A 55116-nucleotide genomic window follows, 5' to 3' on the forward strand; every position below is an offset into this window, starting at 1 on the left:
CTACCTTCGATGAAATCAAAGTCGATATTTCCGTCGTTCTCGGGGAGAACGAGATGCCTGTCCACCAGTTGCTCCGCATGGGGCGTGGCGCCGTTATCGACCTTGATGTGGCCGAAGACGACGATGTGAAGATCTATGCCAACAATACGCTGGTCGCCAAGGGGCAGGTGGTTTTGCTCGGCGAGCGGATAGGCATCTCGATCACGGAAGTTCTGATGCGTCCGCCGGACATCCGGCCGATGCGCACCGATGGCCCTTTGTGAGGGACTAAAGCATTTCTGCATAAGAAAAATCGCGTGCCTGTGAATTAATGCAAAAAGGCCTCTTGCGCCCCCAAATTCCTTTTGCTACATGGAGCGCCTCGACGCTGAGAGGCGCCGGGAACAATCGAATATGCGGTCGTGGCGGAATTGGTAGACGCGCAGCGTTGAGGTCGCTGTGGGGTAAAACCCGTGGAAGTTCGAGTCTTCTCGACCGCACCATATTCGAAGCATTTCTACCGATGCTTCCTCAAAAGGCTGCCCCTCCGGGCGGCCTTTTTGCTTTTCCGCACTGCCCGCAAAATACCTGATTGCCCTGGGAAAATTCAGATACCGGCTTTTTGGGTTTGTTGCGATGTGCTTTTCTGCATGGAACAGCCTCAGCGGGCTACTGGCAAAAACCGGTCCGGCACATTCATGCGAAATCGAAGGAAGCCGCACGTGTTCAATTTCCGTTCCATCAGTACTTCGTCCTGTGCCGCAATGATGAGCCTGAGCTTGCTGGCAGGTCCGCTTCAGGCGCAAGAACAAGAGAAAGTGCAGGAGGCAATGGTCCCGGCCGGTGCCATTGCCGGTGCAGTCACGTCTCCCGTCGACGGCGATATCAATCGCTTTCGCGCAATCCTCGTTGAAACGGAAGAAGGCGCCGATCTCTACGTCTTTACGGACGCAGGAGAGGGCTGGAAACAGGTTGCCCATGCGAAAGACATGGTGTGGCGCGGCGGCATGTACGGCCAGGAGCCCTGGATGGAAGCAACCGAACACGGTTCGTTGAAAATCTATTCGGAAAATTCGGCTGTCGGACGCAACCGTTGGGAACAGGTCCTGACCATTGCCTATCGTAACGGCGTCTTCCGGGTCGCCGGATACACCTATTCCTACTACGATACGCTGGATCCGGATGCGAACGGGCAGTGTGACGTCAACCTTCTGACGGGCAAGGGAGTCCTGAACGGGAAGAACTTCAAGACTTCACTCGGTGCCCTGCCTGTACAGGATTGGACCATGGATACGCGGCCGCCGGAGTGCGAGGTCGAGTGATGCGGCCTTTGCGGCGAGTGTCCGCACTGGCTGTGGAAGCGGTTCTGAAAGGCTCTTGATGACGCTTTGTCGTGTTGTTGTCCGTCATTGAGAAAACACGGGAGGGATGACATGTCCGATATCGCAAGGCCGGATTGGCGCTGGGTTATCCGCGGCATGATTCTGACGCTCGTCATCTGCCTGTTGCTGATACAGCTCTTCCCCGAAATTTACGCCGTAAAGGATTTCTGGCTTGTCACTGTGCCGAGTGGCGCCTTATGGGGCAGCTTCTTGTCGCGTCTCTTGAGCGAGCCGGGGCTCTGGAAACTTCTCGTGACGAGCGCGGAAGGGGCTGCGATGATCGTCGTGCTGTTTCTTGTGGTGTTTCGTCCGCTGATTGCCTGGAAAGCGTATCTGGTCTGCGTCGCCTTGACTGCCGTCTCGGCAATCCTGTTTTTTACCTACGTCCTTCCCGCAATGCCGAACAGCACGCTGCTCATGGTCTTGGCTGGCAGTCTCTATTCATCGTTCCGCTATGGCGTCACGCTTGCGCTGCTCTATGCACTCGCGCTCACGTCGGACACAGCGCCAACCAATCGGCAGCTTCCCGCCCATGCGTGAAGGTGTGAGACAGGGCATTGCGGAGCGACTGAAAGCCCTCCGGACTAGGTTCGTTCTCGTGTGGCTGGCACTTGCATTCGTGTCGCCGGCGGCATTTGCGCAGTCACTTTCCGTTTATCCTGCCGTTGATCCGGGCAGGTTTGGCGCGATGACGTGCCAGCAGCTTTGGTATGTCGAGCAGGAGGTGCTGGCTGCGGGCAGAGTGTGTCTTGCCAGCGAAAGAGCACGCCGCGCATTCCGCCGTGCGGAGCGATGCATATCCGATGACGAGGCCATTCTGCCACAGGATACGCGTGACTATCTCGATCACTTGCGAAGCGTTGCAGCAGACAAGGGGTGTAGCGGCCCCGAGAGGCGTTGAAGGACTTCAAGGAAAGTTGGCAGGCTTTTGAACCAGACCGGCATTTCGGCGTTAAGTCTGTGGACCGGTTTCGCTTTTCCGGTGGCGCTTTGCCGCCGCAAACGCTAGATCTGGTGAGGAGTGTCCGGTGCCTTTCGCCGGAGGAGTTCGTTGCGTTTTGAGGGGGGGGCGCCAGATGAGTGAAGCATCCGAGCTTGATGTCACCGCCTCTCCCGTTCCCGACATTCCGGTGCGCGACGAGGATGAGCATCTCAATCGCGAGTTCATTGCGGCTGTTGAAGCGGCAATCGAGGCGAACGATCAGGATGGCTTGAGGCACCTTGCCGCTGATCTTCACGAAGCCGACACTGGTGACCTTCTCGAGACGCTGGATCCGGAGGATCGGGCGTCCTTCATCCGGCTTCTGGGCGAGGACTTCGACTATACCGCGCTGACCGAGATCGATGAGGCGGTGCGTCTGCAGGTTCTGGAAGACCTACCGACGGAAGTCATTGCCGAAGGTCTGGGCGAGCTCGATTCGGATGATGCGGTCTACATTCTGGAAGACCTCGATGAGGACGACCAGGCTGCGATTCTGGAAGAACTGCCCTATGCGGACAGGGCCCAGCTGCAAAAGGCTCTGGATTATCCGGAAGAAAGCGCCGGCCGGCGCATGCAGACCGAATTCATTGCGGTTGCACCGTTCTGGACCATCGGTCAGACGATCGACTACATGCGCGAGGCCCGCGACCTTCCGGACAGCTTCTACGAAATTTATGTGGTCGATCCGACGTTCAAACTGCTCGGGTCCGTTCACCTGGACAAGATTCTGCGCACCAAGCGTGACGAGAAGGTCACTTCCATCATGGAGGAGACCCGCCAGGCGGTGCTCGCGACGGAAGATCAGGAAGAGGTCGCCCGCCGGTTTGAGCGCTACAACCTCGTTTCATCCGCCGTTGTCGACGAGAATGACCGTCTGGTCGGTGTTCTGACGGTTGATGACATCGTCGACGTCATCCAGGAAGAAGCGGAAGAGGACCTGCGTGCCCTGGCCGGTGTCGGTGACGAAGAGATCTCCGATAATGTGATGACCATTGCGCGCTCGCGGCTGACCTGGCTGGTCGTCAACCTTGGCACCGCCGTGCTTGCCTCGGTGGTGATTGCGCTGTTCGAGGACACGATCGAGGCCATGGTGGCGCTGGCGGTGCTGATGCCGATCGTCGCTTCCATGGGGGGCAACGCCGGCACCCAGACGATGACCGTTGCCGTGCGTGGTATCGCGACCCAGGAACTGGGTGCGCGCAATCTTTTGCGCGTTCTCAACCGTGAAATCCTGGTGAGTGTGTTCAACGGTGTTGCCCTGGCCATCCTAATCGGGGTGACTGCCTGGATGTGGTTTGGAAGTCCGGGGCTCGGCGTGGTGATTGGCGGTGCGATCGTGATCAATCTGCTGTTCGCGGGTCTCTCCGGCCTTCTGATCCCGATCGCGCTCGACAAGATGAACGTCGATCCGGCGATCGCCTCGAGCGTCTTCGTGACGACGGTGACAGATGTGGTCGGTTTCTTCGCCTTTCTCGGCATCGCGGCGCTTTGGTTCGGCCTGCCGTTCTAGCCTCCAATCGGCAGGCCTCGTTTAAAGGTCAGTCACCGCATACCAGAACCTTCTGTCGCAGACACGCGGCCGTGCGGTGATGGAAGGCCTCGCGATAGGCGCTGTCCGAATAGAGTGCGACCAACGCGGTTAAATCGGGATAGGCGCCGATAGCGACCAGATCCCAATCCTCGTCCTGCCCCAGGAACATGCCCTGAAACGGTCCGACATAAAGGAACCGTCCACCAGCCCGCTCCATGGCCGGCATGCTTGCAGCCGCATAACTGGCAAAGGCTTCCTGGCCCGACTGACCCGTCGTTCCGTCCGCATATGTCGCGGCGGCATTCAGCTTGAAGAAATTGATCAGGGTTACGGGTTTGTCGTTCGCCCGGCTGAGGATCTGCGTCCATTGGCTTTCCGTCGGGCTGGTGCCGTCGGTTCCCGGGCCGTACCAGGTTACGAATTGGGCTGACTGTTGCTTGACGTCCATGAGGCTTCTCCATAACTTTACACGTGTCAAATTGCAGGAAAGTTTACACGTGTCAAGTCAAGCCAGAGTGCAACGCACGCGCGCGGAAATTCTCGATAGTGCCTGGACGCTCATCTCGCAGCGGGGAGCGGACGTGTCGCTGGCGGAAATCGCCAAGGCAGCAAAAATCAGCCGGCAGTCCGTCTACGATCACTTTGGTTCGCGTGGGGGGCTGATTCTGGCGCTCGTCCGGCGGGCTGATGAACGTCTCGACATACGGGCGAAACTGTTTGCAGCCTTTGACAGGCCACAGCCGCGCGAACGGCTGAATGCTACTGTTGCCGTCTGGATCGGCTTCGTGAAGGAAATCTACCCTGTTGCCTCGGATCTTATCCGCCTGCGAACCACCGATGCGGACGCATCGGCGGCGTGGGAAGACCGGATGTCGGAACTGAGGCAATGGTTGCTTGTGTTGACCGGATCGCTGGAACGCGACGGTGCGCTGCAATCCGTCTGGACAGCGAAGTCGGCTTCAGAATTTCTCTGGGCGTCGTTCAGTGTGCAGGCCTGGGGTCTGTTGACACAGGACTGCGGCTGGGATGAGGGCGAGGCGGAAGCTGTCCTGACGAGGATACTGCAGCAGGCATTGCTGACGGAAAAATGATGCCGCGGAGGTCGTGAATGTGGGTCATTAAAAGCAAACACACCTGACGCGAAGTGGAAAACTCTGGTTCAAAGGTTCGGCGGGCAGGCCATGCCTGGACCATGGCTGCTTCCTGTCGAAAGTTTTGTTGTCGAATTCAACAAACACAACGCCATGGAGGGGGATGCCGGTCGACAAAGACTTGAGCTGCGCTGCAAAAGGTCACGCAGACCCATTATTGCCAAAACAAAAGGCCCCGAGATTTGTGCTGGTGCAGCAACCTCCCGGAGCCTGTTTGATGGCTACTCATTTTGCCCGCTGCTCAATGCCAGGTATCACTCCAGGCCTGCTTTACGCAAATTGTCCCGAAGCGTCATGACCTTTGCCTGAAGGTCGATGACTTCTTCCAGTTTCAGTCCGGTCGAAGACATGATGCAGGTGCTGAAATGTTCCGTTTTCTTCTGCAAGGCGCGGCCCTTGCGGGTCAGTTTCAGGATAACCTGGCGCTCGTCCTTGATGTTGCGTGTCCGCGTGACCAGCCCCATGGCTTCAAGCCGCTTTAACAGTGGCGTCAGCGTGTTGGTGTCGAGCTGCAGCTTGGACGTAATTGTACCAACCGGAACGTTGTTTGTTTCCCAGAGCACCGTCATGGCCAGGAACTGCGGGTAGGTGAGCCCGACTTCCTTGAGCAACGCCTTGTAGACGCCGTGCATTGCGTGGTTGGCGGAATACAGCGCAAAACACAAGTGCCGGTCGAGCGGCAAGCTGCCATCATGGATTTTCTGACTGTCGTCGTCCTGGTCGCTGGCAGGGTCATTGGCAGCGGATGCAGATGCGGCCTGCTCGGTGCCGGGATCTTCGCCAGCCTGCGTTTCCGCAGAAACGTCAGGCGTCTGCCCGGTATCAACTATCTCTTGGCTGACAGGCGTCTCGGCGACGGCAACGTCAATTTCCGCTTCGCGTGCGTCATTGCTTTCAGCGCCGGAAGCCGTTTCCGCCTCAGGCTTGGCTGCGGCCTTCTTGCGCTGTTTCTTCTCAGACTTTTCGGCTTTTGCCGGCTTGTCTTTTTTTTGTTTTTCAGTCGCTTCCGGCGCGGAAAATCCAATCGCGTCCAGCAGGGACATCTGGTTTGTGGTCTCGCTCATTCGCCCCTTATAAATCGCGCGCGATATGGTCGCAACTGTTGACGAATTGGAAGCGTGTGTATATGTGGGTAATTTATATCGTGTACGATTAAAGCCTATGCGATATATAGGACTGAATGACTTGCTATTTGAGAGAAGGTGCCTGCAGATGGCTGTTGATGTGAAATATGAAACCAAGGCAAAGGCCACCGGCGGCCGCGATGGTGCGGCGGAAACGTTGAGCGGATCCTTCAAGGTCAAGCTGGCGACGCCGAAAGAACTCGGCGGCGCAGGCGGCGAAGGCAATAACCCGGAAGAGCTGTTCGCAGCCGGATATGCAGCCTGCTTTATTGGCGCGATGAAATTCGTCGGCGGGCAGGAAAAGATTGCAGTCCCGGCTGATACATCCATCACCTCGACGGTTGGCATCGGTCCGCGTTCTGAAGGCGGGTTCGGTCTGGCGGTCGCGCTGGAAGTGTCCCTGCCGGGTTTGGACAAGGCTGTAGCTGAAGACCTCGTTGCCAAGGCACACCAGGTTTGCCCCTATTCAAACGCGACCCGGAACAACATTGACGTCAAGCTGACTGTCGTCTGACACAGATTGTCCGGTTCGACCTTTTGTGGTCGAGCCGGACCTCTTTTTGGCTTTTTGTTGGTGGAAAGGAGCTTTCGTGAGCCTCTTTGTTATTGATCTTCACTACACTGCTGATCTGCGGGAGATAGACGCTCTGGCGGAAGAACACAGGTCCTTCCTGCGGGATCAGTATGAGGCCGGTCTGTTCCTGGCGTCCGGTCCGAAACAGCCGCGAACCGGTGGTGTGATCCTGGCGCGCGCAGCAGACCGAGTCGAAGTCGAACTGGCAATCAACAAGGACCCGTTCAAGTCGTCGGGCGTTGCGGAATATACCGTCACGGAATTCAAGCCGGTCATGCACGCACGGAACTTCCCGATTTGACGCAATCACGGGCGGTCAGCTCTATGCGGAATGCGGCCGCCACACGAGAATTCCAATTGGCGATGGCGATTTGAAAGAAAACCTTGCCGGGTAACCTGAAATTCCCGGCGGATGGGTGTTAAGAAGGGCCGACCTGTCTCACGCGGAGAATTAAGAACATGCGGCCGAAGCTTGATGGCATCCTGGAAACCGCCGTTTATGTCGACGACATGGAGACGGCTCACTCCTTTTATTCCGATATCCTGGGATTGAAGCGCATGGTCGCTGGAGAAAGGCTGTTTGCCTATGATGCCGGCCCCGCGCAGGCGCTTCTGGTGTTTCATCGCGGCCATACCGGGGAGGACGTTGAGACGCCGGGAGGTATCGTTCCCGGGCACGATACGTCGGGGCACAGTCATTTCGCGTTTCGCATTGGGTCCGACCAACTGGAACCCTGGCGGGCTTACCTGGGCGAGATGGGTGTGGAAATTGTCAGCGAGGTCATATGGCCGGCAGGCGGCACCAGCCTTTATTTCAATGACCCGGACGGCAATGTCCTGGAGCTGGCGGCAGCCCCGCTCTGGCCGAATTACCTATCGTGATTCTTAACAGTTTTGCGGCAGGGTGACGGCGTTTGAAAGTCATAACAGGTGGCGCAATGAATTTCTTGCAAGCGGTCCTGCGGACATTGTTCTACGTTGCCGTCGGCGGGGTGATTTCGATTGTCGGAGCGGCGTTTTTCTTCATGAACTGGGAGCCTGACCGGAACCAATACACGATCCGCGGCATCGATATTTCGCACCACCAGGGTGATATCGACTGGGCGCAGGTGGCGGCGGACGATATTGCCTTCGTCTACATGAAGGCAACTGAAGGCGGAGACTTCAAGGACCGTGCCTTTGCCCGCAACTGGGCCGGAGCAGGAAGCGCGGGTCTGGCGCGTGGTGCCTATCATTTCTTCAGTTTGTGCAAATCCGGCCGCGAGCAGGCGCAAAACTTCCTGTCGGTTCTGCCTCAGGACAGCGATATGCTGGCGCCGGTGGTGGATCTGGAATTCACCGGGAACTGCGCGCGCCGTCCGCCAGCCGAGGAAGTGCTGCAGGAAATCAGTGATTTCGTTGCTCTGGTCGAGCAGGGGCGCGGCAAGCAGGTCATCCTTTATGTGCCGGAGGACTTCTATCTGGACTATCTGAAGGGCAAGGGCCTGAACCGCCGTCTCTGGACGCAGTCGATCTGGCATTCTCCCGGCTATGTGTCAGACTGGTCGCTCTGGCAGTACCATGACCGGGGCACGATCAAAGGCATTTCCGGCGATGTCGATCTGAATGTCCTTCATCCAGAGAAGAGCTTGGATAACCTGAAATCCTGATTGCTCAAGTGCATGAAATATAAGCTTTAAAATTGACGTGTTGACTTTAACGTAAAAAGACGGAACTGTGCGCTCCAACAAGGAGCGGGCATGCAGCGTTATTACACCATCACCCAGCTGACGCAGGAGTTCGACATTACCACCCGAACCCTGCGGTTCTACGAAGCGCAGGGGCTGGTGTCGCCGACGCGCCGGGGTCGTCAACGCCTTTACACACCTGGTGATCGTACCCGCATCAAACTGATCCTTCGCGGCAAACGTCTCGGATTTTCCCTGAACGAAATCAAGGAAATGATCGAGATGTACGGCAGTGCACCCGGTGAAACCGGCCAGCTGCGGCTCCTCCTCGACAGGATCGCCGCCCGCCGGGCAGAACTTCTCGAAAAACAGCGCGATATCGAATTGACCCTGGTTGAACTCGACGATGTCGAAGCCGGTGCAAAAGCGCGCATGGTCGAGCTTGAAACAGGCCCGGACCAACTGTCTGGCGCCGTTACGACCTCGGAGGACAAGTGATGGATCTTTCGCCTCGAGACGAAAACTGGGAACCCCGTGTCCGGGCCAGTTTTGCTGCGCAGAAATTCATGACCCATCTGGGGGCGAAGATGGTTCACGTCTCGCCCGGCGCGGTCGATCTGGAATTGACGATGCTTCCGGAACTGACACAGCAACACGGCTTTTTTCATGCCGGTGCGACGTCTTCCATTGCGGACAGTGCGGCAGGCTATGCAGCTCTAACGCTGTTTTCCGCCGGCTTCGGGGTGTTGACCAGCGAATACAAGATCAACCTGCTCAATCCGGCGAAACAGTCGGTGCTTCTTGCGCGTGGACGGGTTGTCAAACCGGGACGAACGCTGACCATAGCCAAGGCAGATGTCTACGGACTGGATGACGGCGAACAGGTGCATGTCGCAACGGGGCTGTTCACGCTCATGAGCGTTGCCGGCGTCAAGGACTGAAGAATGACCGATATCACCATCAGGCCGCTGGAACGATCCGACAAGCCGGGCTGGCTCGAACTCTGGAAGGCCTATCTTGCATTCTACGAGCAGGATCTGGCGCCGGGAGTGACGGAAACCCTCTTTGAGCGACTGCATTCCAATGCAGGCCACCGCGCGTTCGTGGCAGTTCAGGAGAATGAGCTGGTTGGACTGGTCCATTACCTTTTTCACGATAGCACCTGGGCCAGTTCGTCCACCTGCTATCTGGAAGATCTGTATGTCAGCGAGAAGCTTCGTGGTGGCGGAGCCGGCCGCAAGCTGATCGAGGCGGTCTACAGGGCCGCGACCGAAGAACCGTCTGCCAGCGGCAAAGTCTACTGGCACACACATGATCACAATACACGCGCCCGGCAGCTTTACGACCGGATCGGCGTTTTGAGCGATTTTGTCCGATACGACAGGCCTTAAGAACTCTGGGAGGTAATCAAGATGATCCGTAACGATTTTCCGGGTTTCAATTTCGATCTCGGCGAAACCGCCGACATGCTGCGCGACACCGTTCGGTCCTACAGTCAGGACCGGATTGCGCCACTGGCAGAAAAGATCGACCGCGAGGACTGGTTCCCGCGGGAGCTCTGGCCGGAAATGGGAGACCTTGGCCTTCACGGGATCACAGTGGAGGAAGAATGGGGCGGTTCGGGTCTGGGCTACCTGGAGCACTGCATTGCCATGGAAGAGGTCAGCCGGGCGTCCGCCTCCATCGGCCTCAGCTATGGCGCCCATTCAAACCTGTGTGTCAACCAGCTTCGCCGCTGGGGAAGTGACGACCAGAAGAAGCGCTATCTGAACAAGCTCGTGACCGGCGAACATCTGGGTGCGCTGGCCATGTCGGAGCCGGGCGCTGGCTCAGACGTCGTTTCCATGAAACTGAAGGCGGAAAAGAAGGGCGATCGGTACGTCCTCAACGGCTCCAAGATGTGGATCACCAACGGTCCGTCCGCCGATACGATGATCATCTATGCCAAGACCGATCCGGAAGCCGGGCCGAAGGGCATTACCGCGTTTCTGGTCGAGAAGAGCTTCCCAGGTTTTTCCGTCGCGCAGAAGCTCGACAAGCTCGGCATGCGCGGGTCCGAAACCGGTGAACTGGTGTTCCAGGATTGCGAAGTGCCGGAAGAAAACGTCCTCGGCCAGGTTGGCAAGGGCGTCAACGTGCTGATGTCGGGTCTGGACTACGAGCGCGCCGTTCTGGCTGCAGGGGCCGTCGGCATCATGCAGGCAGCCATGGACGTGGTCATTCCCTATGTCCACGAGCGCGAGCAGTTCGGCCAGCCGATCGGCACATTCCAGCTTGTACAGGGCAAGGTCGCCGACATGTATGTGACCATGAACGCCACCAAGTCCTACGTCTACGCGGTTGCCAAGGCGTGCGACCGGGGCGAGACCACGCGCGAAGACGCCGCTGGTGCAATCCTCTACGCTGCCGAAAACGCAACCAAACTGGCACTTGATGCAATCCAGCTGCTTGGTGGCAATGGCTACATCAACGAATATCCGACCGGGCGTTTGCTGCGTGACGCCAAGCTGTACGAGATTGGTGCGGGAACTTCCGAAATTCGGCGGATGCTGATCGGTCGTGAGATCTTTAACAAGACGGCCTGATCACCGAATTCGGAGAATGGCATGAAACAGACCCGGCTTCCCGAAAAGCCCGACGCGAAATCTCCGGCGGGGGCCGATATCCGTTTCATCATGGATGGGCCGACAGGAAACATGATCCATTCGACTGTTCCTGTCGGCCAGACCAACCGCGCAACACGGCACAGGACCGTGCATGAGTTCTGGCATGTGCTTTCCGGCCATGGACAGATCTGGAGGTCCGACGATGCCAGCCAGGGCGTTGTCGACCTGGAAGCGGGTGTCTCCATCGATATCCCGGCTGGAACTGCTTTCCAGTACCGCAACACCGGTGAAAGTGTTCTGCAGTTCATCTGTATCTCTATGCCTCCCTGGCCAGGGGATGACGAAGCCGAATTTGTTGATGGGCCCTGGGAAGCGACGGTCGGCAGCACCTGAGACCAATCCTGCTAGCGAACCGATCCGGCTTTTTCTGCGTATCGCTGTCACGACGAAAGTGAGGCAGTGAATGACGTCAATTGCGGTAATCTTTGGGGCCAGCGGCGGAATTGGCTCAGCCATGAGAGACCACCTTGAAGCGGGCAGCGGCTACGACAAGGTTATCGCCCTTCATCGAACGTCGTCACCACCTCTCGACCTGCTCGACGAACGCATGATCCAGGCCTGCGCCGACTGGATAAGGGAGAATGAGGGGGATGTTCGATTGCTGTTCGATGCCACCGGAGCGCTTACCTTGGGCAGTGCCCGTCCGGAAAAGAGCCTGCGCGAACTCGATCCTGAAGTACTTGCTCGTTCATATGCGATCAACGCCATTGGACCGGCACTGCTGATGAAGCACTTTTTGCCACTCCTCCCGAAAGAGGGAAGAAGTGTCTTTGCGACGCTTTCGGCCCGGGTCGGTTCGATCGGCGACAACGGTCTGGGTGGATGGTTTGCTTACCGGGCCGCGAAGGCTGGACTCAATCAACTGGTCCGTACGGCGTCTATCGAGCTGGCACGCAAAAATCCCGCTGCTATCTGTGTTGCGCTTCATCCCGGCACGGTGAAAACACCCTTGACCGAGAATTTTGCGAAAACCGGGCTCGATGTTCAGGAACCGGCTGTTGCAGCAGAGCGTCTTGTCAATGTGCTGACCAGTCTTACGCCTGCAGACACCGGTGGATTTTTCGATCAAACCGGCAGGCCGATCCCCTGGTAAGGCATAGCCTGGGCTTAAATCTCGGTGTGTTGCGATCACCAAGCGGTCTTCGTCCGCTCAATTCAGGTGTTGGCAGGGAACCCTTTCGTTTTTCAATGCCTCAATTTCAGAAACCCCGCTCGCTCGCTTGCTCGATTTTGGCACATCCTTGCTAGCCGGTGACAGGAAGGCGCTGCACGGTCGTCAAGCAAGTTGATTGACAGCATACCAACTGGTCGGTATGAGTGGTGTATGACAGAGAAACCTCAAAAGACCAAACGGCCGGATGCGCGGATCAAGCTGCTGGATTCGGCACTGCGTGTGATCCGCATGAAGGGCTACACGGCCACCACCGTCGATGATCTGTGCCGGGAGGCCGGCGTTACCAAGGGGGCCTTCTTCCACCACTTTCGTTCGAAGGACGATCTGGCAGTAGCCGCTGCTAACTATTGGTCTGAAACGACCGGGGCTCTGTTCGAGAAGGCGACGTATCACGATCCCGAAGATCCGCTGGACCGGGTGCTCGGCTATCTCGATTTCCGCAAGGCACTGGTGCAGGGCGACGTGACTGAGTTCACTTGTCTGGTCGGGACCATGGTCCAGGAAGTCTATGACACGAACCCCTCCATCCGCGATGCCTGCAACCGCAGCATCACCGGGCACGCCGCAACACTGGTTTCCGATATCGCAGAAGCAGCTGAAGACCGGGGCGTTGAAATTCCAGGTGGTGCGGAAAGCCTGGCACTTCACACACAGGTCGTGATCCAGGGGGCATTCGTGCTGGCAAAGGCAGGCAATGCGCCGTCGATAGCAACTGACAGCATTGATCATCTGAAACGTTACGTCGAACTGTTGTTCGGCCGGTCTAGAAACGGGAGAGCGCAATGAGTGAAGTCGAAATTCGCAAGGAAGGTCTGACGCTGGAACTCAGCCGCGTCATTGCCGCGCCGCGCGAGGCGGTCTGGCAATGCTGGACCAATCCCGAATTATTGAAGCGGTGGTTTTGCCCGAAGCCCTGGTTCGTACCGAAGGCCGACATGGACGTCCGTCCGGGAGGGCGTTTCAACACAGTGATGGCCGGTCCGGAAGGGGAGCTGTTCGAGAACGTCGGAATGTTTCTGGAAGTTGTCGACGGTGAGAAGCTAACGTTCACGGATGCCTATTCGGAAGGATATGTGCCGCGGGAAAACGCGTTCATGACCGGGTATGTGGAACTGGCAGATGTTCCCGGTGTTGGTACGCGCTTCACATGGGGGGCTCGCCACACTTCGGAAGCTGACAGGAACAAGCACCTGGAAATGGGTTTTGAGGAAGGCTGGAAGGCCGCTTCCACTCAGCTTGATGAGCTTGCTAGGTCGATTGCCATTGAGGGCTTGCAAACAACTCCTGCATTTTCCGCCAAGGTACGCACTTGCCTGTTCTTCAGTGAAAAGGGCGAAGAAGCCGCCAAATACTATACGTCCCTGTTGCCGGATAGCGTGATGGGCTCGGTCTTCAGGCCGGATCCGAATGGACCTGTGCTTGTTGCCGAGTTCACCCTGGCGGGCTCACCTTTCATGATCCTGAACGGCAACCCGGATATGCAGCCAAGTTATCTGACCTCGATTTCCATACTGACGGAAGATCAGGCGGAAACGGACCGGCTTTGGCAGGCGCTCCTTGCCGATGGCGGGGAAGAAGGGCAGTGCGGCTGGTTGAGAGATCGCTACGGTGTTCACTGGCAGATCGTACCGAAGGCGTTGCCTCGGCTGATGCATGCTGGCAATCCGGAACGGGCTGGCCGTGTCAGTGCTGCCCTGATGAAGATGAGGAAGATCGACATTGCCGGGCTGGAAGCCGCTGCCTGAATTGGAGCATAAACACAGCCCGTTGTCTTGATTGCCCAACAAGGCTTGAGCGAAGAAGGAAAATACGAAACGCCACCTGTTGAGCGGCGTTTTGCTTTTGTGGAACAGACACTTTCACCGGGATTGCCGTCCCCGTTCTTTCCGTGCAACTTTGCAATCCGGAGGAGTGGATATGACACATAACGATCCCGTCCACATTCAGCTTGCAACCCCGGAGCGCTGGGCAGATCTGGTGGATCTGTTCGGACCGGAGAGGGGGGCGTCTGGCGGTTGCTGGTGCATGTGGCCGTTCTTGCGGGGCAGAGACTGGAAAGCGATGACCCGTGATGAACGGCGCGATGCATTCCAGCAGAAAGTGGACGCGGGTCCGGTGCCAGGGCTTCTGGCCTACCGCGGCAATCTGGCCGTGGGCTGGATCGCACTGGGTCCGCGCATGCAGTATCTGCGTTTTCAGCTTGGCAAAACCACCCAGCCGCTGTCCGATGACAGCGCACAAGCGCTGGCGGCGACATATGCCGTCACCTGTTTCTTTATCAGAAACGGACATCGCAAAACCGGGTTGATGTCCGTGTTGCTTGATGCAGGCATTGGCCACGCCAAAGCGCAGGGAGCGCATCAACTGGATGCCTGTCCAATGGAATCGGAAAAGCCCCTTCAATGGGGAGAAGGCTTCGTGGGTATAGCAGACGTCTTCCGTAGAGCAGGTTTTGTCGAAATCGCACGCAGAAGCCCGCGGCGGCCGCTGATGCGCAAACTTCTTTGAATGGATTATCCGAATGACCGGTGAAACCGACCTTGCCACCCTGATCTCCCAGATGCGTCCGATGCTGGATCCGGAGCCTTATGTGTTTTGCACCTTCGCTTCGAAATCCATGACGGACCTGGCGGAATACGACCCGATCGGGCTTTTTGCGGAAACGGAAGGCCTCACAGCCATCCTGCCGGTGGAGCGTGCGCGCGAACTGGGTTTGGCCGAGGCCGAATGGTTTCGCCGGATAACCCTGACGGTGCATTCCTCACTTGAAGCCGTGGGTCTGACGGCGTCGATCTCGGCTGCATTGGCCGCTGAGGGGATTTCGGCAAATGTGGTCGCAGCCTATTTTCACGATCATGTTTTTGTGCCCGAAGAGCGCGCCGATGATGCCCTGGCAGCGCTGCGCAAACTCGCCGGAGACATCTGACACTGCTTTTCTTAGTTGGCCGAACTTCGGGCTGGGTGGCGAATTCGGTGGATTTTCCCTTGCAATTTCCGGTTTGCCTTCCCATTCCTAAGCGGGAGCAAGCGGGGTAAGAGCATGCAACGGGTCAAGCGGCGTCTGGCGGCAGTTATGTGCGCAGACGTTGCGCAATATTCCAAGCTCATGGAGCGGGATGAAGACGGAACGCTGGACCGGCTCAAGGCCTATCGGTTGGTGATGTCTGCGCTGACCGAGCGTCACAATGGACGTATCGTCAACACATGGGGTGATGCCGTCATCATCGAGTTCGCCTCGGTGATGGAGGCCGTTCAATGCGCCGTCGACATTCAGAACGAGCTTTCCGTTCGCAATGCGGACCTTCCGGACCTGAACAGGATGGAGTTTCGCATCGGTATCAATCTCGGCGACATCATGGTCGAGGGCGAGGATATCTACGGCGACGGTGTGAATGTTGCTGCCCGTTTGCAGGAAATCGCGCCGAGGGGCGGGATCATGCTCTCCCAATCGGTCTATGACCAGGTCAAGACCAAGATGGCGCTGGGCTTTGAGCCGCTTGGCCCTCAGCACGTCAAGAACGTTACCGATCCCGTTGAAACCTATTGCGTGCGTATTGGCGGTCGCAATGCGCCGGAGGAAAAACGGTCCGGGCAGGAGACGAACGGAACTGCGGAGCGACGCCAGACCGAAATTCCAAGACCGGAATGGGAACGAGACACCCAGGCGGTTGCCTCCGGGTTTGAACAGGCGCGCCGTTGGTTGAGAGCTCAGCCAAAGCGGGTGCGAAGCTGCGTTTTCATGATCGGCCTGTTTTTCGTGATCAACCTGCTGACATCCGGCTTGTCCACATTGTGGTTCGTCTGGCCGTCCCTGCCTTTCGCAGCCATGCTGGTTTGGTATCTGCTTGTCGGGCGACAGGAAAAGCGCTTCGGCGAGACGACGGGACCGGGTGATTGAGAGAGGGCAATGTCACGTGTTGCCGATCTGATAACTCTTTTCACGCTAATCAGGGTCTGATGATTTGCGAGTGCAACTGACTTCGCTTACACATGGACCAACGCGGGGCGGCGAAACATTCCGTCAGCCCATCGAAAATGCCGGCCAGGCCGGCCCAACAGCAAAGGGAGCTTAATCCTGCGCATGAAAAACTATTCGACCACGGTGCCTGCACGCCTCGACGATGAAGACGAGGATAAGCCCAAGAGCCAGCCGTCGATCCAGGTCGACAAGCATCTGTTCGAAGCGCGCACAGTTCTGATCACCGGTCCGGTGACACAGGACATGGCCCGCGACGTGTGCGCCCGGCTTCTGGCGCTGGCGCAGGTTTCCAACGACCCGATCACGGTCATTGTTTCGTCTCCGGGCGGTCATGTCGAATCCGGTGACATGATTCACGACACCATCAAGTTCATCGCACCCGAGGTCCGCATCCTCGGCATGGGCTGGGTGGCCAGCGCCGGTGCGCTGATCTACGTGTCGGTTCCCAAGGACAAGCGTTTCTGCACGCCGAACACTCGCTTCCTGCTTCATCAACCGTCCGGTGGTGCCGGCGGCATGGCTACGGATATCGAGATCCAGGCCAAGGAAATCATCAAGATGCGCGATCGACTGAACAAGATCTTCGCGGCGGCGACAGGCCAGCCGATCGAACGGATCGAAAAAGACACCGATCGCGACTACTGGATGAGCCCGGAAGAGGGTATCGACTACGGTCTGGTCGGCAAGATCGTCACAAGTGTGGACGAACTGGGTTGATCCCGACTGACCTGACTGCAAACGTAGAAACGCCGGCAAATGCCGGCGTTTTTTCTATCCGAACCGATCAGAGGCAGATCGGTTCGGGTTCGACGGAATAGACCATTACCGGTGCAACCGGCTTGGGGTTGAGCACATGCGGCCGAAGTCGGGACATGAGCTCACGCAGGTGCTCTTCGTCTCCGGGGGCAGGGGCGCCGTCGAAGATGACTGCGACAAGGTGATCCACGAAGCGTTCGTAGATGTTGTTGCAGGTGCAGATCGGTGCCAGCAGTTCACAGACGGGCTTGCCGTCGTAAAATGGCGCTCCACCGGCAAGGAAGATCAGGAACTCGGTCAGATCGTCCGAGTGTTCGAATTCCGGCAGAAAGCTGGTCACGTCGAAACACGGGTCCTGTTCCAGTCTCGCTTTGAGGCGAGGCATTGCCCGCATGATCGCCTTGCGACCGCCTAGTTTCATATAGAGTGTCATCTGGCTAACCCTCATTGATCCTTCATTACGATGTCGCCAAGATGACTCAGAAAGCGTGCCAGCCCTGTGACTCCGATCACGGATAAACCCTTTGTCAAAATCACCAGTGCCCGCTAATGGCGCATTGGTGCGGTGAAAACAGCCCCAAAGCGGCCGTTTTCAACGGTTTGAGCAGGAAGATGTCGGTAAAATGTGACAGGCGCGTTACAGGACCCGTAATCAGCGGTCGGTCAGGTCTCGCGGAGGCATCGGCGTCCACATTGTTAAAAATAGTGAGGCATCTAAGGAATGCGCGCGGTGGTCGGATAGGCGAAAAGCCTGACCAAATCGAAGCCTGCCGGCAATAGCCAAAGTTCGGATCAATTTCAGAAATGCTGCGAATCGATGCGCCCTGACTTCCGGCATTCGCCGGACTTTCCGGTCTCGATGGCCGCTGCCGTGGGGACGGCCTCCCCGGCGATGAGGCGGGCTCTGCCGGTTTCCTTTGCCAAATAAAGATTTCTGTCAGCCCGTTCAAAAAGCGAGGCTGGGGTGTCTTCAGGCCTTTTTTCCGCCAGACCCGCGCTTGCGGTGTAGGCGTATCTCTTGCCGCGCGCGAACATTGGTGTCGCGTTCAACAGATCAAGCATGCGACTGACGACTATCGTTGCTTGCGCCAAATTTGTTTCCGGCAGGATCAGCGCGAATTCTTCACCACCCACACGGCAAACGACATCCGTCTGGCGCAGATGTTCCAGACATCTTTGCGCAAAATGAACGAGGATTTCATCTCCAAGCTGATGGCCATGGGCATCGTTGATCGACTTGAAATGGTCCAGGTCGATCAGGGAGATGCAGAAGTCGTGGTCATAGCGAGCAGATCGGTTGTATTCCTTGTCCAGTTCCTGGTCGAACCCGCGGCGGTTGGAGATACCGGTAAGCGGATCCGTAAGTGCCAGGTTTTCAAGTTCGGTCCGCTCCTGGCCGAAATGCAAGATCTTGTTGTTGAGCGACGAAATATCGGCGTTGAGCGCGGCAAACTTGCTGGAAAGGTTCATGTTCTCGTCGAAGCGGACAAGAACGGCGCCATCAATTCCGGTGCCCGGAACAGACAGTCTGTGGCCGAAAGCAACGCTTTCATATCCGGACAGAAGTTTCAGGCGCACCGGAACGGGAGTGGTTGAAGACCTGCACATCGACAGGTAGTCATCCACCTGCGCTGTATCCCTGACCTTGTCTGAAAGTTGTTCACCTACGCCAATTCCGGCAAGAGATTTGGCTGCCTTATTTGCGAGAACCACACGGCCATGATCGTCCAGCAGCAGAATAGGCTGGGGCATGGTCTGCACAAGGGCCGATATGATGGCAGTGGACTTGGGCACGGCTATCGAACCCTGTAGAATTCTTTGCCGTTGACGTCGTTCTCTACGGTCGGAGCCAGATGGACAACAACACGACAGTCAGTATCACCGCGGGCAATTGACCTGTCGATCTGGACCCTGGCGTAGCCATGGCAATCTGCCGCAATTCTTCCGAAGACGTTTGTCGTCATCATGCAGAGGGACGGACGGTCCTTGACGCGATCTCCGAACGGGCAGCGGGCGTTCTTGAGGATCAAGACCTTGTCGTCTTCATATTCGACACTGAACTGGCCACCGATCCGTCGTTTCAGGTCAGCCAGGACGTCTGCGAGCATAGGCCTTGGGATCTGTTCAAGATGCAGGGCAGACTTGTAATCGGAATTGATCTTTTCACCGATGCGGTTGGCTACCAGTGCGATGAACCCCTCCGCCTCGTTCACTCCGACAATTTCCTGCAGTGCTCCGCTGAGCTCTCGAATGATCTGATTGAAGAAGTCGGTTGTCTCCAGAGGGATCTGAGCCTTGGTGATTTCCGGCTGCTGCTGGTCCACTTCAATCGGCAGGCTCATGATCGATCCTCCTAGGGTTGCAATCTAACGTTGGGTGAATTTTCTTTCGAATCAATTAAACCATTGAAATAAAGAGACAATAATGATGCAACCTGGAGATTTGTGACAATGCGTGGGCGGACGTCTGTTCCTCGAATATTGTCGAAATTGTCGATCGGGAGAACGACTGGAAAATCCGGACCAAGACCGTGAAAACCATTTTGGCTCAAAGCTGTCAGGATGTGTGCTCACTTCAGCTTCAAGTCTCAATATTGTCGGTTTCACCGTATCTTTGTCACGCATCGGGCCCGCAACGATTCGGATTTTTCAGATGTATGTTTACCTATCCAAGATCGGCGGATTTCTGATCCTGCCATCCAATTTTCTCGTTGTTCTGATGGCTTTGGGATTGGTGCTCAGCCTTACGTCAAAGTGGCGGCGCAGTGGACGGTTTCTGACTTTTGCCGGTTTTCTTGGTTTGGTGGTTTGCGCTTTCTCACCGGCAGCCAACTGGTTGATTGTGCCCCTCGAGGACCGTTTTCAGCGTCCCGGCACTTTGGAGAATTATGACGGGATCATCGTTCTGGGTGGTGCCGTGGACACGGTGGTGACCGGCGTGCGGGGCGACACGGCCCTGACAATGTCCGCCGAGCGCATCACCATCACTGCGCGGCTGGCCAACGCGCTGCCGGAGGTGAAGATCATTCACACCGGTGGGCAGGGCATGATCGTATCGGACCAGGCAACAGAAGCCGAAGGGGCTGCGCGACTGTTTCGAGACTTCGGCATCTCTCCCGATCGCGTCATTCTGGAAGACAAGTCCCAGAACACCTGGCAAAACGCAGTCTACGCAAAGGATATTGTGCAGCCACAGCCCGGACAGCAGTGGCTTCTTGTCACTTCGGCCTATCACATGCCGCGCGCCATGGGAGTGTTCGAAAAGGCCGGTTGGACCGGGGTGACGGCTTATCCGGTGGACTATCGCACGCGTGGACCGCAGGACAAGTCGCTCGGCTTCGACGGTGCTTCAAAAGGCCTGCGGCGCTTTGATATCGCCTACCGGGAATGGGTTGGTCTGGCTGTCTACTGGATGCTTGGCAGGAGCACGGAATTCTTCCCTGGTCCATGAATTTGCAAAACCCTTTCGACAGTCAGCGACTTTTGAAATCGAACCTCTTTTACTGTGCGGAGCGTGTTCCCATATACTGGGCTCAATCAGGGATTTGAAAGGACGTGGGCTGATGGTCCTCGAAGCGCCGATCGTTGCGGCAGACGTCGTACAATGGCTCTACAGCGATGCGCCCCAATTGAAGGGGACGCTGGAAATCGTCACTGAGATGGCGAAACGTCTGCGCGCCGGAAAAGTTCCGGTCGATCGTGTCACCACGGGGATCTGGGTGGTGCATCCGAACGTGCGCGCGGAAAGCTCGATCTGGGTCAACGGCCAGGCACCGGAATTGCGCCTTCACACTGCGGAGAACAAATCGCAGGACGAATACCAGAAAAGTCCGATCAAGCGCGTGCATGAAACGCAGAAGGCCGTTCGAGTGGAAATCGGCAAGAAGCCGGCTGTCGCTGACGAATTTCCGATTACCGCAGAGCTGCGCCAGGAAGGCTATACCGACTATATCGCTTTGCCCATGCGGTTCTCCGACGGCTCGGTGAAGGTTGCGAGTTTCGCCACCAAGACACCAGGCGGATTTTCAGGGTCGCATATCGGCGTTTTTGAATCGCTGATCCAGCCGCTTGCCCTCGTGTGTGAACTCAAAACACTACGCCGCACCGCTGAAACCGTTCTGGACACCTATGTCGGCCCGCGGGCGGGTTCGAAGGTCCTGGACGGCACCACGCGGCGTGGAGAAGGCGAGTGGATCAAGGCGGTTGTCAGCTTCGCCGACATCCGTGGGTTCACGCGTCTTTCCAACACACTTCCAGCGGACAAGATCGTATTGTTTCTGAACAAGTATTTCGGAGCGATGACAGCAGCTGTCGAAGCCCACGGTGGCGAGGTGCTGAAGTTCATTGGCGATGAAGTGATGGCGATCTTTCCGTATGAAACCGAAGAGGAAGCCAGAGACGCCTCGGTGCGTGCGCTGATGGCAGCACGTGAAACGCTGACGCGGATCGAGGCGATCAACACGGCCCGAACCTGTTCGGTCACACCTGACCTGAGCGTTGGAATTGCCCTTCATGCGGGCGATGTCTTCTACGGCAATGTCGGCAGCGAAACGCGGCTGGACTTCACGGTCGTCGGCCCTGTGGTCAATCTTGCGGCCCGTATTGCAGAGCTTGCAAAGGACCTGCAGCGCCAGCTTCTGGTCTCGGATGCCCTGGCCGATATCATGGGGTGCCGGTCGGGCCTTTTTGGCCGCTATCAGGTGAAGGGGTTTGATGAACCCGTATCGGTGTATTCGCCGGATTTGTCCGCGGATCCCAAGTTCGGATATTGCCCCAAGAGCACGGCGGCTCTGGCCTTGGAAACGAACTGACGACGTAGCAGGACCAGGAGAACGGCGAGGGTGGTTGCGGCAAATACATAAGGCCCGGCGAACCACCCAAGGAAGCCGATCGAAAAGAACAGCGCTCGCTGGCCGCGATTGAAATGGCGGCCTGCGAGAACGCCCAGCTCCCCCGCCTGCGCAGCCATTTTCGCGATCACTTCGTCAGGTGCCTGACCTTGTTGCGGGACTGCGCCCATGACGATGCTGGCATAATTGAAGAGCCGGTATGCCCAGCCGAATTTGAAAAATCCATAGGCAAAGATCAGCATCAGGGCGAGCACCTTGATTTCCCAGAGCGCGCGGCTGTCGGCCACCGGGATGGACAGGTCACCGGCGACCTGAACGATGCGTTCCGTTGCATCCAGCAGCGCAAAGCCGCCGCCGATTGCCAGTAGGGACGTTGACGCGAAGAACGCAGTGCCTTGTTGCAGCCCGGACATGATAGACGTGTCCATGATGCGGACTTCCCGCAGGCTCATGGCACGCATCCAGCCGCGTCTGTAGGTTTCCATGGCGCTGGACAATGTCTTTTTACGCAGCGGACTGACATCGATCAGCAAATTGAAACCGAGCCAGGCAAACAGAAACCAGGCGGCTGCTGCCAGGTCCATATTCGAGAGCGCGTGCATCCTGATCCCTTTTGATTCTCCGGTGGCCGAATCCGGCCATGGTCTGTCTTACCAGACTTTTTCCTGGTCCCTAACAGGCAGCACCGAGAGGACTAAGCGGCTGAATTTCCTGATGCGAAACGAGGAATGCAAAAATGCGGGATCAGCTGCTCTTTTTTTGCGCTTGCGAAATGGTAATGGATCGTTTACCTCCTCGCCTCAATGGCGCCATATTTGAGGTCGGTGGGACCCGGCGTCGCACAACAATATGTAGGGTTTTTATGGACGAAAACGTGCAGAAATCTTGTTGGAGCGTCACTCTCTGGACTGTCGCTGCAGTGGGCCTCGCATTGACGATGGTACTTCTGTTCAACGATGTTGAAAGTGCACAACAAGCCGTCGCCGCCGCCAAATAAGCCAGCGGGACGCAAGGAAAACAAAGGCGCAGCGTGAGGCTGCGCCTTTTGTCGTTTTAGGGGACATTTTATGCGAGCTCGGTATTCTCCGAGCTGAGAAGGCGTCGCTCGAACTTCGGGCGTGTCAGTTTCCGGCAGAACTGGTTGAGAACGAAATCTCGGGTCTGTCCGACGGCCCGTAGGACTGCCTGAATTCCATTTGCCGCACCACTGTCCTGTTGCCGGGATGGCTGATGAGGAATGCGGTATAGGCTCTTTCACCCAGAGGCAGCAGTACAAGTTGAACGGTGCCGGATCCTGGCCAGTCCAGTTCCGCGCCCCAGGCCGGAACATCTTCCGGATTGTCTTTCCCGAACAATGCCTGAATGTCGATGTCATGAAGCAGGGACGTTCCGTTGGCGTCCCACGTCAGCGCGGCCAGGCCTTGTTCCAGCGGAAACAGGCTGAGTTTGGCGCCGTTGATCTCGACATCAAGACGGTTGGTGGCATCCCTTTCGATCAGGGCCGTGCCTTCGTTCATGTCGGTTGCCAGCGCGATGCGTTCCCCGTTGCTTTGAACAAACCCTTCTGTGTTCACCACCTTGAATATGCCAACGGGGATGCTTTCCGCCTGAAGTGGCAAAACGGAAACGAGAAAGACCAGCAACGATGTGAGTGTACGTAACACGCCCGGACCCTGTATTGAGCTTTTGTCCGGATCATACACCTTCAAAACTTTAGAAAGTCTTTGTCCAATACCGGACTCGGTGCGCTAAGCTGCTCAAAACTCAAGGTTATCGTCTATTTTGACAGGGATACCACGAGGTCCTCTATTGTCGAATGTTCCGGTTGCCAGCCAGTTGCCCTTTGGGCATGGCTGACGTCGACGGACTGCGACAAGGCAAAACCGGCGGCCCAGTCGGTAAGCGGTTCGGTTGCCTCAGGGGCCGGAACTGTCATGATTTCCAGCGGCAGTCCGTGGCGGGCTGAAATGTGAGATGCCAGATGACCGACCGAGATGCCGGGAATGCAGCTCGCGATCAGGGACATCCGGAACCGTGCGTTCTTTAGGGCAAGAGCATAAAGCGCGGCAAGGTCGTTGATTTCAACAAGCGCCCATTTGGTTTGCGACGTCGCGCGGGTTTCAAACGGCCTGCCTTCCTTCAGCGCGGCCGTCATCTCGGCAATCGGCCCGGTCGTCTGGCCGCAGGCGAGGGCCGGATGAATGACCGTCAGATTGAGATCCGTTCCGTGTGACAGGGTCCTGATCGTCTCGGTCATGAAGCGAAACGCGGGTAGGGGCGCGAACTGGGTTTTCTCGGTCAACAGGCTGTCGCCTGCGGTTGCGGGAAAGAGCCAGATGCCTCCGGTGTAAATAATCTTGAGCGGCTGCTTGCGGTGCCTTGAGGCCTGCTTCAACGCAAGCATGCTCTGGCGGTCAACACGGCCCATGTCTTCGGAAAAAGTTGCACCAAGATGGATGACGGCATCGCATGAGGCCGCCCGTGATACCCAGCTTTCCGGTGCTCGCAAATCGCCCGGGTAGGCACTTGCACCGAACGCACGCAGCTTTGCCGAGGACGCGTCAGAGCGGGCCAGACCGATTACCCTGGCACCATCTTGAACCAGCCGCTTTACCACGGCAGAACCGATCTCGCCGGTTCCACCCGTTACAAATACTTCCATGGGCAAAGAGAACCCCGTTCTTGCCATCGGCGCAAGCTGAAGCTGCCTGTGAAATTGGACAATCCACCGCCGTTTCTCGCCACAATCTTGACCTTGGCGGGAAGCCTGATACGTCAGAAGCATGACCTTGCATCTGGTAAAACTGTGCGTCGGCGCGGACAGCGTCGAATCTCTTCAGGCCTGGATCGATTTTCGTATGGAGAACGCCCGCAAATCGGGACTTCCGGCGGAAACGATCCATACGACGCGCATGGTGCCAACCCGCAAGGACGAGCTTCTGGACGGTGGTTCTCTCTATTGGGTGATCAAGGGCAAGATCCAGGTGCGTCAGCACCTGATCGACATCAGGCCGTTTACGGATCAGGCGGGCGTCAAACGCTGCGACCTGGTGATGGAGCCGAGACTGATCCTGACGCAGTACCAGCCCAAGCGGCCGTTTCAGGGCTGGCGATATCTGAAGGCGCAGGACGCGCCGGCGGACCTGAAGGCTGGTGGCGCGGCACACGCCATGCCGGAGGACATGCGGCGGGATCTTACGGAACTCTGCCTGCTTTGATCCGCTGATATCAGCCTGGATCCGGTAGGGCTTTCTGAAGATGCGTGACCAGTGTGCCGAGTTCCGGCCAGCCGCGCCCTAGGCCCGGATTCTCCTTCTTTCGTGTCATGGCAAGATGGGCATAGCCATGCACCAGCGACCACACGAGTATCTCGATTTCTTCCGGATCGGTCCCTTCAGGGATCAGCGGTGCGCATGTTTCGCGCAGGATGGCGTAGGCCCTTGAGGCGTGCACCGCGAATTCCTCGTCATCCTCATTGAACTTCTGTCCCGAAAAAATGAACAGGAACAGCTCCGGGTGGCCGGTGGCGAAATCCAGGTACCCCTGACAGATCGCGCTCAGTCTTTCTGTTGCCGCAGGAGGAGACGCATCGAGGCGTTGTTCCATCGCCTGGCAAAACAGGGCGAAGCCGCGCCCTGCAATCGCCGTCGACAAACCTGTGATGTTCTTGAAGTGATAACCGGGCGCAGCGTGTGACACACCCGCCTTGGCAGCGCATTCACGCAACGAGAGCTTGTCCGGACCACGTTCTCGCAAAAGCTCCACACCTGCATCAACCAGGGCTTTTCGAAGACTGCCGTCTCTTTTGCGACGAAGAGGAGTAACTGTCATGCGGTCTTCATCGGTCATTCGCTTGACAGTGTCAAGTTTCGCTTTATCTTGACACTGTCAAGTTATGTTGGAGGATCGGTATGTCGATGGTTTCTAGGTTTGCAGCAAACGTCGCTTTTTGGACGGCAGCCGTGAGCGCCGCTCTGGTCGCCGTGGCCTCATTGAGGTTTTTGGCGCTGGGGGTATCCGCTTCAATGGAATTCGTGGCGCATAACCTCGACGGAAATGCGCTGATGCTTTACGCCCATATCGGTGTTGCACCGATCGCACTTGCGTTGATGCCGTTTCAATTCATGACAAGGCTGCGAGCCAGCAGGCCGAAACTGCACCGCTGGCTGGGGCGAGGGTACGTCGTGTCGATCTTGATCTCGGGGATTGCGGGACTTCAGCTGGCCTTTCACACGACTGCAGGGACCTTCGCTGCAACAGGCTTTGCGATTCTCGCAGTCTTGTGGCTGGCGACGACCGGCATCGCGTTCGCCTTTGCCTTGAGGCGGCAATTCCCGCGTCACCGAGTCTGGATGCTGCGTTCGGCAGCTCTTACATTTGCTGCCGTAACATTGCGGGTCTATCTGGGGAGCAGTATGGCGGCAGGGGTCGATTTTGATGTCGCCTATCCACTTATCGCCTGGCTGTGCTGGGTGCCTAACGTCCTCGTCATGGAGGCATACCTGCAGATGGCTCGGCCCGGAAAGACACGCCTGATTTCAGCGACAGCATAAGAACATGATCGGCTGCGCCATGTCGCATCCGACGGCTTGAGACTTGCCAAAACGGCTGCCCCGACCCAAGTTGAGTGTCACCAACTGGCAGAAGGAGGCGGCCGTGAACGTCAAGACCGGCAAAGGCACGGTAGACCCTATGGTCAAGCAGGACGCCCGCGTGCCTTCAGCCGAATCCGATGTTGCTGCCTTTCTTCAGAAGGCCAAGGAAATTGCACCGCAACCGGGCAGCGGCGGGCGGTTGGTGTTTGCCCTGGACGCTACCATGAGCCGTCAACCGACCTGGGACCAGGCCTGTCAGATCCAGGCAGAGATGTTTCAGGAAGCCGGCAAGATTTCAGGCCTCAGCATCAAGCTTGTCTATTTTCGCGGTTTCGGTGAATGCCGGGCGTCCCGCTGGTTTTCCAGCGGCACTGAGCTTGCCCAGGCCATGAGCCGGATTTCCTGTCAGGGTGGGCGTACCCAGATCCGAAAGGTGCTCTCGGCTGCCTTGTCCGCTGCCGATACCGAGAAAATCGCGGCGCTGGTTTATGTCGGCGATTGCATGGAGGAGGACGTGGATGCCCTGTGTGACAAGGCAGGTCAGCTGGGCATGCTTGGTGTGCCGATGTTCCTGTTTCAGGAGGGGCGTGACGGCGTCGCTGAGCGCGCGTTTCGCGAGATGGCCAGACTGACCAACGGCGCCTTTTGCCGGTTTGATTCCGGGTCTGCCCAGCAACTGGCCGATCTTTTGAAAGCGGTTGCCGTTTTCGCCAGCGGAGGCCGGACGGCACTCCAGCAGCTGGAAAAGCAAGGCGGCAAGGGCGCAACGCTTCTGCTGCAGCAGCTACCATCGGCCCGCTAGAGCCCGGAAAGCGCCGGGCTTGCACTTCCTTGCTGTAGCCGGTGCCGGAGGTTTACATACTCGGCAACTTTCGACACGTGACTGGAGTAGGGCCGGGGCATCCGAATGTGATGGTCCCGGGCCGGCGAACGGGGAACCAACCGCCACATGATTTATTTGATTATCGGCTTGATACTGCTGACCGCCCTGTTGACGCTCGGCAACAAGTTCGTGAACGCCAATCCCGCAAATCTGGCCAGAGGACTGCGTCTCTTCGGAGGAGCGTTTCTGATGGTGTTGGCGCTGGTCTTTGCGCTGACGGGCCGGTTCGTGTTTGCCATCCCGTTGTTCGGGCTTGGCTTGTCGGTGCTGGGGATGTCCGGGCTGAACTGGCTCTCGTCAGGCTACAAACCTCAGAAAACCTCCGGACAACGTTCCCGTGTGCGGACCGCTATGGTGGAGATGGAACTCGATCACGATACCGGTCACATGACCGGGACCGTGCTGGCAGGCACCTATCAGGGGCGCGAGCTGGATCAGTTGACCGAAACGGACCTGGAAGCCTTTTGGCAGGAGACGGCCCAGGACAGTCAGAGTCAGAAGCTAGTCGAAGCTTATCTCGACCGCAGGCTTGCCGGTTGGCGTGAACACTTCCAGGCGGATGGAGCAGAGCGGCAGGGAAGCGCGGCGAGCTCTGGCCCCATGACAGATGAGGAGGCCTACCAGATCCTGGGGCTTACGCCCGATGCCGGGGACGCGGAAATTAGAGCCGCGCACCGCAGGCTTATGATGCGGGTCCATCCCGACCAGGGAGGCTCCGGTTTCCTCGCGGCGAAAATCAACGAGGCTAAAGACACGCTTCTCAGAAGACATTGACGGCATCCGTTACGCGGTTACTGGTAGATGGCGAAGCAAGCGTATTTTGCCTTTTTCAAGCTTTTGCAGGCATTCCACGCAGCTGTTTTGGTGTCGAAGCCGACGAAGCGGGCCCGGTAGAGGGTCTGTCCGTTGGTGTCGACGGGTTCGGTGTAAGGGACCCGGCCACGAAGGGCGGATCCGGTCTTGGCCTTGGCGTTCTTCAACATCGTGATGGCCTGGCCTTCGGATTCCGTTGCGGCGATCTGGACCTGCCAGCCCGGCTCGACATCGCGGGTGTCGCTGGTTGCAACCGTAACGCTGTCGTCGTCGCTGCTGTTGTCGGCAGCTGCGGTTTCAGGCGCAGCGACCGTTTCAACCGGCGTCGTGTTGACCGCGATAGTCTGAACGGAGACGGTCTTCACCGACTGCGCAGAGCCGACAGCGCGCTGGCTGTTGTCCGACTTCACGACTTCTGCTCTTGCAGCTTCGATCAGAGCAGTCCGGGAAATCGAATTGGTGTTCAGCGGCTCATCCGGGCTTGAAGGCGGGATCGGCGGCAAAGCTGTTGCGACTGCAAACGTGCTGTCAAAGCGTTGCTTGACCAGTTTCGGCGGCAGCGGAACGTCGTTGCCAAAGCCTGGAACCGGAGCAGGGGCCTGAGCCGAAGCCATGACTGGCGCATTGGACGCAGTCACGGAAAGGGGGGCCGGAGCCGGTGTCGGAATGGCGCCTGGGTTGGACGGTGCGGTGAATGCCAGCACCATGGGCTCACCCGTTGCAGGCACAGGTTCGCTTCCCGGCTTGCTGTTCGGAAGAGGCGGGTTCTTCAGCGCAATTGCCACGAAAGTCGGTTCAGAAGTGTTCTGAACGATCAGCGGGGCCGTTTTCGGGCCGCGGCTTGCCTTGGGCAGATAAGAGTTGATGAGCTTTGTCATCTGCGCGTTGCGTGACGCGCCGGTCTTGCCACCCATCACGACGGCCACAATCTGCCGTCCGTCCCGGTTCACAGATGTCACCAGGTTGAAGCCGGATGCCCGGATGTAACCGGTCTTGATGCCGTCTACGCCCTTTACGCGGCCCAGCAGCTTGTTGTGGTTGCCATAGGTGCGTCCGTTGTACTTGTAGGCACGGGTTTTGAAGTAGCCGTAGTACTGCGGGAACCGTTCCTGAATCGCGCGCCCAAGCGTCGCCATGTCGCGGGCCGTCGTACGCTGCCCGCTGTCGGGCAGGCCGTGCGGGTTGCGGAATGTGGTCTTCGACATGCCGATTTGGCGCGCCGTACGGGTCATGCGCTCGGCGAATTTCTTTTCAGAGCCACCAAGGTTTTCAGCGATCACGGATGCGACGTCGTTCGCGGACTTGGTAACAAGTGCGAGGATGGCGTCCTTGACCTTGATTGTGCCGCCGGGCTTGAGGCCCAGCTTGGAGGGCGGACGTGCTGAAGCGTAGCTGGAAACGCTCAGGTTGGAGTCCAGCGACAGTCGCCCGGCTTCCAGTTCCTCGAACACAAGATAAAGCGTCATGATCTTGGTGAGCGATGCCGGATACCGGTAGGCGTCAGCCGAGGAGGAGTAAAGTGTCTTGCCGGTTTTTGCATCAACGACGATCCCCGCATATTTCGGGTTGGCCATCGCCGTTGCCGGGACCCCCAGGAGCACCAGGCCGAGGGTCAAGATCTTAGCGGTGCGGGCGAGAGCCCGTCCTTTGCGAAAAATACGCATCCCAAACACAATTACTATCCCATTCTGGGTCACGTGGTTCGTATCTGGAGCGGCACGGTTCGGATCTTAACCCCCTGCGATTCAAAGCCGCGGCCCCGTCGTTCTCCATGTCATTTGATGGAATCACGGTTACGAATGAGTAAATGAATGATCGAAAAAGCACTTAAAAAAATAGTTTTTTGTTAGAGTTAATTGTTGGTTAAGGTTGTGTTTTGCGTACTTGATAAGAATTGTTTAGATCTAATTCTTATTCCCATTTGTTTTATTGGTTAAGCGTTCGTTTATTTTCGGTGTCTGTTGTTCCGAAGTTGATCAAATTCAAGAATCTGACTGAAATCTTGCTGAGGCTCTGTTGTTTCCTGCTTCCGGTTGCTGGTGCCGGTCTCGATCAGGGGTATCTGTTTTCAGAGGGAAGTCTGACAGCTTACGCCATGGAAGGATTGTCAAATTCGCGTAATGGTTGTTTTTGCAATGCAAAATCGCCTTGACACTTATTGTGCAGTGCATTACGACAAAATCCCGTTAGGTAACGCGATACGCGCGCCGGGCCGCCCCATAAGGCCGATGCTTGGGATTGGAAACCGGTTCGCCGGAAAAGGGCAGAAAAATGATGAACAACTTTGATGAAATGCAGAAGATGAGCAAAGACAACATGGATATGGCCATGGCGTCTTTCGGCTCCGTCAGCAAGGGTTTCCAGGCCATCGCCGCTGAAATGGCCGATTACCAGAAAAAGTCCTTCGAGGAAGGTTCCGCAGCTGTTGAAAAGCTCGTTTCCTCCAAGTCCCTCGACAAGGCATTCGAAGCGCAGGCCGACTACGTCAAAACCGCTTACGAAGGTTTTGTTGGCGAGATGACAAAGATTGGTGAAATGGTCACCGACATGTCCAAGGACGCCTACAAGCCTTACGAAGGTGTGATGGGCAAGCTTACGAAATAAGTTTTCCTTTTAGCCGTCGCAGGACGGCTTGAAGTTTCAAACCCGGCTCCGACGAGCCGGGTTTTTTCGTATATGCACAGATTTACAGGCTTGCCGCGGATCATCCTGCCATTTGCGGCCGGATTTCGAAATGCGTTCTCTTGCCACCTTTTAATCATTAACGGGCAACCTACATTCCTCTTGACCGGCAGCGCAGGGACTACAAATGCGCTGTTGACCTTTATGTTGATGAAATCGACCATTGCGCGAGCGCGGCTTGCGCGGCAGGATTACCACTGAGAATGCGTATTCGCGGCGCAGTCCGTGCTGCGGAAAGCTCTGGACCAGCTGCGCAGGGCAGTGTGTTCAGGATTCGAAATTTGGTGATGGCCGGAGTGATAGAGGCAAAAGAAACGGCAATGTCGGCGGGCTCTGATTATGACAATGACGGTGGCGACGCCGGAACGGTTACAGTCACCCGTACCAAAACAGTAACCAAGCGGCCAAATCTCTATCGAGTGCTGCTGTTGAACGATGACTACACTCCGATGGAGTTCGTCATTCACGTTGTGGAGAACTTCTTCCAAAAAAACCGCGAAGAGGCGACCCGCATTATGCTGCATGTTCACCATCACGGCGTCGGGGAATGCGGGATTTATTCCTACGAGGTCGCGGAGACGAAAGTCACCCAGGTGATGGATTTTGCGCGCAAGCATCAGCATCCGTTGCAATGCGTCATGGAAAAAAAGTGAGGACAAACGCACGTGCCTTCCTTCTCACGCAGTCTTGAAAAAGCACTTCACCAGGCTCTGGCCTTCGCCAACGAGCGACAGCAGGAGTATGCAACGCTGGAGCATCTTCTGCTGGCGTTGCTGGACGACCAGGACGCGGCTGCGGTCATGCGGGCTTGCAACGTGGATCTGGAAACGATCCGCCGCAATCTGGTTGAATATATCGAAACCGAGCTGGATAACCTTGTCACGGACAGTGACGAGGACTCCAAGCCGACCGCGGGCTTCCAGCGCGTGATTCAGCGGGCGGTTATCCACGTCCAGTCGTCAGGCCGGGAAGAGGTGACCGGCGCCAACGTGCTTGTTGCGATCTTTGCCGAGCGCGAAAGCCATGCGGCCTACTTCCTGCAGGATCAGGACATGACCCGTTACGACGCGGTCAATTATATCTCGCACGGCATTGCCAAGCGTCCCGGCATGTCCGAGGCCCGTCCAGTCGAAGGGGCGGATGAAGAAGATGTGATGCCCGGAGCTGAAACCGAGAAGAAGTCCAGTCAGAAGACGGACGCTCTTGAAGCTTACTGTGTCAATCTCAACACCAAGGCCACCAACGGCAAGATTGATCCGCTGATCGGGCGCGACAGCGAAATTTCGCGCACGATCCAGATCCTGTGCCGCAGGTCGAAGAACAATCCGCTCTTCGTCGGCGACCCGGGTGTCGGCAAGACCGCCATTGCGGAAGGGCTGGCGCATCGCATCGTCAATGGCGATGTGCCGGATGTCCTGAAGGATGCCACCATCTTCTCGCTCGATATGGGCTCGCTGCTGGCGGGTACCCGCTATCGCGGCGATTTCGAGGAGCGGCTGAAGCAGGTGGTCAAGGAGATCGAGGACTACCCGGGTGCGGTGATGTTCATCGACGAAATCCATACGGTGATCGGAGCAGGTGCAACCTCTGGCGGGGCTATGGATGCGTCCAACCTCCTGAAACCTGCGCTTGCTTCCGGAGCGATCCGCTGCATCGGTTCGACCACCTACAAGGAATACCGCCAGTTCTTCGAGAAGGACCGGGCGTTGGTCCGCCGTTTCCAGAAGATCGACGTCAACGAGCCGTCGATCCCGGACGCGATCGATATCCTGAAGGGCCTGAAGCCTTACTTCGAGGACTTCCACAAGGTTCGTTACACCAATGATGCCATCAAGGTGGCTGTGGAGCTGTCTGCGAAATATATTTCCGACCGCAAGCTGCCGGACAAGGCGATCGACGTGCTGGATGAAACCGGTGCCTCGCAGATGCTTGTTCCCGAAGCCCGCCGCCGCAAGACCATTGGCGTGAAGGAAATCGAGAACACGATTGCCACCATGGCCAGGATCCCGCCGAAGTCCGTTTCCAAGGATGATGCGGAGATTCTGGAGAACCTTGGCAAGGATCTGAAGCGGGTTGTCTACGGACAGGATGAAGCTATCGGGACGTTGGCGTCTGCCATCAAGCTGGCGCGTGCCGGTCTGCGTGAGCCTGACAAGCCGATCGGCAGCTATCTGTTCTCCGGCCCGACAGGGGTCGGCAAGACGGAAGTCGCTCGGCAGCTGGCATCTTCACTGGGTGTTGAACTGATCCGGTTCGACATGTCCGAATACATGGAGCGGCACACCGTGTCGCGCCTGATCGGTGCACCTCCGGGATATGTCGGCTTCGACCAGGGTGGCCTCTTGACCGACGGTGTCGACCAGCATCCGCACTGCGTGCTGCTGCTGGACGAGATCGAAAAGGCTCATCCGGACCTGTTCAATATCCTGTTGCAGGTGATGGACCATGGCAAGCTGACCGACCATAACGGCAAGCAGGTCGACTTCCGCAATGTCATCCTGATAATGACCACCAACGCCGGTGCCGCGGACATGGCCAAGATGCCGGTTGGCTTCAATCGCATGAAGCGGGAAGGCGACGACGCGGAAGCGATCAACAAGCTGTTCACGCCGGAGTTCCGCAACCGTCTCGATGCGATCATTCCGTTCGGCAATCTGCCGATGGAAGTCGTCTACAAGGTGGTCGAGAAGTTCGTCATGCAGCTGGAAGTCCAGCTGGCTGACCGCGGCGTGACCTTCGAGCTGACGGAAGATGCCGTCAAGTGGCTTGCCGACAAGGGCTATGACAGCCAGATGGGGGCTCGCCCGCTTGGGCGGATCATCCAGGAGCACATCAAGCGGCCTCTGGCCGACGAGGTGCTGTTCGGCAAGTTGAAGAAAGGCGGAATGGTCAAGGTCACCGTGTCCGAGGACGGCAAGGGTCTGCTTCTGGAAAGCATCGAGGAGCGTGCGACACCGCCAAAAGCCAAGGCCAAGACCGAAACCAAGGCAAAGCCGAAGCGCCGGCGCAAGCCTGCTGCCAAGGCAGCGGCCGCCAAGGATACGAAGCCTCCTGCAGGCAAGAGCGGTCCGGCCAAGAAAAGCCTTGTGCCCAAGGTGCCGCTGGCCGACTGAGGCCCTGCACAATCAGATCGGAAAGGCCCCGAAGAGATTCGGGGCCTTTTTGTTTTTCGCCTGCACAGACGACGCGCAACGCGCAAAACGGGCCGGGTTGGTACACGCCCCGGGCTTGTCCTCCAACAGGCGTACTGGACTTGTTCTCATTCATGTTTGGAATTGAAACCATTCAGGAAAATCATTTGCCGCCGCCCGGCTGCTTGCCTAGCTATGAAGCAGACACTTTCGGGAGAACGGACATGAGCGATAACAAGGTTGCGATGATCACCGCTGGCGGCTCCGGCATGGGGGCCGATGCAGCAAGACGGTTGGCTGCAGATGGGTTCCGGGTCGCAATTCTGTCGTCCTCCGGCAAGGGGGAAGCGCTCGCGGAGGAATTGGGCGGGGTCGGGTTCACCGGATCCAATCTTGTTGCAGACGACCTGACCTCTTTTGTCAGCAAGACGGTTGACGCTCTTGGCCGGATCGATGTTCTCGTCAATTCGTCCGGACATGGCCCGAAAGGCGATATTCTGGAAATCTCCGACGAGGACTGGCACCTCGGCATGGATTACTACCTGATGAATGTCGTTCGGCCGGCACGCCTTGTCGCCCCGATCATGGCTGCACAAGGTGGTGGAACGGTGATCAATATCTCCACATTCGCCACCTTCGAGCCGGACCCGATGTTTCCGACTTCCGGTGTGTTTCGGGCAGGGCTGGCCAGCTTCACCAAGCTGTTTGCCGACAAGTTCGCTGCCGAGAACGTGCGCATGAACAATATCCTGCCCGGTTTCATAGACAGCCTGCCGGAGAAGGAAGATCGCCTGGCGCGGATCCCCATGGGCCGCTACGGCCGCTCGGACGAAATCTCAAGCCTGATCGCCTATCTGGCCAGCGACGAGGCGGCCTATATCACAGGTCAAAACATACGTATCGATGGTGGGCTGACGCGGTCGGTGTGAGCTGTTCAGAGGGCATCAAAAGGGAGTTCGGAAATTCGCGTGCCGAACTCTTTCGCCGATTGGCACTCTGGACAGAAAATCTCCAAAAAGGTAAGGCTACCTTACTAACTGCCCAGAGATGAGTCAGCTTGATGACGGCTCCTGATCAGCCAGATATCGACCAGGAATCCCCGAACCCGCCGGAACATGCCCGGGTCTGGATGGCGCGTGGAGCGCGGGCGGCGGTGTCTATTCCAGCGTTTATTCTGACCGCGGCGTTTGTCGGATATGCGGGGCTTGCCCGTGAAACAGGACTGACGCTCTTTGAGACGCTGGCAATGACAGGTTTCGTCTGGGCGCTGCCTTCCATCGTGGTTCTGACCGGCGCGATTTCTTCCGGAATGGGTATCCTTCCTGCCGGAATTGCCGTCGCTCTTGCGTCAGTCCGCCTGATGCCGATGACCATGGCCTTGATGCCAATGGTCAAGGTGCCGGGCAAGACAAAGACCTGGCAATTGCTGATCGCGTCTCACTTCGTCGCGGTGACTGCCTGGGTGTTCGCGATGAAACACCTGCCGGACATGCCGAGGGAAGGGCGTCTGCCGTTCTTCATTGGTTTTGGCGCGGCGGTGACCAGCTTCGTCTTCTGCATGACCGGTGTCTCCTACCTGTTGGTTGAAAGCATGCCGGGCATGGTGGCAGGTGCCTTGTTCCTGCTGACGCCTGTTTATTTCCTGTGCTCGCTCTGGGGGGCTGCAAGGCTCAATGCCGACCGGGCGGCGATGGTCGCAGGACTGCTGCTCGGACCGGTCTTCTTCACCTATCTGCCCGGACTGGATCTGCTTTGGACCGGCCTTGTGGGCGGCACGATTGCCTACCTCGGAACCAGGATCATGCGCAGGGGGCTGTCGTGATGGAGGGATCGACGGCAGGTGGATTGGTATCCGAAACCTGGTGGCCACTGGTGATGATCATCATCGCCGGCTGGTTTGCAACTGACGTCTGGCGGTGGCTGGGTGTCTTTGCCGGCGGCAGGCTGCGTGAAGACGGTGAACTGCTGATCTGGGTGCGCTGTGTTGCAACCGCGCTGGTGGCCGGAGTGATTTCCAAGCTTATCCTGTTCCCGCAAGGTGTGCTGGCAGAAACACCGCTCTGGCTGCGTCTGGCTGCCGCCGGTTTCGGCTTCGCATCGTTTTTTGCAGCCCGGCAACGTGTGTTTGTTGGCGTACTTGCCGCAGAAGTCTTTCTCGTTTCCGGTTGGCTGACCCTCGACACGATGGCTTCCTGACACCAAGCGATTTCCCGTGTTCACTTGCCCGCCAGATAGGCTAGGTTGAAGAGTGCGGCGATTGCACCCGGTCAAGGAGAGGAACATGGCGGATCAGGTCGAACTCTTTTACGCACCACAGACACGCGCCACCGGCGTACGTGTTCTCCTGGAGGAGCTGGGCGCGCCTTACAAGCTGAATGTGCTCAATCTGAAGCTGGGTGAAAACCGGACACCTCGATATCTTGCCGTCAACCCGGCTGGCAAAGTTCCGGCATTGCGCGTTGGTAAGGCAGTCATTACCGAACAGGTCGCGATCTATATCTATCTGGCCGATCTGTTTCCCGAAAAAGGACTGACACCCTCGCTGGATGATCCACTGCGTGGACCGTACCTGCGCTGGTTCGTGCATATGGCATCCTGTTTTGAGCCGGCACTGATCGACCGCGCACTCAAGCGCGAAGAACCACCTCATTCCATGTCCGCCTATGGTTCTTTTGACACCGTCATGGAAAGCATGCGTGCCCAGCTGGCAAAGGGACCTTTCGTTCTTGGAGAACGGATGACGGCTGTCGACGTTCTGTGGGGAATCGGGCTGCGGTGGGGAACAATGTTCGGCATCGTACCGGAATTCGAAGAATTCACCGCCTACATCGAGCGGTTCGCGGAAAGGCCGTCGGTGGTCAAGGTGCTGCAGGAAGACCAGAACATGGCCAGGGAGCAGGAAGACGCGGCTGTTCAGGCGGGCGTCGCGTAGAATTTTGTCACAAGCGGCGTCTTCTCAGCGATGCGCAGCAGCGTCTGCAGTTTCCTTCTCTTCTATCCGCAATCCTGACAGGACAATCTTTTGCCGCGCACTATCTAACGAAACGTCGTTTTTGCGGCACTAAACTTCGAATGGGGGATGATCGGATAAAACGCAGCCGACCTAGAGTTAACGATTGAAACCGGGCGCAAGCCAGATGGTGACTGTAAACTTGGAGGTAATCTGACGATGAAGGACAAGTACAAAGATACGGAAATGCTGGAAAAGCTGGGCGAGGCCGCAAGATCTGGCCGCATTTCCCGCCGTGATTTCCTGAATTATTCCATGGCTGCCGGTGTTGCAGCTTCCGCCGCAACGGGGCTCTGGACCACGAAAGCCAAGGCGCAACCAAAGCAGGGCGGAACCTTCAAGGTCGGCATTCATGACGGCAATACATCAGACACCCACGATCCGGGCACCTATCTCACCATCGCCATGATCGTGCTGGCGCATACTCACCGCAGCTATCTTACCCTGATCGAACCAGACGGGTCTCTTGGGCCGGATATCGCCACCGAATGGACGGCGAATGCGGACGCAACGGAGTGGACTTTCAAGCTCAACGAAAACGTCACCTTCCACTCCGGTCGCAAGATGACAGCCGACGACGTCATTGCATCGATGAACCACCACCGCGGCGACAGCACGACCTCCGCGGCCAAGGCTCTGCTGACCGACGTCGCTGATATCGTCAAGGATGGCGACAACACGATCGTTTTCAAACTGTCTTCGGGCAATGCGGATCTGCCGTGGCTCATGACCGATTACCATCTGGCCATCTGTCCGGCGAACGACGATGGCTCGATCGATTGGGCTTCGGGCGACGGTACCGGTCCCTACAAGATCGAAACCGGTGACTTCGGTGTCAGGTTCTCTCTGACGCGCCATGACGGCTGGCATCTGGACGGTGCACATTTCGACGGCGTGGAACTGATCATCCTGACCGATCCGAACGCCCGCCAGACGGCTCTGGTTACCGGCGACGTGGATGCCGTTTCGCTTATTGATCTGAAGACGATGGGTCTGCTTGCGCGCAATCCAAACCTGGAGATCGACAATGTGCCGTCTGCCTCGACGCTCACGATGCCGATGTTCTGCGACACGGCTCCGTTTGACAACAAGGATGTTCGCAACGCACTCAAGCTCGCGATGAACCGCGACGAGATCATCGAGAAGATCGCCTTTGGTGCAGCGACAAAGGCAAACGATTTCCACCATTCGCCAGCCATGCCCTATTGGCCGGATGACATTCCCCAACACGACTACGATCCGGATCAGGCGAAATCGCTGCTGAAAAAGGCCGGTGCCGAGGGATTATCCATCAGCATTTCCTCTGCAGAATCCATCTACTCCGGCGCGGTCGATCTTTGCGTGCTTTATGCCGAACATGCCAAGGCGGCAGGCATCGACATCAAGGTCGTGCGTGAACCGAACGACGGCTATTACTCGGATGTCTGGCTGAAGAAACCGTTCTGTGTGGTGGCCTGGGGGGCGCGTCCGACACCGGACGTAATGTATTCTCTGGCCTACAAGTCCGATGCCGCCTGGAACGAGAGCCATTGGCAGAACGAACGTTTCAACGAACTGCTGTTGATGGCGAAGGCCGAATTGGACGACACCAGGCGGGCGGAGATGTACCGGGAAATGGCGCTGCTTGCGCATGACGACGGGGGCACGATCATCCCGTTCTTCCGCAACTTCGTTTATGCCCGCCGCAGCAATGTTCAGCATGGTGAGCAACTGGCATCGAGCTGGGAGCTCGACGGTGCCCGTGCCTGCAGCCGCTGGTGGTTTGATAGCTGATTGAGCATCGAGAAAAACGCCCGCCCGGTTTGAAGCCAGGCGGGCGTTATCTGTTGTTTGCTGAATGGTTGAAGATGCTCGCCTGGCTCAGGCCAGTGCGGCTCGTATCTTTTCTGCTTGGGCTGCCAGCACGTCATTGTCTGCCATTGCGCCAGTATGGGGTTTCAGCGACACGCCCTCGAAACGTGGAATGACGTGGACGTGGGTGTGGAACACCACCTGGCCACCGGCAGGTTCTGAGAATTGCTGGACGGTCGTGCCGTCGGCATCGAAGGCCTTGATCACCACCCTGGCCATGGTCTGCGTCGTTGCCATGACCGCGTTGAGATCGTCCGGCGCGATGTCCAGAATGTTGCGCGAAGGGGCTTTCGGGATCACCAGAACATGACCATCGCCGCGGGGCATGATGTCCATGATCACCAGTGTTTTGTCGTCCTCGTAAACCTTGTGGCTCGGCAGTTCGCCGCGCAGGATTTTGGCAAAGACATTCTGGTCGTCATAAGCGGGTGCGGACATGTTTGCATTCCTGTCTGATAGGCAAAAGAATTTCGCGAAGCGGTGTTCAGAAACGAGCCACCCCGACACTTCAGGGTTGATCAAAGGACTATCAATCGATTCCGATCAAGAGTTACTCCTGATCTAGTCCGAGTTTTCTTGCAGCTGCAAGCCGCGACATGCGGCAGAACCGCCCGGATGAGTTTGCTCAAGCCGCGGTTGTTCAGGAAACGGTTTCGGTGGCCAGTTGACCGGCATTTGATGCTTCAGGATCCGTTTGCGATGCGCATGTGAGCTTCAACCCCAGGTCCTCCAGCCTTGTCCTGTCGGGTTTGTAGAACATCCAGTTGCCGATCCGCTTTCCCGTTACCAGGCCTGCTTCCGACATCTTTTTCATGTGCGAGCTTACGGTCGGTTGGCTGAGGCCCACCTTGTCGGTGATGAAACCGACACACACTCCGTCGTCCACGAGATCTCCGTCCCGCTGGCGGGGAAAGTGGGCTCGAGGGTCGAGCAGCCACAAAAGGATCTGCAGCCGCACAGGGCTCGCCAGTGCTGCCATCGCCAATGAACTTGACTCTACATCTATATTGATATTCATCTATATAGATACTCTTCGATATAGATTGGTGGTTCGATCATGGAAAATAGCCTTCTCGGCCTTCAAGCGGAAGCCTTTTCGAACGGCGCGGCGCGCGGCGTGCGTTATCTGAAACAATTGCCGGATCGGCGCGTCGGGCCGAATTTGTCTCGTCTTGCCGAACTCGATCCGGGTTTGCCGGAGCAGGGCGCCGACGTTGGCGATATTCTTGATCTGCTCGAGACCGTGGGCGGTGAGGGCACTGTTGCGACGGCGGCAGGTCGGTACTTCGGTTATGTCATAGGGGGCGCATTGCCTGCAGCCTCCGCGGCCCGGGCCTTGCTCTCTGCGTGGGATCAGGTTGCAGACGGTTTGACGGGACCTTCCGTGATCAAGATGGAAGAAACGGCGGTGTCCTGGATAGTTAGGCTTCTGGGGCTGCCTGAAGGTACCGATGGCGCTTTCACCACCGGTGCGACCATGTCGAACATGGCGCTACTGGTCACTGCGCGCGACACGCTGCTGTCGCGCCTTGGCCACGAAAGAGGAGAGGGCCTGATTGGCGCTCCCGGTTTGCGGATCGTCGCCAGCGCCGAAATTCATGCAACCGTGCTGAAATCCCTTCGGATGGCAGGCTTGGCCACGAAATCGATCGAGTGGGTGGAAGTGGACGATCAGGGGCGGATGCGGATCGACAAGCTACCCGAACTGGATGATCGCACGCTCGTTTTGTGCCAGGCAGGAAACGTTTGCAGCGGAGCCTTCGATCCATTTGACGAACTCGGTGACAGGTGCAATGCCGCTGGTGCCTGGCTTCATGTTGATGGCGCTTTCGGGTTGTGGGCAAGGGCCTGCAGCGATACGGCAACGGCTCTCAAGGGACTTGAGAAGGCAGACAGCTGGGTGGTCGACAGCCACAAGACACTCAACACACCATATGATTCAGGCTTGGCCTTGTGCCGCCATCCGCAGGAAATGCAGGCGTCGATGGCAATCGGGGCCACCTATCTGCCGGCGACCGTATCAAACCCCGCCAACCGCGCTCCTGAATTCAGCCGGTCTGCGCGCGGAGCCGAGACCTGGGCTGCGCTGCTTTCCCTCGGCCGGCAAGGCCTGGAGGATATGCTGAGCCGTTTTCACGGTCATGCAAGGCGCATTTCAGGGGATCTTACAGCACTCGGGTTCGAAGTTCCGCATGAGGTGCATTTCAACCAGGTGTTTGCGACGCTGCCGGGGGCGGAAGACGCCTGTGCCCGCATCGCTGGCCATGTTCAGGCTTCCGGTAAAGCCTGGTTCGGTCAGGCCTCCTGGAAAGGACGACAGGGGTTTCGCATCAGCGTGTCGAACTGGTCAACCCGGACGGAAGATGTGGACCGGCTGATAGCTGCCGTTGCAAAGGCAAAGGCCGAGGTGATGGCCCCGGCCTGATGCAGCTCACATTGCAGAAGACGCAACCCTGGTCAGGTCCTTTCGGGCCACAGATATGACAGGGTTGCGTTCGAGCGTATGACCACGAATTCCTCGCGTTTTTCCCATCGTCCCAAAACGTTGATTTCAGTCACCGAACAATTGCCGTGCTGACGCCGCAAGGGATCGCAGGCGCGGGCTGCAGTGGTATAGAGTTTCGCCCGTCGGTTCTTGAATTCGTTCAGCCAGGCTTCGGCATAGATTCCGGCACTATCCACCAGATCGGCGTCCACTTCCTGGTAGTTGAGAGGCTTCTCTGTCTCGAATGTACCGGGGACTTGCTTCTCTACGAACTCAAGCTGCATCCTGATCTCGGCAAATTTCGGATCATCCTTGAATTGCTTGGCTTTTGTCAGCTTTACCCGGCAATTCGATGCAATTGTCTTCACTAGGAGCTTGCATTCGGCTTCCGCGATTCTGGGGGCCTGACCGGAGATGAAGACCTCGATCATGTCCATGTCAGCAGGAGCCCCTGTTTCCTTCAAGAGCTCTTTCACCGATACGGGCATGACGATATTGACCACCCGTCCGGCATCGAGGTTCTTGAAGTCCGTGAGGGCGACGTAGCCGTCTTTCAGGGAACCGCCTGAGCCATGCCTGGCGTTGAGGACTGTCGCCTGTCCTTTCAGCGGATCGTTCTTGAAGCCGAAGACAGTGTTCGCGACGTTGGCAACACTGAACATGATGTAGCCGTAGTAGAGCGTCACTGCGAAAAAGATCACTCCGCAGGCGATTTGAAGGATACGCATCAAGACTGTTCCCTGTTGCTTATGAACCGGAATTGGAATTGGCGGTGCTGTCACGTCCGAGAGCCTTGTCGACCAGCGGCCTGATCTGCGCCATCGCCTTGTCCTCGTAGCCGGACTTGCCAGCTACTGCGATGTTCTCGACCGGCGTCATGATGACGAGTGATCCCCCCAGTGGACGGAAGGGAATCCGGTCATCAAGATCTTCCGGGAGTGGCCCAACGAGCACATGAGTTGACCGTTCCACGCCCGCGAGATTTTGCTCGCTTCTTATGCCGAAGGCGCTCTTGAACCAGCTGTCGTACTTGCGATAAGCCGCCTTGTTCTTGGCAACTGACTCTTCATGAAGGCTCGGATTTTCCTTGGCGTTTCTTGCGAAAAGCCAGTGATCTTGCATCTTTCGCCAGGGCTGAACACCGCAGGAACGAAGGGTTCTTGCACCGGCCATTTCAACAGGCACTTCAGGATCAAGATTGGCGAAAGCGATATCGCCGACACCGAGTGCCACCACATGCGAGATGCGGGCGCCAGGTGCCAGATGTATGTTCCATAGGATCTTGCCGAATTCGTTTTGCAGGATCAGGTAGACCGGCTTTTCGGTTTCCGTAACCACGACATCGACAACAGGAAAACTGTCGTCCTTTGCACTGAGTACCATCGTGTCGACACGGATCTTTCTGGGGTCGTCGGCTGGTTTTTGGGCGTTTTCAGCCAGCTTTTGTGCCCGTTCCCGAATTTTCGTTTTCGACCAGGTATAGATCGGCGCATGCATGTTGCCTGTGCCGACATGCACATTGCCGATATATTCTCCGAGGTTGGGTTTGCGGAAGCGGCAGAACGCAGTGGGCTGCTGCATGACCACCTTCGCGGGAAGGTCGGTGTCCAAGGTCGTTTCCTTGTACCCGGTCACCGCGGACTGGATCCAATGAGGTGTCCCGTCTTCCGCTACGAGGACGCCGGGTGATGCCTTGTAACCGCGCATGTCGCGCTTCAGACCGGACTGCGGGTCTCCGGATGGGACGTTATCCGAGCAGGCGAGCAAACCGAAGCATAAGGCTACGGCAAATCCTTTTTTAAAACGCATCCGTAAGCTCCGGAAATGTCTGGCGTTGGGTATGCGTTCACAGGTTGTATCATTCGTCTTAAGGTTTAGTTTCGCCGGGAGGGCAATTCTTGCGTTACTGGCGGTTTAAATCGGGAAATGTTCTTCTGATGTCTTGTTGGCGATGCTGAAAAATCTCTCTAGATAAGATAAAGAGGCGTGGTGATCAGTATTCACCCCGACCCGGCTTGCGTCAGGTCGGGGCGTAATGTCAGGCGGCTTCGCCCAGTTCAGATCCGTCTTTGACCAGTTTTGCAACCGCTGCGAAGTCCAGCTTTCCGGAACCCAGGACAGGAACCTTGGATACCACACGGACTTCTGCCGGTATCATGAGGTCCTGTGCGCCTCGGGCTTTGGCGCCTTCAACGAAGGCTGCGCGGTCCGCATCCGGGTTTTCCGTCACAAGCACCAGTTTCTCGCCCTTGCGGGCATCCTTGATGGCGGCAACTGCGGACAGATGCTGCGGCCAGATCTGACCCGCCAGGGCTTCCACGGCGGACAGAGACACCATCTCGCCTGCAATCTTGGCGAAGCGCTTGGCGCGGCCCTTGATGATGATGTAGCCGTCGTCGTCGATCTCGACAATGTCGCCGGTGTCGTGCCAGCCGTCGACAAGTGGTTCGACGACGCCGGGATTTTCGGCCTTCAGATAACCGACCATCACGTTCGGTCCCGACACATGCAGTCTGCCGCCGGTTTCCACACCAGGTACGGGCTCAAGGCGAGCCTTCATGCCGGGCATCAGTTTGCCGACCGTGCCCGGACGGTTGTACATCGGCGTGTTGAGTGCGATGACCGGTGCGGTCTCGGTCACGCCGTATCCTTCCAGAACACGCAGACCGAAGCGTTCCTGATAGATCTGCCTGGTTGACGGTTTCACCGGCTCCGCGCCTGCAAAACAGTAGCGCAGGGAGCGGAAGTCGTAGGCATGGGCAACGCGGGCATACCCGTTGAGAAAGGTATCCGTACCGAACAGGATCGTCGCATTGGAGGTGTAGATCAGCTCCGGAACGATCCGGTAATGCAGGGGCGAGGGATAGAGATAGACCGGCACACCGGATATCAGCGGCAGGATGGTGCCCGCGGTCAGGCCGAAGGAATGGAACATCGGCAAGACGTTGAACACCTTGTCGTTCGGGGTGAAATCGATCCTGGCGGCTGCCTGCGTGGCATTGGACAGGATGTTCCTGTGTGTCAGCACAACGCCTTTCGGTGTTCCCTCCGATCCGGAGGTGAACAGGATCACTGCCGTGTCGTCGGCCTGCCTGCGTACCAGGGGGCGGCTTTTGGTCAGAAGGCCGCGGATCTTGTCCAAGAAGCCGATTTCAGAGCGCAGATCTTCCAGCCAGATGATGCGAACGTGGTCTTCCAGGTTTGAAGCCAGTTGCTCCAGACGGGCCTGCTTGACGAAGGCGCGGGAAGACAACAGCGTACGAACATCCGCAGCACGGCAGGCCGCGAGAATGTTTTCCTGACCGGCGGTGAAATTGATCATGGCGGGCACCTTGCCGGCAGACATGGTCGCCAGAACGGTAACGGCAGCGCCATTGGCATTCGGCAGCATGATGCCGAGGGTCTCTTCTCCGCCGGTGTGCCGCAACAGTTTGCGGCCCAGCACTGAGACGCCTGTCAGCAGTTTGCCTGCATTCAGCTTTCCGGACACCGGATCCTCAACCGCCAGCTTGCCGTAGCCGTATTCTTCTGCCGTGGCGATTACCTTCTCCAGGATCGTCACGTCTTCCGTCAGGCTGGTTTCAAACATCAGTTCGGACATGACGCTGTACAGCTTGGCGCCGGCTGCAGCGCGCCGCTGACGTCCCCTCAGTTCGTCGTCGAGGTCCAGGCGGGTAGGTTCCATGATTGTCACCTTCACTTTGGGGAACAGACGCTTGCGGATCTGGCTTGGGTTCAGGTAGGAGAACGGCGTTTTTTCAAGGCCGTCGATGCGGATCGGGACGATCATGGCCCCGGTCTTGTCGGCCACCATGGCCGCACCGTCGTAGACCTTCATCAGGCTGCCGGTGACAGTCAGCCGGCCTTCCGGGAAGATCACCATAGGTTCGCCGGAGTTCACCACCTTGATCAGTGCGCGGGTGGCCATGGGTTTTGACGGGTTGATCGGCAAGGCATTAGCAAGGTGCAGGAAGGGTTTGACCCACCAGCGCCGGGCAATGTCATAGTCGATGGCGAAGGACGGCTTCTTGTCGGTCAGGGTCAGAGCCAGGCCAGCGTCCAGCAAACTAACGTGGTTCAGCGCCAGGATCGGGGCTTCGCCGGCTTTTTCCAGATTTTCCAGGCCTTTGACTTCCATCCGGAAGATGGCGCGATAGAGGATCGAGATTGCATCGCGCATCGGGTTGGTCGGCAGGATCTTGAACATCACGATAGCTGCGACAAGGTTCAGCCCGGCCAGCGCCAGAAAAATTGCAGGAACGGAAAATCCAAGTTTCTGGGCTCCTGCCAGCAACAGTCCGCCAACCGTCATCAGGGCAGCGCCAAGGGCGTTGGACGCTGCTATCCGGCGGGCACGTACCTGCGGTTTCGCCCAGGTCTGGAGTGCCGTGAAGGTGGGAACAACCAGCAACGCACCGGAAATGGCAAGGCCGGCCATATCGACACTGAGGCGGATTACGCCCTCATGGGTGAGGAACTCGCGCAAACCAGATGCTGTTGCGGTTGCCGGCAGGCCTGCCAGGGTCAATGCCGCATCCAGGCAAAAGAGCGCCAGCAGGAGCGTTCCGACAGGAGCCGGCAAAAGGACGACACGGCCAGCCAGAAGCCAGGCGGCAATTGCCGACCCGATGCCGATCGAAACGGCGAAGACGGTCAGGAAATAGGTGACGGCAATTTCTTCACCGCCCAGGAACGTCTTAACCATCAGCGGCAGAACAGCGAGCACCATGGCACCGATGAGCCAGAACCAGGCATTCATCATGGCTACCAGGAAGAGACGACGATCGGCAGCCAGATCTCTCACCACGCACCATGTGGATGTCGCAAGATTCCAGTCAATCGTCAGATGAGGGGCTGCTGCCGGCGCGGAGGGAATTTGCCGGCTCAGTCCGTAACATGCGAGAGCCAGGGCTATCATCACTGGAGCAAAGATCAGGGTGGGAGCGCCGGTGCTGAACAAAAGGCCGGCGGAAATCGTGCCGCCCAGGATTGCCAGAAAAGTTCCCGCTTCTATCCAGGCATTGGCGCGCGGCAGGTTTGAAGCCGGCAGATGATCCGGGAGCAGCCCGTATTTGACCGGGCTGAACAAGGCAGACATGGCACCAAACACGAATAGCGCGGCAAAGAGGATGGGGAGGAAGGACAAGGCCATGCCTGTCACGGCCAGGCCTGCGCCTGCAATTTCTGCAAGCTTGGTTGCCCGGGCAATCCGTGCCTTGTCGAACTTGTCTGCGAGTTCGCCCCCGAGTGCGGACAGAAACAGGAAGGGCGCGATGAAGACAGCCCCGGCCAACGTTATCAGAACACCGGTGTTGCCACCGTCTGCGCCGTGTCCACCAACCTGGAACAACACCAGGAACACCAGGGCGTTTTTCAGGAAATTGTCGTTGAATGCAGAGAAAAACTGCGTCCAGAAGAGCGGTGCGAAACGTCTGGATGTCATCAGTGACGCGCTCATGAGGTCCTCCTTCGAAGCAGCTGTCTGTCAATCTGCTTCATAACCTTCAATCTTTGAAACCCGGACGGAGGGTTAGAAACTCCGCCCGGTTTTATTTCTGGATCAGACTTGTTCCGGCTTGCTGATGTCCATCAGCAGTTTTTCCGTCTTTGCGTCTTCCAGGCGGTTATGGAACTTGTTGGCTTCTTCGCGATCACGCATGGTCTTGGTCAGGGTGACCGCTGTATGGACCAGCATGATTGCGGCCATTGCGTAGAAGCCTTTCGCGGAGAAGCTTGCTTCAAGGTTCCAGATGCCCAGGGCCATCATGATAGCGGCAACTGCGAAACTGCCGGCGGTAAAAATGGTCCAGTTGTTGGAATGTTTGACTGTGGGTTCCTGCATGGTCTTGTCCTCGTGTTAGCTGCTTTTTTCCAGAAGAAGGGGAATGTCGGATTTCAAGCGGGCGAGCACATCGTCCGCTCGGGTTTTCACGGGTGCGCCGCAGCCGGCATCGCCCAGTTTCTCGATAACCGCACTCGGGCTATCCGCTGCCGACAAGGTCTTGAATTCCTGTTCGGCCAATTGGTCGCGTTCCTGGCGTCGGCGGATGTCCTCCAGCTGTCCCTCTGCGAGGGCGAGTGCCGACTGGCCGGTACTGGAGCCAAAGGACTGTGCTTTCTGGATCTGGTCGCGAACTTCAACGGTGCGTTCACCGCGCTTGAGGGCGCGCAGACGGCTCTGGGCGCGGTGCAAGGTTTCCGTGAGGCTTGAAAGATCGCCGTCGAACGACCGGATCGCCTCTTCGAGCGCCGACTTTTCGTCTTCCAGAAGTGCGATAGCTTCCGCAGCCTCTCTCGCGAGGGGGGCAAGACCTTTGAGGAGGGCGTTGCGAGCCCTGTTCTCCAGATCTTCGAGGGATGCATTGATTTGCCACAGCCGCTTGCGGTCCTGCTGCTGTTCTGCCTTGGCGCGGGCCAGGGCAACCTGGGCAGCCCGGACGGAAGCGGCGGCTGTACGCGTGTTGATGGAGAGGAGAGCAAGAGACTGATTGTCCCGGCTTTCCTCGGCGCTGGTTAGAAACAACGCCTTCAGTTGGTTCATGAATGGCTCAAACATCGTGCCTCTCTCAAAAGGTGAACGTTGTTCACTATTTGACAAAGCCACATGATTTTGATTAGGTCAAGCGGAAAAATGAACAAAGTTCACTTTTGAGGTGCGAGACGGTTAATGGCCGGAGTTCAAAAAGCAAAAAGCGAAGAAACCCATCGTCGCGTTCTGGAAGCGGCGATTGCCGCTGTGGAAGCAGGGGGCATGGAAGCGGTCAACATCAGAAAGATCGCGGCTGATGCCGGTTACTCGGTGGGATCGGTCTACAAGCATTTCGCAGATCAGGATGCGTTGTTGCTTGCGGTCAACTCGGTGACGCTCGGCCGCATCAAGGATCTGATGGCATCGAAAGTCGAAACCGTGGATGAGCCTTTGGCTCGGCTCAAGGCGCTGGCGCTGGCCTATCTGGCGTTTGCGCGCGACAATCGAAACCTCTGGATGACATTGTTCAGCCATCACTTGCCTGAAAGCAAGGCGGTGCCTGAGTGGCATATTCAGGAAAATATCGCGCTTCTCGGTTTCATCGCAGCACCGTTGCGCGAACTCGATCCAAGCATGATGGAAGAAGATCTCGCAGCCCGGACACGCACCGCTTTTGCGGCGGTACACGGTCTCGTCACGATCAGCCTGGAGGCACGGTTCGTCGGCCTGTCCGGAGAAAAGCTGGAGAAGGAAATGAATTTTCTGGTCGAGCGCCTGGCCGGGTAGGGAGGTCCTTGGCTGCCTGGCCGTAGATTACCTTGATGGGGCTTACCAGGCTCTCACCCGTTTCTCCGGTGGCAGCCACATCGGATCGCCCTCCTCGATGCCGAAAGTCTCGTAGAACGCATCAACATGCTGTAGGGCGGCAAAAGCTCGATAAGGGCTCGGAGGATGCCCGTCACCGGCGACAAGCATGCGCAAGAACGGATCGGAAGACTTGGCCGTCCAGAACTGGGCCCAGCCGATGAAACAGCGCTTGGCCGGCGACAAGCCATCTATCTCGACATTTTCCTCAGGGTGCTCGGCCAGATAATCCATCAGGCTTTCATAGGCGATCGTGATGCCGCCGACATCGGCCATGTTCTCTCGGACATTCAGCGGGCCGTTGGCGTTAAGGCCAGGCAGCACTTCGAACGCGTTTGCCTGATCGATCAGTTTCTGGGCCTCGCTGTCGAAGGCCTTTGCATCTGCTTCCGTCCACCAGTCACGAAAGTTGCCTTCCGCATCGTATCGGCGGCCACCGCTATCGAAACCGTGGGTCATTTCGTGGCCGATGACCGCGCCGATCCGGCAGAAGCGCAAGGGAGCGTCCATGTCGTGGCTATAGGCTGGCGGCTGGGTGATGGCCGCATTGACCTCGAAGCCGTTGATGGAGGGCGTGTAGCCGGCATTGATGACGATCGGCAGCGTCGTCTGCGTGTTGAATTCCTCGTGTACGACGGGTTTTTTGATTTTCTCCAGCATGCGGTTCATGGAAAAGGCTCCAAGATTGCGCATGTTTTCTACGGGATCGTCCCCGATCTCGAGTTTGGAATAATCGACCCATTCATCGGGATAGCCGACTTTGTAGTAGAAGGTGTCGACCTTCTTCAGGGCTTCGGCACGAGTATCTTCCGACAACCAATCCCGCGTTTCGACGCGCTCGCGAAACTTCCCGTGAATGCGCTCGACCATCTTGATGACTTCGGCCTTGGTCTCGTCGGAATAGTAGGTTTCCACGAAGAGCTGGCTGGCAGGATGGCCGAGGTTCTCTTTCAGCAGGTCGTACATGTGCTCCTGACGAGGGCGGTCCGTTCGGGCACCGGTCAGGACAAGATTGAACTCCTTGGCAGGTTCTTCGAAGGCTGATGTCAGGAATTCCTTGTAGTTTTCAATAACCCGAAAAGCCGCATAGGCTTTCAGATCTTCAAGCGGTGTTTCCTTCAGCACTTTCGAGAGTTCTGGCAGAGCCCTTGGTTCAAACATGAAGACTGCGTCGGGTTTCTCAAAGCCGACTGTTTCAAGATAGAGATCTAGGTCGAATTCCGGCACCTGCGCCTGGACCTCTTCATAACCAAGTTTGCTGTAGCGGTTGCGTGGATCGTTGCCTTCCTCGGGCGTCAGTATCCCGGCATAAAGCGCTGTTTCTATTCGAAGTGTGGTGTCGGCGATGCGGGCGGCATCGTCCTCCGGATAACCGGCGACCTTCATGATTTCCGCCACATAGGCACGGTAGGCAGGAATGCGCGGATCGCCTTCCTTATTGCGCAAGAGTTCGAGATGGTGGTCCTCAACGCCGAAACTGGGACCTACTGAAAAAATTGCGTAGCGCTTGCTGTCCGCTGGATCTGCACTGGGGGCGAAAATCGCGAACAGGGCCGGTCCGGACATTGCGGCCTGGTCAGCCGCGAACCGGGTGAGGTCATCCAGGGTTTCCAGGGCTTCGATGGCGTCCAGGTCACTTTGGATCGGTTCGATGCCTGCAGCATCCATCGCCTCGACATTCATATAGGCTTTGTAGAAATCGCCAACGAGCTGCGTCGGGCTGCCCTTGGGCGCTTCCGCGGTGCTCTCGCTTGCCTTTTCGGAAACAGCTGCAAGCTGCTTGATCAGTCTTTCGCCGATGATCGAAAAAATATCCCAACGCGCCTTGTCCACTGGCCGGTTCACCCGGTCGAGCCACTTGCCTGAAGCATAGCGATAAAAATCGTCGGCTGGATCCACAGAGGTATCCATATTCTCGGGCGAGAATTGAAGGTCGTCCGGGGTCAGCGGGGGGAGGCTGTTTTCCTCAGCGAAGGCAGATCCGGAAAGCAGCAAGGTGCTCGTCAGCAGAAGTGGGATTATTTTCATTTCAGCGCCCCCGGGAATGCTTGTTACCCCGCGTAAGAATAGAGTTCCGGCTGCAGATGGCAATCCGATTAGTGCAAGGGTTGTGGTGACGGCGTTCGAGAGCGAAGTGGCACCTTGCGCAATCGGACCGACTGTGTCGGGCGCCAGGTTTGGTCTTACGTTCCGCAGAAGGTTTGATAGGGACCAAACGCCTCCGGGGCAGGAAGGGCATAGCTCTCAAAGCCTGTTCGTTCTTCATACGGAGCTTTTAGAACGCCCAGTAACTCATTGAGCAAAAAATACTCTCCAGTTTCCGCGCTCTGGAGTGCCTCTTCCACCATGTGGTTCCGTGGAATGTAGAGCGGATTGACAAGGTTCATCGCCGTCCTGGTATCTGCAGGCGCTCTACCTTCACTTTCGAGACGTTGCATCCAGCGCTTCAGCCAGCCGTCTATCTGTGTCGGATCGACAAAAAGCTCGCGCAGCTTTTGCGGCTCGCCGACAGCAGCCTCGCTCAGGTGCCGGAAGAAGAGCGTGTAGTCGACCGATTGTTCCTGCAGGACCGAAAGCATCGTTTCGAACAGGTCCTGATCTTCCGCGGTTTCTTCCACTAAACCCAGCTTTGCGCGCATCCCGTTCAGCCACGCTGCGCGGTAGATTTCAGGAAAGCGGCCGAGTTCGGCGCTGGCCAGTTCGACTGCCTTGTCCAGATCATCGGGCTGGATCAGGGGCAAAAGGGTTTCGGCAAGCCGGGCAAGGTTCCATTGCATGATGACGGGTTGGCGGCCAAACGCGTATCGTCCACCGTGGTCAATGGAGCTGAACACGGCTGCCGGATCATAGGCGTCAATGAAGGCACAGGGGCCATAGTCGATTGTTTCGCCGGAAATCGTCGTGTTGTCGGTGTTCATGACACCGTGAACGAACCCGACAAGCACCCAATTGGCGACCAGCGCTGCCTGGCGCTCGACTACTCCCCGAAACAGCCGGATATAGCGGTCCGGCTGTCCGGCAAGATCCGGATCGTGGCGGTCAATGGCGTAGTCGGCGAGCTGGCGGACTTTGTCCGTTTCACCGCGTGCCGCAAAATACTGGAAGGTACCGACCCGCAAATGGCTTGCGGCGACACGGGTCAATACTGCGCCCGGTTTCGGACCATCCCGGTAGATGGTTTCTCCGGTGGTTACGGCTGCCAGTGCTCTTGTCGTCGGGATGCCGAGTGCATGCATGGCTTCGCCGAGGATATATTCGCGCAAGACCGGGCCCACGACAGCCTTGCCATCTCCACCACGGGAGAAGGGGGTCGGTCCCGACCCTTTCAGCTGAATGTCCTTCCGATTGCCGGTGCTGTCGATGATCTCTCCGAGAAGAAGCGCGCGGCCATCCCCCAGCTGTGGCGAGAAGCCACCAAACTGGTGGCCGGCATACACCTGGGCAAGAGGCGATGCGCCGTCCGGCTGACGGACCCCGGCAAAAATCTCTGCGCCTTCGGATGTTTCCAGAAGGTTGGAATCAAGGCCGAGTTCTTTTGCAAGTTCACGATTGAACACCACAAGCTGCGGCGTTGGCACCTTCGCGCCTTCCCAGGCCACATAAAAGCCGGGCAGGTCCCGTGCGTAGGAATTGTCGAACTGGAAAATGGGCGGTCGGGCGGTCATGGAACCTACAGTGTGCGGTGGCAATTGCTTTACCGCTTAATATAGGAAGTTACGGCCGTCTGTCCGCCCCGGTCAGGTCGGAAATCGAATTCATGTGAACTATGAGGAGGTAGGCAGCGCGGCCTGTCACGCTGCGTAGGCCGCGAGAAACACCTTCACCGCTGCTGCAACATTGGTTTCGATTTCTTCTTCGCTCGGCTTTGGGCCGGCATTGAGCAGCATGCGCCTTAGAACGCCCGCCACACACAAGTCGAAAAACTGGCCTGCCGCCAGTTCGACATCGCAGTCCTTCAACTCGCCGCGGTCGATCCGCTCCTGGATGAAGGCACCAAGGTCGCGTCGGCCCTGGCATGGACCGGCTTCGTAGAGCAGAACGCCGAACTGAGGGAATTTTTCCGCAGCGCCGACTACCATGCGGAGGGTCGACAATTTTTCCGGATTCGCCATTTTCTGCAGATAACTGCGGCCGATACGGTGCAGATCGCTTTTCACGTCAGCCCTGCTGACGAGGGCTTCCCGCAGGATTTCCGCCTGGCTGAAACGTTCTTGCAGAATCAGCGCCTCGAACAGCGCTTCCTTGCTGCTGAAGTAGACGTATAGCGTGCCTTTGGAAACGCCGGCTTCCTTGGCGATAACCTCCATACTGGCGCCATCGAATCCCTTTGCACGGAAGACTTTTCGTGCTCCGGCAAGAATCTGCCTGCACTTGGCGTTGTCGGTCTTCTGAGCCGGATCTTCGGCTGTCGCCGGTAGTTCCTGTGTTTCGGTTGTCATCGCAATCTCGAATTTCTGCCGTCTTTCAGTAGTTTACCGCTAGTATTCGGTCAAACACACGGTTTTTCTCAAAAAGCATTCCCATAAATGCAAAGGTCAACTGTTCGGCAGGTGGTTGGTCAATCTCAACACTATCGGCCAACAGGACGAACCATTCAATCTTTCCTGGTCAGACCAGCTGTGTCTGCAAGTCAAAACGCCCCCTAAAAAAATATCTTCGACAGGATCCGACTTCCGGACAGGTGATGCGTCTCGCGTCCCCCTCCCAAAGTGTCTTGTTGCCGTCTCGATCAACCAGGTTGTTGAACAGGGGGCTCTTGTGCGTTGCAAAAATTTCGCCGGAACCCTTGCGTTCGCCAAGGAGATGAACATATAAATGCCATTGACCGAACCGTTCAGTCAATGCCTGGGCGGTCAAGAATTTTGGGCAAAGGATACCATCGTGGCACTCAGAGAAGGCCGCAACGAAAGCGGCGCGATCGGTGGTGGGCCGCAGGCTGCGAGCCGCCAGGATCAAGACAACGAGACTTCAGTAGCCTCGAAAAGCGGACAGGCAACACCATCTTCCGCGAAAGACACAAGCGATAACAAAGGCGGGCAGGTGGCAGTTTCGTCTCAGGCACAGGTAACAACCGCAACGACCAGCGCAGAAGCGCCTCCTCCGAAAAAGAAAGGCAAGGCCAAGCGGGTCTTCACGCTGGTTCTGCTCGCCGGTCTCGGCTTTGGTGGATATGAGGCTTACCATTGGTGGACCGAAGGCAGATTCATTGCCAGCACGGACGACGCCTATGTGACCGCGGATATCACCGTCATCCTTTCCAAGGTGTCCGGTTATGTTGCGTCTGTCGCTGTCGGCGACAATCAACGCGTGAAAGCCGGTGACGTGCTGCTGAAGATCGACGATGGCGACTACAAGCTTGCCGTCCAGTCCGCAAAGGATTCCATCGACAGTGCCCGTGCAACGGTCGATCGTATCGCGACCCAGATTACGGCGGCCAAGGCATCCGTGCTGCAGGCTGAAGCGTCTGTTGCTTCCGCTAAGGCGCAGAAGGACGAAGCTTCCGCGAACTACGATCGTCAGAAAAGACTGGCGGACAACAAGTTTGCCAGCCAGGCAACGCTTGATACTGCCGATGCCTCACTGAAAGGCGCGCAGGCGGATCTGGAGAATGCGCAGGCGGCGGTGACGCTGGCCAAAGCCAATATCGATGTGCTCAACGGCCAGAAGAAAGAAGCCGAACAGGCAGTGGTTGCTGCCAAGACAGCTCTTGAGAAAGCCGAGCGCGACCTCGCCTTTACCGTCATTCGGGCACCGGTCGATGGCATCGTCGGCAACAGGGCAGCCCAGGTCGGCTCCCTGCTGCAGCCGGGAAGCCGGATTGCCGCGATCGTGCCGCTGGCCGACACTCACATCGATGCGAATTTCAAGGAAACTCAGCTCGAGGGTATCCAGCCCGGAGCAGAGGTTGAAATTTCCGTCGACGCCTATCCGGACCAGCCAATCAAGGGAACCGTGGAAAGCATTGCTCCTGCGACCGGTTCCGTCTTCAGCCTTCTGCCGGCCGAAAATGCGACAGGCAACTTCACCAAGGTGGTTCAGCGCGTGCCGGTGAAGATCAAGGTTCCGGAAGAAGAAATAACAAGCGGACATCTGCGAGCTGGCATGTCGGTGGTTGTCGAAGTCGACACCAGGACAGGTGGCCAGAAAGAAAACGTCGCCCTGTCGGCGCTCCACTAGACCTTCAGGTGCGGATCAAGGGTCCGTATCAAATCAAGTCCTCCCCGCGGCCTCCAACCGCACAAGCCCGGTATCCGCATCTTGCGGATGCCGCCCCTTTGAAGAGCAGACCGTCGACAGCAAGACCTGCGCGGATGTTCCAACAGTATCGAATGATCGGCCACAGGCCATTCCGTCTCTTTCGGCTGAATGACCGCCGGTTCAAGGCTACGTCACATGAGCGAGACGGCACAAAGCGCATCCATCGACGGACGCAAGCTGTTCACCTTCCTCTGCATGGTGTTCGGCATGTTCATGGCGATTCTGGATATCCAGATCGTGTCCGCGTCCCTGTCGGAAATC

At 57.4% G+C, this 55116-nt stretch carries 60 protein-coding genes and 1 tRNA gene (2 of these 61 only partly in view); 41 read left to right on the forward strand and 20 right to left on the reverse strand.

The window, feature by feature from the left end:
- From HCG46_RS27260 to mgtE, 6 genes are all read left to right on the forward strand, one after another.
- Window positions 1-263: the 3' portion of a FliM/FliN family flagellar motor switch protein gene (locus HCG46_RS27260; RefSeq protein WP_022998287.1), read on the forward strand. Its footprint begins 4 nt before the window's first position; the window shows 263 of its 267 coding nt (coding positions 5-267); the start codon falls outside the window, past its left edge; its stop codon occupies window positions 261-263.
- Between the two features lie 132 nt (window positions 264-395).
- Window positions 396-482 (forward strand) — tRNA-Leu (locus tag HCG46_RS27265).
- 219 nt (window positions 483-701) lie between these two features.
- Window positions 702-1301 (forward strand): hypothetical protein, encoded by a 600-nt coding sequence (locus tag HCG46_RS27270; protein WP_168688048.1) that lies wholly within the window; start codon window positions 702-704, stop codon window positions 1299-1301.
- Window positions 1302-1412: 111 nt separating this feature from the next.
- Entirely contained in the window at window positions 1413-1901 is a 489-nt protein-coding gene (locus HCG46_RS27275) for a hypothetical protein (protein ID WP_062488588.1), read from the forward strand.
- On the forward strand, window positions 1894-2262 hold the full coding sequence (locus HCG46_RS27280) for a hypothetical protein (protein ID WP_075282978.1): 369 nt from the start codon (window positions 1894-1896) through the stop codon (window positions 2260-2262). The genes HCG46_RS27275 and HCG46_RS27280 overlap by 8 nt, the downstream gene beginning before the upstream one ends.
- A 175-nt stretch (window positions 2263-2437) precedes the next feature.
- Entirely contained in the window at window positions 2438-3853 is a 1416-nt protein-coding gene (gene mgtE / locus HCG46_RS27285) for a magnesium transporter (RefSeq protein WP_055654668.1), read from the forward strand.
- A 28-nt stretch (window positions 3854-3881) separates the two neighbouring features.
- Here mgtE and HCG46_RS27290 read toward each other — a convergent pair whose 3' ends face one another.
- Complete coding sequence (locus HCG46_RS27290; RefSeq protein ID WP_022998292.1) at window positions 3882-4322, reverse strand: DUF1330 domain-containing protein; 441 nt, start codon at window positions 4320-4322, stop codon at window positions 3882-3884.
- Window positions 4323-4371: 49 nt separating this feature from the next.
- On the opposite strand from HCG46_RS27290, the gene HCG46_RS27295 reads away from it, so the two are divergent.
- The gene (locus HCG46_RS27295) at window positions 4372-4965 is read left to right on the forward strand and encodes a TetR/AcrR family transcriptional regulator (RefSeq protein ID WP_168688049.1); all 594 of its coding nucleotides are present in this window, start codon (window positions 4372-4374) and stop codon (window positions 4963-4965) included.
- Window positions 4966-5279: 314 nt separating this feature from the next.
- Here the strand turns inward: HCG46_RS27295 and HCG46_RS28660 are convergent, their stop codons facing one another.
- Complete coding sequence (locus tag HCG46_RS28660; RefSeq protein ID WP_168688050.1) at window positions 5280-6089, reverse strand: MarR family transcriptional regulator; 810 nt, start codon at window positions 6087-6089, stop codon at window positions 5280-5282.
- Window positions 6090-6237: 148 nt separating this feature from the next.
- Between HCG46_RS28660 and HCG46_RS27305 the strand changes: the two genes are divergently transcribed.
- From HCG46_RS27305 to HCG46_RS27380, 16 genes are all read left to right on the forward strand, one after another.
- Window positions 6238-6663 carry an organic hydroperoxide resistance protein gene (locus HCG46_RS27305; protein ID WP_055654655.1) on the forward strand — a complete coding sequence of 142 codons (426 nt, stop codon included), beginning with the start codon at window positions 6238-6240 and terminating at the stop codon, window positions 6661-6663.
- Between the two features lie 76 nt (window positions 6664-6739).
- The gene (locus tag HCG46_RS27310) at window positions 6740-7024 is read left to right on the forward strand and encodes a YciI family protein (protein ID WP_168688051.1); all 285 of its coding nucleotides are present in this window, start codon (window positions 6740-6742) and stop codon (window positions 7022-7024) included.
- A gap of 158 nt (window positions 7025-7182) precedes the next feature.
- The gene (locus tag HCG46_RS27315) at window positions 7183-7605 is read left to right on the forward strand and encodes a VOC family protein (RefSeq protein WP_055654650.1); all 423 of its coding nucleotides are present in this window, start codon (window positions 7183-7185) and stop codon (window positions 7603-7605) included.
- Window positions 7606-7661: 56 nt separating this feature from the next.
- Window positions 7662-8372, forward strand: a complete 711-nt coding sequence (locus tag HCG46_RS27320; RefSeq protein WP_055654648.1) for a GH25 family lysozyme — start codon at window positions 7662-7664, stop codon at window positions 8370-8372.
- A gap of 90 nt (window positions 8373-8462) precedes the next feature.
- Window positions 8463-8888 carry a MerR family DNA-binding transcriptional regulator gene (locus tag HCG46_RS27325; protein ID WP_055654646.1) on the forward strand — a complete coding sequence of 142 codons (426 nt, stop codon included), beginning with the start codon at window positions 8463-8465 and terminating at the stop codon, window positions 8886-8888.
- Entirely contained in the window at window positions 8888-9331 is a 444-nt protein-coding gene (locus HCG46_RS27330) for a PaaI family thioesterase (RefSeq protein WP_077292710.1), read from the forward strand. Before HCG46_RS27325 ends, HCG46_RS27330 begins: the two co-directional genes overlap by 1 nt.
- A 3-nt stretch (window positions 9332-9334) precedes the next feature.
- Complete coding sequence (locus HCG46_RS27335) at window positions 9335-9781, forward strand: GNAT family N-acetyltransferase (RefSeq protein ID WP_168688052.1); 447 nt, start codon at window positions 9335-9337, stop codon at window positions 9779-9781.
- A gap of 21 nt (window positions 9782-9802) precedes the next feature.
- Entirely contained in the window at window positions 9803-10975 is a 1173-nt protein-coding gene (locus tag HCG46_RS27340) for an isovaleryl-CoA dehydrogenase (RefSeq protein ID WP_062488596.1), read from the forward strand.
- A 21-nt stretch (window positions 10976-10996) separates the two neighbouring features.
- Window positions 10997-11389: a cupin domain-containing protein gene (locus tag HCG46_RS27345; protein WP_055654641.1), complete on the forward strand. Its 393-nt coding sequence runs from the start codon at window positions 10997-10999 to the stop codon at window positions 11387-11389.
- Window positions 11390-11459: 70 nt separating this feature from the next.
- Entirely contained in the window at window positions 11460-12149 is a 690-nt protein-coding gene (locus HCG46_RS27350) for an SDR family NAD(P)-dependent oxidoreductase (protein WP_168688053.1), read from the forward strand.
- A gap of 231 nt (window positions 12150-12380) precedes the next feature.
- Window positions 12381-13016, forward strand: a complete 636-nt coding sequence (locus tag HCG46_RS27355) for a TetR/AcrR family transcriptional regulator (RefSeq protein ID WP_168688054.1) — start codon at window positions 12381-12383, stop codon at window positions 13014-13016.
- Window positions 13013-13975: a VOC family protein gene (locus HCG46_RS28665; protein ID WP_286185554.1), complete on the forward strand. Its 963-nt coding sequence runs from the start codon at window positions 13013-13015 to the stop codon at window positions 13973-13975. The genes HCG46_RS27355 and HCG46_RS28665 overlap by 4 nt, the downstream gene beginning before the upstream one ends.
- 172 nt (window positions 13976-14147) lie before the next feature.
- Complete coding sequence (locus HCG46_RS27365) at window positions 14148-14738, forward strand: GNAT family N-acetyltransferase (RefSeq protein WP_168688055.1); 591 nt, start codon at window positions 14148-14150, stop codon at window positions 14736-14738.
- A 13-nt stretch (window positions 14739-14751) separates the two neighbouring features.
- Window positions 14752-15156: an ACT domain-containing protein gene (locus HCG46_RS27370; protein ID WP_022998308.1), complete on the forward strand. Its 405-nt coding sequence runs from the start codon at window positions 14752-14754 to the stop codon at window positions 15154-15156.
- A 114-nt stretch (window positions 15157-15270) separates the two neighbouring features.
- Window positions 15271-16128 carry an adenylate/guanylate cyclase domain-containing protein gene (locus HCG46_RS27375; RefSeq protein WP_075282967.1) on the forward strand — a complete coding sequence of 286 codons (858 nt, stop codon included), beginning with the start codon at window positions 15271-15273 and terminating at the stop codon, window positions 16126-16128.
- Between the two features lie 183 nt (window positions 16129-16311).
- On the forward strand, window positions 16312-16926 hold the full coding sequence (locus HCG46_RS27380; RefSeq protein ID WP_022998310.1) for an ATP-dependent Clp protease proteolytic subunit: 615 nt from the start codon (window positions 16312-16314) through the stop codon (window positions 16924-16926).
- A gap of 67 nt (window positions 16927-16993) precedes the next feature.
- Here the strand turns inward: HCG46_RS27380 and HCG46_RS27385 are convergent, their stop codons facing one another.
- From HCG46_RS27385 to HCG46_RS27395, 3 genes are all read right to left on the reverse strand, one after another.
- Window positions 16994-17398, reverse strand: coding sequence for a Clp protease ClpP (locus HCG46_RS27385; protein WP_031268347.1), 405 nt, complete (start codon window positions 17396-17398; stop codon window positions 16994-16996).
- Window positions 17399-17763: 365 nt separating this feature from the next.
- Window positions 17764-18759, reverse strand: coding sequence for a sensor domain-containing diguanylate cyclase (locus tag HCG46_RS27390; protein WP_168688056.1), 996 nt, complete (start codon window positions 18757-18759; stop codon window positions 17764-17766).
- A gap of 2 nt (window positions 18760-18761) precedes the next feature.
- Complete coding sequence (locus HCG46_RS27395) at window positions 18762-19307, reverse strand: methanogen output domain 1-containing protein (RefSeq protein WP_205838730.1); 546 nt, start codon at window positions 19305-19307, stop codon at window positions 18762-18764.
- Window positions 19308-19617: 310 nt separating this feature from the next.
- Here HCG46_RS27395 and HCG46_RS27400 point away from each other — a divergent pair, with 310 nt between their 5' ends.
- Both HCG46_RS27400 and HCG46_RS27405 read left to right on the forward strand, forming a co-directional pair.
- Window positions 19618-20415 carry a YdcF family protein gene (locus HCG46_RS27400; RefSeq protein ID WP_152506417.1) on the forward strand — a complete coding sequence of 266 codons (798 nt, stop codon included), beginning with the start codon at window positions 19618-19620 and terminating at the stop codon, window positions 20413-20415.
- A 112-nt stretch (window positions 20416-20527) separates the two neighbouring features.
- Window positions 20528-21775: an adenylate/guanylate cyclase domain-containing protein gene (locus HCG46_RS27405; protein ID WP_062488605.1), complete on the forward strand. Its 1248-nt coding sequence runs from the start codon at window positions 20528-20530 to the stop codon at window positions 21773-21775.
- Here HCG46_RS27405 and HCG46_RS27410 read toward each other — a convergent pair.
- From HCG46_RS27410 to HCG46_RS27420, 3 genes are all read right to left on the reverse strand, one after another.
- Entirely contained in the window at window positions 21661-22416 is a 756-nt protein-coding gene (locus HCG46_RS27410) for a DUF599 family protein (RefSeq protein ID WP_075282964.1), read from the reverse strand. The two genes, HCG46_RS27405 and HCG46_RS27410, sit on opposite strands and share 115 nt — an antisense overlap.
- Before the next feature lie 519 nt (window positions 22417-22935).
- A complete protein-coding gene (locus tag HCG46_RS27415; RefSeq protein WP_152506418.1) occupies window positions 22936-23478 on the reverse strand; it encodes a hypothetical protein in 543 nt (180 codons plus the stop codon).
- 113 nt (window positions 23479-23591) lie between these two features.
- Window positions 23592-24476 (reverse strand): SDR family oxidoreductase, encoded by an 885-nt coding sequence (locus HCG46_RS27420; RefSeq protein WP_209009648.1) that lies wholly within the window; start codon window positions 24474-24476, stop codon window positions 23592-23594.
- A 121-nt stretch (window positions 24477-24597) separates the two neighbouring features.
- Here HCG46_RS27420 and HCG46_RS27425 point away from each other — a divergent pair, with 121 nt between their 5' ends.
- Window positions 24598-25032, forward strand: coding sequence for a DUF1489 family protein (locus HCG46_RS27425; protein ID WP_055654619.1), 435 nt, complete (start codon window positions 24598-24600; stop codon window positions 25030-25032).
- A gap of 10 nt (window positions 25033-25042) precedes the next feature.
- Here the strand turns inward: HCG46_RS27425 and HCG46_RS27430 are convergent, their stop codons facing one another.
- Window positions 25043-25645, reverse strand: coding sequence for a TetR/AcrR family transcriptional regulator (locus tag HCG46_RS27430; protein ID WP_168688058.1), 603 nt, complete (start codon window positions 25643-25645; stop codon window positions 25043-25045).
- Between the two features lie 131 nt (window positions 25646-25776).
- Here HCG46_RS27430 and HCG46_RS27435 point away from each other — a divergent pair, with 131 nt between their 5' ends.
- From HCG46_RS27435 to HCG46_RS27445, 3 genes are all read left to right on the forward strand, one after another.
- On the forward strand, window positions 25777-26367 hold the full coding sequence (locus tag HCG46_RS27435; RefSeq protein WP_209009649.1) for a DUF2306 domain-containing protein: 591 nt from the start codon (window positions 25777-25779) through the stop codon (window positions 26365-26367).
- Between the two features lie 103 nt (window positions 26368-26470).
- Window positions 26471-27211, forward strand: a complete 741-nt coding sequence (locus HCG46_RS27440; RefSeq protein ID WP_083660655.1) for a hypothetical protein — start codon at window positions 26471-26473, stop codon at window positions 27209-27211.
- Between the two features lie 147 nt (window positions 27212-27358).
- A complete protein-coding gene (locus tag HCG46_RS27445; protein WP_168688059.1) occupies window positions 27359-28066 on the forward strand; it encodes a DnaJ domain-containing protein in 708 nt (235 codons plus the stop codon).
- 17 nt (window positions 28067-28083) lie between these two features.
- Here the strand turns inward: HCG46_RS27445 and HCG46_RS27450 are convergent, their stop codons facing one another.
- Entirely contained in the window at window positions 28084-29769 is a 1686-nt protein-coding gene (locus HCG46_RS27450; protein WP_168688060.1) for an SPOR domain-containing protein, read from the reverse strand.
- Window positions 29770-30376: 607 nt separating this feature from the next.
- Between HCG46_RS27450 and HCG46_RS27455 the strand changes: the two genes are divergently transcribed.
- From HCG46_RS27455 to HCG46_RS27490, 8 genes are all read left to right on the forward strand, one after another.
- The gene (locus HCG46_RS27455) at window positions 30377-30709 is read left to right on the forward strand and encodes a phasin family protein (RefSeq protein ID WP_168688061.1); all 333 of its coding nucleotides are present in this window, start codon (window positions 30377-30379) and stop codon (window positions 30707-30709) included.
- A gap of 398 nt (window positions 30710-31107) precedes the next feature.
- Window positions 31108-31440 (forward strand): ATP-dependent Clp protease adapter ClpS, encoded by a 333-nt coding sequence (gene clpS, locus HCG46_RS27460; RefSeq protein WP_031268357.1) that lies wholly within the window; start codon window positions 31108-31110, stop codon window positions 31438-31440.
- Between the two features lie 12 nt (window positions 31441-31452).
- Window positions 31453-33900: an ATP-dependent Clp protease ATP-binding subunit ClpA gene (gene clpA / locus HCG46_RS27465; RefSeq protein ID WP_055654606.1), complete on the forward strand. Its 2448-nt coding sequence runs from the start codon at window positions 31453-31455 to the stop codon at window positions 33898-33900.
- A gap of 242 nt (window positions 33901-34142) precedes the next feature.
- Window positions 34143-34847 carry an SDR family oxidoreductase gene (locus HCG46_RS27470; RefSeq protein WP_075282995.1) on the forward strand — a complete coding sequence of 235 codons (705 nt, stop codon included), beginning with the start codon at window positions 34143-34145 and terminating at the stop codon, window positions 34845-34847.
- Between the two features lie 131 nt (window positions 34848-34978).
- The gene (locus HCG46_RS27475; protein WP_353621844.1) at window positions 34979-35740 is read left to right on the forward strand and encodes an AzlC family ABC transporter permease; all 762 of its coding nucleotides are present in this window, start codon (window positions 34979-34981) and stop codon (window positions 35738-35740) included.
- On the forward strand, window positions 35740-36114 hold the full coding sequence (locus HCG46_RS27480; RefSeq protein ID WP_168688063.1) for an AzlD domain-containing protein: 375 nt from the start codon (window positions 35740-35742) through the stop codon (window positions 36112-36114). Before HCG46_RS27475 ends, HCG46_RS27480 begins: the two co-directional genes overlap by 1 nt.
- An 85-nt stretch (window positions 36115-36199) precedes the next feature.
- Complete coding sequence (locus HCG46_RS27485; protein WP_168688064.1) at window positions 36200-36850, forward strand: glutathione S-transferase family protein; 651 nt, start codon at window positions 36200-36202, stop codon at window positions 36848-36850.
- Window positions 36851-37087: 237 nt separating this feature from the next.
- Window positions 37088-38701 carry an ABC transporter substrate-binding protein gene (locus tag HCG46_RS27490; RefSeq protein WP_168688065.1) on the forward strand — a complete coding sequence of 538 codons (1614 nt, stop codon included), beginning with the start codon at window positions 37088-37090 and terminating at the stop codon, window positions 38699-38701.
- Window positions 38702-38788: 87 nt separating this feature from the next.
- On the opposite strand, the gene HCG46_RS27495 is transcribed toward HCG46_RS27490, so the two are convergent.
- Window positions 38789-39217 carry an HIT family protein gene (locus HCG46_RS27495; protein WP_168688066.1) on the reverse strand — a complete coding sequence of 143 codons (429 nt, stop codon included), beginning with the start codon at window positions 39215-39217 and terminating at the stop codon, window positions 38789-38791.
- Window positions 39218-39419: 202 nt separating this feature from the next.
- The gene (locus tag HCG46_RS27500) at window positions 39420-39797 is read right to left on the reverse strand and encodes a metalloregulator ArsR/SmtB family transcription factor (protein ID WP_200863732.1); all 378 of its coding nucleotides are present in this window, start codon (window positions 39795-39797) and stop codon (window positions 39420-39422) included.
- Between the two features lie 39 nt (window positions 39798-39836).
- Between HCG46_RS27500 and HCG46_RS27505 the strand changes: the two genes are divergently transcribed.
- Window positions 39837-41204 carry an aminotransferase class V-fold PLP-dependent enzyme gene (locus HCG46_RS27505; RefSeq protein ID WP_168688067.1) on the forward strand — a complete coding sequence of 456 codons (1368 nt, stop codon included), beginning with the start codon at window positions 39837-39839 and terminating at the stop codon, window positions 41202-41204.
- A 32-nt stretch (window positions 41205-41236) separates the two neighbouring features.
- Here the strand turns inward: HCG46_RS27505 and HCG46_RS27510 are convergent, their stop codons facing one another.
- The 5 genes from HCG46_RS27510 to HCG46_RS27530 form a co-directional block, all read right to left on the reverse strand.
- Complete coding sequence (locus tag HCG46_RS27510; RefSeq protein ID WP_055654595.1) at window positions 41237-41992, reverse strand: hypothetical protein; 756 nt, start codon at window positions 41990-41992, stop codon at window positions 41237-41239.
- A gap of 19 nt (window positions 41993-42011) precedes the next feature.
- The gene (locus tag HCG46_RS27515) at window positions 42012-43073 is read right to left on the reverse strand and encodes a hypothetical protein (protein WP_168688068.1); all 1062 of its coding nucleotides are present in this window, start codon (window positions 43071-43073) and stop codon (window positions 42012-42014) included.
- Window positions 43074-43302: 229 nt separating this feature from the next.
- Entirely contained in the window at window positions 43303-46722 is a 3420-nt protein-coding gene (locus tag HCG46_RS27520; RefSeq protein WP_168688069.1) for an acyl-[ACP]--phospholipid O-acyltransferase, read from the reverse strand.
- 102 nt (window positions 46723-46824) lie between these two features.
- Window positions 46825-47106, reverse strand: coding sequence for a YiaA/YiaB family inner membrane protein (locus HCG46_RS27525; RefSeq protein ID WP_022998340.1), 282 nt, complete (start codon window positions 47104-47106; stop codon window positions 46825-46827).
- 15 nt (window positions 47107-47121) lie between these two features.
- On the reverse strand, window positions 47122-47805 hold the full coding sequence (locus HCG46_RS27530) for a PspA/IM30 family protein (RefSeq protein WP_168688070.1): 684 nt from the start codon (window positions 47803-47805) through the stop codon (window positions 47122-47124).
- 126 nt (window positions 47806-47931) lie between these two features.
- Here HCG46_RS27530 and HCG46_RS27535 point away from each other — a divergent pair, with 126 nt between their 5' ends.
- On the forward strand, window positions 47932-48519 hold the full coding sequence (locus HCG46_RS27535) for a TetR/AcrR family transcriptional regulator (protein WP_168688071.1): 588 nt from the start codon (window positions 47932-47934) through the stop codon (window positions 48517-48519).
- A 42-nt stretch (window positions 48520-48561) separates the two neighbouring features.
- Here the strand turns inward: HCG46_RS27535 and HCG46_RS27540 are convergent, their stop codons facing one another.
- From HCG46_RS27540 to HCG46_RS27550, 3 genes are all read right to left on the reverse strand, one after another.
- Window positions 48562-50625: a M13 family metallopeptidase gene (locus tag HCG46_RS27540; RefSeq protein WP_168688072.1), complete on the reverse strand. Its 2064-nt coding sequence runs from the start codon at window positions 50623-50625 to the stop codon at window positions 48562-48564.
- Window positions 50626-50780: 155 nt separating this feature from the next.
- Window positions 50781-52262 carry a protein adenylyltransferase SelO gene (locus tag HCG46_RS27545; RefSeq protein WP_168688073.1) on the reverse strand — a complete coding sequence of 494 codons (1482 nt, stop codon included), beginning with the start codon at window positions 52260-52262 and terminating at the stop codon, window positions 50781-50783.
- A 126-nt stretch (window positions 52263-52388) separates the two neighbouring features.
- Window positions 52389-53036 (reverse strand): TetR/AcrR family transcriptional regulator, encoded by a 648-nt coding sequence (locus HCG46_RS27550; RefSeq protein WP_055654581.1) that lies wholly within the window; start codon window positions 53034-53036, stop codon window positions 52389-52391.
- Between the two features lie 442 nt (window positions 53037-53478).
- Here HCG46_RS27550 and HCG46_RS27555 point away from each other — a divergent pair, with 442 nt between their 5' ends.
- Together HCG46_RS27555 and HCG46_RS27560 are read left to right on the forward strand one after the other, a co-directional pair.
- The gene (locus HCG46_RS27555) at window positions 53479-54774 is read left to right on the forward strand and encodes an HlyD family secretion protein (RefSeq protein WP_209009650.1); all 1296 of its coding nucleotides are present in this window, start codon (window positions 53479-53481) and stop codon (window positions 54772-54774) included.
- 216 nt (window positions 54775-54990) lie between these two features.
- Window positions 54991-55116, forward strand: partial view of a DHA2 family efflux MFS transporter permease subunit gene (locus tag HCG46_RS27560; RefSeq protein ID WP_205838731.1) — the 5' portion only. It continues 1431 nt past the right edge of the window; 126 of the gene's 1557 nt are visible here — the first part of the coding sequence; its start codon is at window positions 54991-54993; its stop codon lies off the right edge, out of view.

Origin of the sequence: Labrenzia sp. PO1 (assembly GCF_012273635.1) — a bacterium.
Lineage (GTDB): Bacteria > Pseudomonadota > Alphaproteobacteria > Rhizobiales > Stappiaceae > Roseibium > Roseibium algicola.

Excerpts from the sequence above, each read along its gene's own strand:
- HCG46_RS27345 (WP_055654641.1), top strand. The coding sequence starts at position 10,997 with ATGAAACAGACCCGGCTTCCCGAAAAGCCCGACGCGAAATCTCCGGCG.
- HCG46_RS27275 (WP_062488588.1), top strand. The coding sequence starts at position 1,413 with ATGTCCGATATCGCAAGGCCGGATTGGCGCTGGGTTATCCGCGGCATG.
- HCG46_RS27540 (WP_168688072.1), bottom strand. The coding sequence starts at position 50,625 with ATGAAAATAATCCCACTTCTGCTGACGAGCACCTTGCTGCTTTCCGGA.
- HCG46_RS27380 (WP_022998310.1), top strand. The coding sequence starts at position 16,312 with ATGAAAAACTATTCGACCACGGTGCCTGCACGCCTCGACGATGAAGAC.
- HCG46_RS27335 (WP_168688052.1), top strand. The coding sequence starts at position 9,335 with ATGACCGATATCACCATCAGGCCGCTGGAACGATCCGACAAGCCGGGC.
- HCG46_RS27505 (WP_168688067.1), top strand. The coding sequence starts at position 39,837 with ATGGAAAATAGCCTTCTCGGCCTTCAAGCGGAAGCCTTTTCGAACGGC.
- HCG46_RS28660 (WP_168688050.1), bottom strand. The coding sequence starts at position 6,089 with ATGAGCGAGACCACAAACCAGATGTCCCTGCTGGACGCGATTGGATTT.
- HCG46_RS27445 (WP_168688059.1), top strand. The coding sequence starts at position 27,359 with ATGATTTATTTGATTATCGGCTTGATACTGCTGACCGCCCTGTTGACG.
- HCG46_RS27535 (WP_168688071.1), top strand. The coding sequence starts at position 47,932 with ATGGCCGGAGTTCAAAAAGCAAAAAGCGAAGAAACCCATCGTCGCGTT.
- HCG46_RS27420 (WP_209009648.1), bottom strand. The coding sequence starts at position 24,476 with ATGGAAGTATTTGTAACGGGTGGAACCGGCGAGATCGGTTCTGCCGTG.
- HCG46_RS27425 (WP_055654619.1), top strand. The coding sequence starts at position 24,598 with ATGACCTTGCATCTGGTAAAACTGTGCGTCGGCGCGGACAGCGTCGAA.
- HCG46_RS27480 (WP_168688063.1), top strand. The coding sequence starts at position 35,740 with ATGGAGGGATCGACGGCAGGTGGATTGGTATCCGAAACCTGGTGGCCA.
- clpS (WP_031268357.1), top strand. The coding sequence starts at position 31,108 with ATGTCGGCGGGCTCTGATTATGACAATGACGGTGGCGACGCCGGAACG.
- HCG46_RS27395 (WP_205838730.1), bottom strand. The coding sequence starts at position 19,307 with ATGAGCCTGCCGATTGAAGTGGACCAGCAGCAGCCGGAAATCACCAAG.
- HCG46_RS28665 (WP_286185554.1), top strand. The coding sequence starts at position 13,013 with ATGAGTGAAGTCGAAATTCGCAAGGAAGGTCTGACGCTGGAACTCAGC.
- HCG46_RS27370 (WP_022998308.1), top strand. The coding sequence starts at position 14,752 with ATGACCGGTGAAACCGACCTTGCCACCCTGATCTCCCAGATGCGTCCG.
- HCG46_RS27340 (WP_062488596.1), top strand. The coding sequence starts at position 9,803 with ATGATCCGTAACGATTTTCCGGGTTTCAATTTCGATCTCGGCGAAACC.
- HCG46_RS27510 (WP_055654595.1), bottom strand. The coding sequence starts at position 41,992 with ATGCGTATCCTTCAAATCGCCTGCGGAGTGATCTTTTTCGCAGTGACG.
- HCG46_RS27495 (WP_168688066.1), bottom strand. The coding sequence starts at position 39,217 with ATGTCCGCACCCGCTTATGACGACCAGAATGTCTTTGCCAAAATCCTG.
- HCG46_RS27355 (WP_168688054.1), top strand. The coding sequence starts at position 12,381 with ATGACAGAGAAACCTCAAAAGACCAAACGGCCGGATGCGCGGATCAAG.
- HCG46_RS27430 (WP_168688058.1), bottom strand. The coding sequence starts at position 25,645 with ATGACAGTTACTCCTCTTCGTCGCAAAAGAGACGGCAGTCTTCGAAAA.
- HCG46_RS27290 (WP_022998292.1), bottom strand. The coding sequence starts at position 4,322 with ATGGACGTCAAGCAACAGTCAGCCCAATTCGTAACCTGGTACGGCCCG.
- HCG46_RS27545 (WP_168688073.1), bottom strand. The coding sequence starts at position 52,262 with ATGACCGCCCGACCGCCCATTTTCCAGTTCGACAATTCCTACGCACGG.
- mgtE (WP_055654668.1), top strand. The coding sequence starts at position 2,438 with ATGAGTGAAGCATCCGAGCTTGATGTCACCGCCTCTCCCGTTCCCGAC.
- HCG46_RS27455 (WP_168688061.1), top strand. The coding sequence starts at position 30,377 with ATGATGAACAACTTTGATGAAATGCAGAAGATGAGCAAAGACAACATG.
- HCG46_RS27530 (WP_168688070.1), bottom strand. The coding sequence starts at position 47,805 with ATGAACCAACTGAAGGCGTTGTTTCTAACCAGCGCCGAGGAAAGCCGG.
- HCG46_RS27385 (WP_031268347.1), bottom strand. The coding sequence starts at position 17,398 with ATGACACTCTATATGAAACTAGGCGGTCGCAAGGCGATCATGCGGGCA.
- HCG46_RS27450 (WP_168688060.1), bottom strand. The coding sequence starts at position 29,769 with ATGCGTATTTTTCGCAAAGGACGGGCTCTCGCCCGCACCGCTAAGATC.
- HCG46_RS27325 (WP_055654646.1), top strand. The coding sequence starts at position 8,463 with ATGCAGCGTTATTACACCATCACCCAGCTGACGCAGGAGTTCGACATT.
- HCG46_RS27410 (WP_075282964.1), bottom strand. The coding sequence starts at position 22,416 with ATGCACGCGCTCTCGAATATGGACCTGGCAGCAGCCGCCTGGTTTCTG.
- HCG46_RS27525 (WP_022998340.1), bottom strand. The coding sequence starts at position 47,106 with ATGCAGGAACCCACAGTCAAACATTCCAACAACTGGACCATTTTTACC.
- HCG46_RS27400 (WP_152506417.1), top strand. The coding sequence starts at position 19,618 with ATGTATGTTTACCTATCCAAGATCGGCGGATTTCTGATCCTGCCATCC.
- HCG46_RS27405 (WP_062488605.1), top strand. The coding sequence starts at position 20,528 with ATGGTCCTCGAAGCGCCGATCGTTGCGGCAGACGTCGTACAATGGCTC.
- HCG46_RS27520 (WP_168688069.1), bottom strand. The coding sequence starts at position 46,722 with ATGAGCGCGTCACTGATGACATCCAGACGTTTCGCACCGCTCTTCTGG.
- HCG46_RS27470 (WP_075282995.1), top strand. The coding sequence starts at position 34,143 with ATGAGCGATAACAAGGTTGCGATGATCACCGCTGGCGGCTCCGGCATG.
- HCG46_RS27330 (WP_077292710.1), top strand. The coding sequence starts at position 8,888 with ATGGATCTTTCGCCTCGAGACGAAAACTGGGAACCCCGTGTCCGGGCC.
- HCG46_RS27320 (WP_055654648.1), top strand. The coding sequence starts at position 7,662 with ATGAATTTCTTGCAAGCGGTCCTGCGGACATTGTTCTACGTTGCCGTC.
- HCG46_RS27375 (WP_075282967.1), top strand. The coding sequence starts at position 15,271 with ATGCAACGGGTCAAGCGGCGTCTGGCGGCAGTTATGTGCGCAGACGTT.
- HCG46_RS27315 (WP_055654650.1), top strand. The coding sequence starts at position 7,183 with ATGCGGCCGAAGCTTGATGGCATCCTGGAAACCGCCGTTTATGTCGAC.
- HCG46_RS27490 (WP_168688065.1), top strand. The coding sequence starts at position 37,088 with ATGAAGGACAAGTACAAAGATACGGAAATGCTGGAAAAGCTGGGCGAG.
- HCG46_RS27350 (WP_168688053.1), top strand. The coding sequence starts at position 11,460 with ATGACGTCAATTGCGGTAATCTTTGGGGCCAGCGGCGGAATTGGCTCA.
- HCG46_RS27305 (WP_055654655.1), top strand. The coding sequence starts at position 6,238 with ATGGCTGTTGATGTGAAATATGAAACCAAGGCAAAGGCCACCGGCGGC.
- HCG46_RS27365 (WP_168688055.1), top strand. The coding sequence starts at position 14,148 with ATGACACATAACGATCCCGTCCACATTCAGCTTGCAACCCCGGAGCGC.
- HCG46_RS27515 (WP_168688068.1), bottom strand. The coding sequence starts at position 43,073 with ATGCGTTTTAAAAAAGGATTTGCCGTAGCCTTATGCTTCGGTTTGCTC.
- HCG46_RS27550 (WP_055654581.1), bottom strand. The coding sequence starts at position 53,036 with ATGACAACCGAAACACAGGAACTACCGGCGACAGCCGAAGATCCGGCT.
- HCG46_RS27475 (WP_353621844.1), top strand. The coding sequence starts at position 34,979 with ATGACGGCTCCTGATCAGCCAGATATCGACCAGGAATCCCCGAACCCG.
- HCG46_RS27500 (WP_200863732.1), bottom strand. The coding sequence starts at position 39,797 with ATGAATATCAATATAGATGTAGAGTCAAGTTCATTGGCGATGGCAGCA.
- HCG46_RS27485 (WP_168688064.1), top strand. The coding sequence starts at position 36,200 with ATGGCGGATCAGGTCGAACTCTTTTACGCACCACAGACACGCGCCACC.
- HCG46_RS27280 (WP_075282978.1), top strand. The coding sequence starts at position 1,894 with ATGCGTGAAGGTGTGAGACAGGGCATTGCGGAGCGACTGAAAGCCCTC.